At 68.7% G+C, this 55,840-nt stretch carries 51 protein-coding genes and 2 tRNA genes (1 of these 53 cut by a window edge); 34 read left to right on the top strand and 19 right to left on the bottom strand.

What is annotated here, in order from left to right:
* Positions 1-753 carry the 5' portion of a LacI family DNA-binding transcriptional regulator gene (locus NL1_RS00265; protein WP_067832924.1) on the bottom strand. It extends 255 nt beyond the left edge of the window, so only the first 753 of its 1,008 coding nucleotides appear in the window; its start codon is at positions 751-753; its stop codon lies off the left edge, out of view.
* 291 nt (positions 754-1,044) lie between these two features.
* Between NL1_RS00265 and NL1_RS00260 the strand changes: the two genes are divergently transcribed.
* The 7 genes from NL1_RS00260 (at position 1,045) to NL1_RS00230 (ending at position 7,404) form a co-directional block, all read left to right on the top strand.
* Entirely contained in the window at positions 1,045-1,947 is a 903-nt protein-coding gene (locus tag NL1_RS00260) for a TIM barrel protein (protein WP_067832635.1), read from the top strand.
* A gap of 68 nt (positions 1,948-2,015) precedes the next feature.
* Positions 2,016-2,972 (top strand): 5-dehydro-2-deoxygluconokinase, encoded by a 957-nt coding sequence (gene iolC, locus NL1_RS00255; RefSeq protein WP_067832632.1) that lies wholly within the window; start codon positions 2,016-2,018, stop codon positions 2,970-2,972.
* Positions 2,969-3,874, top strand: coding sequence for a Cgl0159 family (beta/alpha)8-fold protein (locus NL1_RS00250; RefSeq protein ID WP_067832630.1), 906 nt, complete (start codon positions 2,969-2,971; stop codon positions 3,872-3,874). Before iolC ends, NL1_RS00250 begins: the two co-directional genes overlap by 4 nt.
* Before the next feature lie 13 nt (positions 3,875-3,887).
* On the top strand, positions 3,888-4,781 hold the full coding sequence (gene iolB / locus NL1_RS00245; protein ID WP_067832627.1) for a 5-deoxy-glucuronate isomerase: 894 nt from the start codon (positions 3,888-3,890) through the stop codon (positions 4,779-4,781).
* Positions 4,772-6,616 carry a 3D-(3,5/4)-trihydroxycyclohexane-1,2-dione acylhydrolase (decyclizing) gene (gene iolD, locus NL1_RS00240; protein ID WP_067832625.1) on the top strand — a complete coding sequence of 615 codons (1,845 nt, stop codon included), beginning with the start codon at positions 4,772-4,774 and terminating at the stop codon, positions 6,614-6,616. The genes iolB and iolD overlap by 10 nt, the downstream gene beginning before the upstream one ends.
* Before the next feature lie 223 nt (positions 6,617-6,839).
* A complete protein-coding gene (locus NL1_RS00235; RefSeq protein WP_011210759.1) occupies positions 6,840-7,046 on the top strand; it encodes a cold-shock protein in 207 nt (68 codons plus the stop codon).
* Positions 7,047-7,197: 151 nt separating this feature from the next.
* A complete protein-coding gene (locus tag NL1_RS00230; RefSeq protein WP_067832623.1) occupies positions 7,198-7,404 on the top strand; it encodes a cold-shock protein in 207 nt (68 codons plus the stop codon).
* On the opposite strand, the gene NL1_RS00225 is transcribed toward NL1_RS00230, so the two are convergent.
* Positions 7,394-8,206, bottom strand: coding sequence for a nucleotidyltransferase domain-containing protein (locus tag NL1_RS00225; protein WP_156094577.1), 813 nt, complete (start codon positions 8,204-8,206; stop codon positions 7,394-7,396). The two genes, NL1_RS00230 and NL1_RS00225, sit on opposite strands and share 11 nt — an antisense overlap.
* Positions 8,207-9,507: 1,301 nt before the next feature.
* Between NL1_RS00225 and serA the strand changes: the two genes are divergently transcribed.
* The 3 genes from serA (at position 9,508) to NL1_RS00210 (ending at position 13,025) form a co-directional block, all read left to right on the top strand.
* A complete protein-coding gene (serA, locus tag NL1_RS00220) occupies positions 9,508-11,121 on the top strand; it encodes a phosphoglycerate dehydrogenase (protein ID WP_067832621.1) in 1,614 nt (537 codons plus the stop codon).
* A gap of 202 nt (positions 11,122-11,323) precedes the next feature.
* A complete protein-coding gene (locus tag NL1_RS00215; protein WP_067832618.1) occupies positions 11,324-12,331 on the top strand; it encodes a 3-isopropylmalate dehydrogenase in 1,008 nt (335 codons plus the stop codon).
* 94 nt (positions 12,332-12,425) lie between these two features.
* Complete coding sequence (locus tag NL1_RS00210) at positions 12,426-13,025, top strand: Uma2 family endonuclease (protein WP_245673016.1); 600 nt, start codon at positions 12,426-12,428, stop codon at positions 13,023-13,025.
* Positions 13,026-13,197: 172 nt separating this feature from the next.
* Here the strand turns inward: NL1_RS00210 and NL1_RS00205 are convergent, their stop codons facing one another.
* Positions 13,198-14,379, bottom strand: coding sequence for an MFS transporter (locus NL1_RS00205; protein ID WP_067832616.1), 1,182 nt, complete (start codon positions 14,377-14,379; stop codon positions 13,198-13,200).
* Positions 14,380-14,678: 299 nt separating this feature from the next.
* On the opposite strand from NL1_RS00205, the gene NL1_RS00200 reads away from it, so the two are divergent.
* The 4 genes from NL1_RS00200 to NL1_RS00185 all read left to right on the top strand — a co-directional run bounded on the left by NL1_RS00200 (position 14,679) and on the right by NL1_RS00185 (position 17,518).
* The gene (locus NL1_RS00200) at positions 14,679-15,479 is read left to right on the top strand and encodes a fumarylacetoacetate hydrolase family protein (protein ID WP_067832614.1); all 801 of its coding nucleotides are present in this window, start codon (positions 14,679-14,681) and stop codon (positions 15,477-15,479) included.
* 13 nt (positions 15,480-15,492) lie between these two features.
* Positions 15,493-16,968, top strand: coding sequence for a glutamate--tRNA ligase (gene gltX / locus NL1_RS00195; RefSeq protein WP_067832612.1), 1,476 nt, complete (start codon positions 15,493-15,495; stop codon positions 16,966-16,968).
* A 256-nt stretch (positions 16,969-17,224) separates the two neighbouring features.
* Positions 17,225-17,296: transfer RNA gene (locus NL1_RS00190), tRNA-Gln, on the top strand.
* Between the two features lie 149 nt (positions 17,297-17,445).
* A tRNA-Glu gene (locus tag NL1_RS00185) sits at positions 17,446-17,518 on the top strand.
* A 1,707-nt stretch (positions 17,519-19,225) separates the two neighbouring features.
* On the opposite strand, the gene NL1_RS00180 is transcribed toward NL1_RS00185, so the two are convergent.
* From NL1_RS00180 to NL1_RS00170, 3 genes are all read right to left on the bottom strand, one after another.
* Positions 19,226-19,408, bottom strand: coding sequence for a DUF5302 domain-containing protein (locus NL1_RS00180; RefSeq protein WP_067832610.1), 183 nt, complete (start codon positions 19,406-19,408; stop codon positions 19,226-19,228).
* A gap of 130 nt (positions 19,409-19,538) precedes the next feature.
* Positions 19,539-20,039 (bottom strand): pyridoxamine 5'-phosphate oxidase family protein, encoded by a 501-nt coding sequence (locus tag NL1_RS00175; protein WP_067832607.1) that lies wholly within the window; start codon positions 20,037-20,039, stop codon positions 19,539-19,541.
* A 32-nt stretch (positions 20,040-20,071) separates the two neighbouring features.
* Positions 20,072-20,773, bottom strand: a complete 702-nt coding sequence (locus NL1_RS00170; protein WP_067832605.1) for an IclR family transcriptional regulator — start codon at positions 20,771-20,773, stop codon at positions 20,072-20,074.
* A 189-nt stretch (positions 20,774-20,962) separates the two neighbouring features.
* Here NL1_RS00170 and leuC point away from each other — a divergent pair, with 189 nt between their 5' ends.
* The 3 genes from leuC to NL1_RS00155 all read left to right on the top strand — a co-directional run bounded on the left by leuC (position 20,963) and on the right by NL1_RS00155 (position 23,842).
* Positions 20,963-22,387, top strand: a complete 1,425-nt coding sequence (leuC, locus tag NL1_RS00165; protein WP_067832603.1) for a 3-isopropylmalate dehydratase large subunit — start codon at positions 20,963-20,965, stop codon at positions 22,385-22,387.
* Positions 22,388-22,422: 35 nt separating this feature from the next.
* A complete protein-coding gene (gene leuD / locus NL1_RS00160) occupies positions 22,423-23,031 on the top strand; it encodes a 3-isopropylmalate dehydratase small subunit (protein WP_067832601.1) in 609 nt (202 codons plus the stop codon).
* A 157-nt stretch (positions 23,032-23,188) separates the two neighbouring features.
* On the top strand, positions 23,189-23,842 hold the full coding sequence (locus tag NL1_RS00155) for an HU family DNA-binding protein (protein WP_067832599.1): 654 nt from the start codon (positions 23,189-23,191) through the stop codon (positions 23,840-23,842).
* A 106-nt stretch (positions 23,843-23,948) separates the two neighbouring features.
* On the opposite strand, the gene NL1_RS00150 is transcribed toward NL1_RS00155, so the two are convergent.
* The 3 genes from NL1_RS00150 to cofC form a co-directional block, all read right to left on the bottom strand.
* A complete protein-coding gene (locus tag NL1_RS00150; RefSeq protein WP_067832596.1) occupies positions 23,949-24,893 on the bottom strand; it encodes an NUDIX hydrolase in 945 nt (314 codons plus the stop codon).
* A 20-nt stretch (positions 24,894-24,913) separates the two neighbouring features.
* Positions 24,914-27,088: an RNA degradosome polyphosphate kinase gene (locus tag NL1_RS00145; RefSeq protein ID WP_067832594.1), complete on the bottom strand. Its 2,175-nt coding sequence runs from the start codon at positions 27,086-27,088 to the stop codon at positions 24,914-24,916.
* Between the two features lie 70 nt (positions 27,089-27,158).
* Complete coding sequence (gene cofC / locus NL1_RS00140) at positions 27,159-27,842, bottom strand: 2-phospho-L-lactate guanylyltransferase (RefSeq protein ID WP_067832592.1); 684 nt, start codon at positions 27,840-27,842, stop codon at positions 27,159-27,161.
* 31 nt (positions 27,843-27,873) lie between these two features.
* Between cofC and NL1_RS00135 the strand changes: the two genes are divergently transcribed.
* Positions 27,874-28,884, top strand: a complete 1,011-nt coding sequence (locus tag NL1_RS00135) for an NAD(P)H-dependent glycerol-3-phosphate dehydrogenase (protein ID WP_067832591.1) — start codon at positions 27,874-27,876, stop codon at positions 28,882-28,884.
* Positions 28,885-28,971: 87 nt separating this feature from the next.
* Positions 28,972-30,063: a D-alanine--D-alanine ligase family protein gene (locus NL1_RS00130; protein WP_067832589.1), complete on the top strand. Its 1,092-nt coding sequence runs from the start codon at positions 28,972-28,974 to the stop codon at positions 30,061-30,063.
* A 91-nt stretch (positions 30,064-30,154) separates the two neighbouring features.
* Here NL1_RS00130 and NL1_RS00125 read toward each other — a convergent pair whose 3' ends face one another.
* Positions 30,155-30,733, bottom strand: coding sequence for a DUF3515 domain-containing protein (locus tag NL1_RS00125; protein ID WP_067832915.1), 579 nt, complete (start codon positions 30,731-30,733; stop codon positions 30,155-30,157).
* Between the two features lie 346 nt (positions 30,734-31,079).
* On the opposite strand from NL1_RS00125, the gene NL1_RS00120 reads away from it, so the two are divergent.
* The 4 genes from NL1_RS00120 to NL1_RS00105 all read left to right on the top strand — a co-directional run bounded on the left by NL1_RS00120 (position 31,080) and on the right by NL1_RS00105 (position 34,042).
* Positions 31,080-32,075 (top strand): thiamine-phosphate kinase, encoded by a 996-nt coding sequence (locus tag NL1_RS00120; protein WP_281180756.1) that lies wholly within the window; start codon positions 31,080-31,082, stop codon positions 32,073-32,075.
* An 11-nt stretch (positions 32,076-32,086) separates the two neighbouring features.
* The gene (locus NL1_RS00115) at positions 32,087-32,770 is read left to right on the top strand and encodes a uracil-DNA glycosylase (RefSeq protein WP_067832584.1); all 684 of its coding nucleotides are present in this window, start codon (positions 32,087-32,089) and stop codon (positions 32,768-32,770) included.
* 77 nt (positions 32,771-32,847) lie between these two features.
* Complete coding sequence (locus NL1_RS00110) at positions 32,848-33,102, top strand: hypothetical protein (protein ID WP_067832582.1); 255 nt, start codon at positions 32,848-32,850, stop codon at positions 33,100-33,102.
* Positions 33,103-33,160: 58 nt separating this feature from the next.
* The gene (locus NL1_RS00105) at positions 33,161-34,042 is read left to right on the top strand and encodes an alpha/beta fold hydrolase (RefSeq protein WP_067832912.1); all 882 of its coding nucleotides are present in this window, start codon (positions 33,161-33,163) and stop codon (positions 34,040-34,042) included.
* Position 34,043: 1 nt separating this feature from the next.
* Here the strand turns inward: NL1_RS00105 and NL1_RS00100 are convergent, their stop codons facing one another.
* From NL1_RS00100 to rpmB, 3 genes are all read right to left on the bottom strand, one after another.
* A complete protein-coding gene (locus NL1_RS00100) occupies positions 34,044-34,832 on the bottom strand; it encodes an enoyl-CoA hydratase/isomerase family protein (protein WP_067832580.1) in 789 nt (262 codons plus the stop codon).
* Positions 34,833-34,894: 62 nt separating this feature from the next.
* On the bottom strand, positions 34,895-35,419 hold the full coding sequence (locus tag NL1_RS00095; protein ID WP_067832576.1) for a GNAT family N-acetyltransferase: 525 nt from the start codon (positions 35,417-35,419) through the stop codon (positions 34,895-34,897).
* A gap of 114 nt (positions 35,420-35,533) precedes the next feature.
* Positions 35,534-35,725 (bottom strand): 50S ribosomal protein L28, encoded by a 192-nt coding sequence (gene rpmB / locus NL1_RS00090; RefSeq protein ID WP_039799620.1) that lies wholly within the window; start codon positions 35,723-35,725, stop codon positions 35,534-35,536.
* Between the two features lie 277 nt (positions 35,726-36,002).
* Here rpmB and fakA point away from each other — a divergent pair, with 277 nt between their 5' ends.
* Both fakA and recG read left to right on the top strand, forming a co-directional pair.
* Positions 36,003-37,691, top strand: coding sequence for a DAK2 domain-containing protein (gene fakA, locus NL1_RS00085; protein ID WP_067832909.1), 1,689 nt, complete (start codon positions 36,003-36,005; stop codon positions 37,689-37,691).
* A gap of 16 nt (positions 37,692-37,707) precedes the next feature.
* Positions 37,708-39,984 carry an ATP-dependent DNA helicase RecG gene (gene recG, locus NL1_RS00080; RefSeq protein ID WP_067832907.1) on the top strand — a complete coding sequence of 759 codons (2,277 nt, stop codon included), beginning with the start codon at positions 37,708-37,710 and terminating at the stop codon, positions 39,982-39,984.
* Between the two features lie 48 nt (positions 39,985-40,032).
* On the opposite strand, the gene NL1_RS00075 is transcribed toward recG, so the two are convergent.
* A complete protein-coding gene (locus NL1_RS00075; RefSeq protein ID WP_067832574.1) occupies positions 40,033-41,496 on the bottom strand; it encodes an MFS transporter in 1,464 nt (487 codons plus the stop codon).
* A 192-nt stretch (positions 41,497-41,688) separates the two neighbouring features.
* Between NL1_RS00075 and sigJ the strand changes: the two genes are divergently transcribed.
* Complete coding sequence (gene sigJ / locus NL1_RS00070) at positions 41,689-42,603, top strand: RNA polymerase sigma factor SigJ (protein ID WP_067832572.1); 915 nt, start codon at positions 41,689-41,691, stop codon at positions 42,601-42,603.
* Between the two features lie 3 nt (positions 42,604-42,606).
* Here sigJ and NL1_RS00065 read toward each other — a convergent pair whose 3' ends face one another.
* Positions 42,607-44,028: a short-chain fatty acyl-CoA regulator family protein gene (locus NL1_RS00065; protein ID WP_067832570.1), complete on the bottom strand. Its 1,422-nt coding sequence runs from the start codon at positions 44,026-44,028 to the stop codon at positions 42,607-42,609.
* Positions 44,029-44,191: 163 nt separating this feature from the next.
* Here NL1_RS00065 and prpD point away from each other — a divergent pair, with 163 nt between their 5' ends.
* The 4 genes from prpD to NL1_RS00045 all read left to right on the top strand — a co-directional run bounded on the left by prpD (position 44,192) and on the right by NL1_RS00045 (position 48,395).
* Positions 44,192-45,715 carry a 2-methylcitrate dehydratase PrpD gene (gene prpD, locus NL1_RS00060; RefSeq protein WP_067832567.1) on the top strand — a complete coding sequence of 508 codons (1,524 nt, stop codon included), beginning with the start codon at positions 44,192-44,194 and terminating at the stop codon, positions 45,713-45,715.
* Positions 45,715-46,638: a methylisocitrate lyase gene (gene prpB, locus NL1_RS00055; protein WP_067832564.1), complete on the top strand. Its 924-nt coding sequence runs from the start codon at positions 45,715-45,717 to the stop codon at positions 46,636-46,638. Before prpD ends, prpB begins: the two co-directional genes overlap by 1 nt.
* Before the next feature lie 3 nt (positions 46,639-46,641).
* Complete coding sequence (locus tag NL1_RS00050) at positions 46,642-47,781, top strand: bifunctional 2-methylcitrate synthase/citrate synthase (protein ID WP_067832562.1); 1,140 nt, start codon at positions 46,642-46,644, stop codon at positions 47,779-47,781.
* Between the two features lie 236 nt (positions 47,782-48,017).
* The gene (locus tag NL1_RS00045; RefSeq protein ID WP_067832560.1) at positions 48,018-48,395 is read left to right on the top strand and encodes a nuclear transport factor 2 family protein; all 378 of its coding nucleotides are present in this window, start codon (positions 48,018-48,020) and stop codon (positions 48,393-48,395) included.
* A 274-nt stretch (positions 48,396-48,669) separates the two neighbouring features.
* Here NL1_RS00045 and NL1_RS00040 read toward each other — a convergent pair whose 3' ends face one another.
* Positions 48,670-48,993, bottom strand: a complete 324-nt coding sequence (locus NL1_RS00040; RefSeq protein ID WP_156094576.1) for a hypothetical protein — start codon at positions 48,991-48,993, stop codon at positions 48,670-48,672.
* Positions 48,994-49,171: 178 nt separating this feature from the next.
* Between NL1_RS00040 and NL1_RS00035 the strand changes: the two genes are divergently transcribed.
* The 3 genes from NL1_RS00035 to NL1_RS00025 are packed head-to-tail and all read left to right on the top strand — an operon-like array spanning position 49,172 to position 51,235.
* Positions 49,172-49,471 (top strand): hypothetical protein, encoded by a 300-nt coding sequence (locus NL1_RS00035; protein ID WP_067832555.1) that lies wholly within the window; start codon positions 49,172-49,174, stop codon positions 49,469-49,471.
* A complete protein-coding gene (locus NL1_RS00030) occupies positions 49,468-50,688 on the top strand; it encodes a WXG100 family type VII secretion target (protein WP_067832553.1) in 1,221 nt (406 codons plus the stop codon). The genes NL1_RS00035 and NL1_RS00030 overlap by 4 nt, the downstream gene beginning before the upstream one ends.
* 25 nt (positions 50,689-50,713) lie before the next feature.
* Complete coding sequence (locus NL1_RS00025; RefSeq protein WP_156094575.1) at positions 50,714-51,235, top strand: hypothetical protein; 522 nt, start codon at positions 50,714-50,716, stop codon at positions 51,233-51,235.
* A gap of 616 nt (positions 51,236-51,851) precedes the next feature.
* On the opposite strand, the gene NL1_RS00020 is transcribed toward NL1_RS00025, so the two are convergent.
* Complete coding sequence (locus NL1_RS00020) at positions 51,852-52,463, bottom strand: TetR/AcrR family transcriptional regulator (RefSeq protein ID WP_162272669.1); 612 nt, start codon at positions 52,461-52,463, stop codon at positions 51,852-51,854.
* A 140-nt stretch (positions 52,464-52,603) separates the two neighbouring features.
* Between NL1_RS00020 and NL1_RS00015 the strand changes: the two genes are divergently transcribed.
* Entirely contained in the window at positions 52,604-53,491 is an 888-nt protein-coding gene (locus NL1_RS00015) for a DUF1295 domain-containing protein (RefSeq protein WP_067832547.1), read from the top strand.
* 108 nt (positions 53,492-53,599) lie between these two features.
* On the opposite strand, the gene NL1_RS00010 is transcribed toward NL1_RS00015, so the two are convergent.
* The gene (locus NL1_RS00010; RefSeq protein ID WP_067832545.1) at positions 53,600-54,355 is read right to left on the bottom strand and encodes a type 1 glutamine amidotransferase domain-containing protein; all 756 of its coding nucleotides are present in this window, start codon (positions 54,353-54,355) and stop codon (positions 53,600-53,602) included.
* Between the two features lie 439 nt (positions 54,356-54,794).
* Positions 54,795-55,840, bottom strand: a 1,046-nt coding sequence (metE, locus tag NL1_RS00005) for a 5-methyltetrahydropteroyltriglutamate--homocysteine S-methyltransferase (protein WP_156094574.1), incomplete at its 5' end; no start/stop codon positions are given.

Below are 55,840 nucleotides of genomic sequence, written 5' to 3'. Positions count from 1 at the left end.
GCCCACGGCGTTGAAATCGTTGCCGCACACCAGCGCGGTGGGAAAGTTGGCGGGCGAGAAGATCTTCAGCAACTTGCGCACGCCCGCCATGCCCGCCGAGTCGGTGTGTTCGCTGGAGACGACCATCGGCTCCAGACCGTGTCGCGCCATGGCGGCGCGGTAGCCGCGGCGGCGGGCGGCGGCGGTGAACGCGGCGCCGCCGTCCAGGTGCACGATTCGACTGTGGCCCAGGGAAACCAGGTGGTCGACGGCCAGTGCGACGCCGATCTCGCCGTCGTCGTTGACGGTGTCGACGCCCGCTATGGTGGAGCCTCGGGACACGAGGACGATCGGAACCTGTTGTGCTGCTTGGCGAATCGAGGCGGCGGGCAGCACGGGGGAGAGCAGGATGATCCCGCCGGGGCGGAACGACAGCAGGCTCTCCAGCGCGGTGCGCTCGCGGGTCGCGCTGCGGCGGCCGGTGTTCAGGATCAACTCCAGCCCCGACTGCTGCGCGGCGGTGTCCATGCCCTCCACGACGTCGGCGAAGAAGGCGTTGCGCAGATCCGAGACGAGCACGCCGACGATATTGGAGGTGCGGCTGGCCAGCGACCTGGCCATGATGTGCGGCTGATAGCCGAGGTCGCGCGCGGCCTCCAGCACGGCGCGGCGCCGGTGCGCGCTGACCTTGGGCGAATCCCGCATGACGAGCGACACCAGCGCCCGGGAGACGCCGGCGCGGGCCGCGACGTCCTCCATCGTCGGTCGCGCCATCTCGCCTCCGTCCGCCGTCTCCGGGCCCCGCTCCCGGGCCGTCGAACGCACGACGCCGGGTGCCGGATCGGACGTTACACGCAGTGCAGCGGTCCCATCAATAGAGCGCTCTAATCTGCTTCCGAGCGGCCACTGCACCGCGCCCTGTTGCCATGCCGGGCAAAGAAATACGAGGTCATAAGGCGGAAACGCGCCGGGACCGCACCCCTTGACACCCTGTGGCCCGCGTTACATAGTTGGAGCGCTCCAAAATGCGAGGCCACCCGTTCACCTCGAAGGTCGGAGAGTCCGATGACCGAACCTCTCTACCCGCTGCGTATCGCGGCCGCGCCGATCTCCTGGGGCGTGTGCGAAGTCCCCGGCTGGGGCCATGTGCTCGGCGCCGAGACCGTGCTGGCCGAGATGGCCCGGCTGGGTATCACGGCGACCGAACTCGGCCCGCCCGGCTATCTCCCGGACGACCCGGTTGCGCTGCGCTCGCTGCTCGACCGCTTCGGCATCCGCGCCGTGGGCGGATTCCTCGCGCTGGAGTTGCACCGCGAGCCGGAGCGCGCGCTGACGGCGGCGCGGCGGGCGGCCGAACTGTTCGCCGCCACCGGTGCGGAGGTCCTGGTACTCGCCGCCGCCACCGGCCTGAACGGCTACGACGCGCGCCCCGGCCTCGACGCGGCCGAGTGGCGGACCCTGCTGCACACCGCGGCGGCCATCCGCGACCTCGCGGCCGAACACGGTCTGCGCACCGCGATGCATCCGCACGTCGGCACGCAGGTGGAGACCGAGGCCGAAGTCGAACGATTCCTCGCGGACTCGGATCTCGATCTCTGCCTCGACACCGGCCATCTGCTCATCGGAGGAACCGACCCGGTCGGCCTGGCTCGGCGTCACCCGCGCCGCATCGGTCACGTTCACCTCAAGGATGTGCGCGCCGATCTGGCACGCGAAGTGCGCAGTGGCGCAGTGGAATACAGCGAGGCGGTGCGCCGCGGACTGTATGCGCCGCTCGGCGCGGGCGACGTCGACATCGCCGCGCTCGTGCGCGCCGTCCGCGAGGCCGGTTATCGCGGCTGGTTCGTCATCGAGCAGGACACGGCGCTGCGGCCGACCGACCCGGTGGAGTCGGCGAGCCGTGACGCGCAGCGCAGTCTGCGCTACCTCGCCGATCTCGGCGTCGCATCGACATCGGCGCGGATGTAGGAGGCGCAGATGGCGGGCGGAGCCGAATCGGTTGCGCTGCAACACGAATTGGCACGGGTGGTCAGCTCGTGACCGCAGCCGTCGGGGCGGGCGCTACGGAGGCGCTGACCATCGGCCGCGTCGGCGTCGACCTGTATCCGGAGCAAAGCGGTGTACCGCTGGCCGAGGTCCGGACCTTCGCGAAATCGTTGGGCGGCACCGCGACCAACGTCGCCGTGGCCGCCGCGCGCCTCGGCCGCCGCACGGCCGTCCTCACCAAAGTCGGCCCGGACGGCTTCGGCACGTACGTGCGCGCGGCGCTCACCGAGTTCGGCGTCACCGCGGAGTACGTCGGCACCGCGCCGAATCTGCTGACGCCCGTGGTCTTTTGCGAACTGAACCCGCCCACCGATCCGCCGCTGCTCTTCTACCGAGCCCCGATCGCGCCGGACCTCACGCTGACGCCCGACGACGTGCCGTGGGATCTCATCGATGCCGTTCCGCTGCTGTGGGTCACCGGCACCGGCGTCAGCGCCGAACCCGCCCGCGGCACCCAGCGCGCGATCCTGGAGCGGCGCGCCCGGCGCGGGCACACGGTGCTCGATCTGGACTACCGGCCCATGTTCTGGCCCGACGAGGCGACCGCGCGCGCCGAGATCGGCGGGCTGCTCGATCACGTGAACGTCGTCGTCGGCAACCGCACCGAGGTCGGCGTCGTGGTCGGCACCGCCGATCCCGATGCGGCGGCCGATCGGCTGCTGGCGCGCGGGGTGCGGCTCGCGGTGATCAAACGCGGGGCCGAGGGCGTGCTCGTGGCCACCGCGGACGAGCGCTGGACCGTGCCGCCGTGCCGGGTGGCTGTGGTGTGCGGACTCGGCGCGGGCGACGGCTTCGGCGGCGCGCTGATCCACGGGCTGCTCGCAGGGTGGGACCCCTACCGGATCGCCACCTACGCCAACGCGGCGGGCGCGCTGGTCGCGGCCCGGCTGGCCTGCGCGGACGCCATGCCGACGGCCGCGGAGATCGAGGAGCTGCTGCGCCGATGAACGCCGTTCCGTACCTGACCGACGACCGCTGGGCCGAGCTGCTGCGCGTGCGCGCGCGGGACCCGGCGGCCGTCGAGCGGGCCTACGCCAAGCGGATTCGGCGCGCGGGCGTGCTGTCGGACCGCGAGACGCTGTTCCTGGTGGCCGCCGACCACCCCGCCCGCGGCGCGCTCGGCGTCGGATCCGACCGCACCGCGATGGCCGACCGGCGCACCCTGCTGGAGCGGCTGCTGATCGCGTTGGCCAACCCGGCGGTGGACGGTGTGCTCGGCTCGCCCGACGTGGTCGAGGAGCTGCTGCTGCTCGACGCGCTCGACGACAAGGTGGTGATCGGATCGATGAACCGCGGCGGCCTGGCGGGCGCGGAGTGGGAGATCGATGACCGTTTCACCGGCTACGACGCCGACGCCTTGGTCCGCTGCCGCCTCGACGGCGGCAAAATGCTACTGCGCCTGGTGGATTCGGATCCCGGCACCGTGCCCACCCTGCACGCCTGCGCACAGGCGGTGTCCGAGCTGGCGGCGCATGGTCTGATGGCGATGGTGGAACCGCTGCCGTACCACCGCGACGACTCCGGCGCGCTGGTGATGAGCAGGGACGCGCCCTCGCTAGCGCGGGCGATCACCGTCGCCTCGGGCCTCGGCGTCACCTCCGCCTACACCTGGCTGAAAATCCCTGCGCCCGAGGATAGTTCGGTGCTGGACGCCACGACGCTGCCGGTGGTGGTGCTCGGCGGGGTCCCCTCCGGAGCCCCCGCGGCCGACTTGGCGGCATGGGGTGACGCGCTGCACCACGACGTGGTGCGCGGCCTGGTGGTCGGGCGCGCCCTGCTGTACCCGCCGGACGGTGATGTCGCCGCCGCGGTCGACGCGGCGGCACGCATGCTGAAGGCGTCCCGATGACGAAGGAGTCCCGATGACATTGCATCGTCCGGCCGGGACACTGGCCGACGGCCGCGATCCGATCCGGCTGACCGCCGAAGACGCCGGATGGCGCTACACCGGCCTGCGTGTGGTGGCGGTCGCTCCGGGCGAAACCAGAACGCTGTCCACCGGCGAGTACGAGGCGTTCGTGCTGCCGCTGTCCGGCTCGTGCGTCGTCCGCGTCGACGGGATGGTCATCGAATTGACCGGCCGCGCTTCGGTTTTCCACCGCGTGACGGACTTCGCGTACGTGCCGCGCGACGCCGGCGTGGAGTTGTCCAGCGCGGGTGGCGCACTGCTCGCCCTGCCGATGGCCAAGTGCACGCGGCGGCTTTCGCCGAAATACGGTCCGGCCGAGGATGTTCCGATCGAGGTCAGGGGCGCGGGCCGGGCCACGCGACAGGTCACCAACTTCGGCGTGCCCGGCGTGTGGGAGCACGCGGACAAGCTCAACGCCTGCGAGCTGATCACGCCGGACGGCAACTGGTCGTCGTATCCGCCGCACAAGCACGACGAGGCGAGCGAATGCGAGGTGGTGAACGAGGAGATCTACTACTTCCGCATCGCGGGCCGCGACGGCGTCACCCCGTCCCGCGAGGGTTTCGGCCTGCACCGCCTCTACACCGCCGACGGTGCGGTGGACGAGAACGCCGCGGTGCGCGACGGCGACGTCTTCCTGATACCCCGCGGCTACCACGGCCCGTGCGTGGCCGCACCCGGCTATCCGATGTACTACCTCAATGTGCTGGCCGGTCCGGCGCCCGAACGGTCGATGGCTTTCTGCGACGATCCGGCGCACGCCTGGGTTCGGGCCGGCTGGACCGGGGAGCCGACCGACCCGCGCTGCCCGGTCACCGGCCCGGAAGGACGGTCGCCGTGGAACTGACCACCGCCCAGGCCCTGGTGGCCTGGCTCGTCGCACAGCGCTCGGAGACGCTGGACGGCGCGGATGTGCCGCTGTTCCCCGCCGTCTTCGCGATCTTCGGCCACGGCAACGTGCTCGGCCTCGGCACCGCACTGCACGAACGCCGCGACGAATTGCCCGTCTGGCGGGGACACACCGAGCAGGGGATGGCGCTGGCGGCGGTCGGTTATGCCAAGGCCACGCATCGGCGCCAGGTCGGCGTCGCCACGTCCTCCATCGGTCCCGGCGCGCTGAACATGGTCACCGCCGCGGGGGTCGCGCACGCGAATCGGCTCCCGCTGCTGCTGCTACCCGGTGACACGTTCACCGGACGCGCCCCCGACCCGGTGCTGCAGCAGGTGGAGCATTTCGGGGACGCGACCGCGACGGTGAACGACGCCTTCCGCGCCGTGAGCCGATACTTCGACCGCATCACCAGACCCGAACAGCTGATCGCGACGTTGCCGCAGGTGGCGCGCGTGCTGACCGATCCAGCCGACGCCGGACCGGTCACGCTGGCGCTGCCCCAGGACGTGCAGGCCGAGACCTTCGACTTCCCGGACGTGCTGTTCGCCCCCGTACTGCATCGCGTGCCGCGGCCGCGCCCCGACTTGCGCGCGCTGCGTGAGGCCGCCGCCGTCGTGCGCGCCGCGCGACGGCCGCTGCTGATCCTCGGCGGCGGGGTGCGCTATGCGGGCGCGGGCACGCTCGCCGTGGAATTCGCCGAGCGGCGCGGGATTCCGATCACCGAGACCACCGCGGGCCGGACCCTGGTGCCCCACGATCACCCGCTGCACGCGGGTCCCCTCGGCATCACCGGCTCGGCGTCGGCGAACGCCCTGGCCGCCGACGCGGATCTGGTGCTCGCGGTCGGTACCCGGCTGCAGGATTTCACCACCGCCTCGTGGACGGTCTTCGCGCCCGACGTCCGCCTGGTCACCGTCAACGCGGCCCGCTTCGACGCGGTGAAGCACGGCGCGCTGCCGGTCGTGGGCGATGCGGCGGCCACCCTCACCGAGCTCGACGAGCACCTATCGGAATGGACGGCCCCCGCGGACTGGACCGGGCGCGCGGCGGTGCTGCGCGAAACCTGGGACGCCCGGATCGATGAGTTGCGCGCGCCGGCGCCGGGGACGCCCAGCTACGCCCAGGTGGTCGGCATCGTCAACGAGCTCTCGGCGCCGCGGGACTACGTCATGACCGCGTCCGGCGGGCTGCCCGGCGAACTGATCGGTGGCTGGCGCGCCGCGGGAGGGGCCCCGAGCATGGACGTGGAGTACGGCTTCTCCTGCATGGGCTACGAACTCTCGGGCGCATGGGGTGCCGCCATGGCGCACGAAGGCGGCCTGGTCACCACGCTGCTCGGCGACGGCTCCTACCTGATGTTGAATTCGGAGCTGTTCTCGGCGGCCTTCGCCGGGCACCCGTTCGTCGCCGTGGTGTGCGACAACGACGGCTACGCGGTGATCGCGCGGCTCCAGGAGGGGCAGGGCGGCGCGGCGTTCAACAATCAGTACGCGGACTGCCGGACCACCCTCGCCGACCCGCCGCGGGTCGACTTCGCGGCCCACGCGGCGGCGCTCGGTTGCTCAATATTTGCTGCTAGAGATACCGACCAGTTTCGAACCGCTTACGCGCAAGCCAGGGCGGCTGCCGTCGCGACCTCCCGCCCTGCGGTCGTCGTGGTGCGCACACGGGCCGCCGACTGGACCGAGTCCGGTGCGTGGTGGGAAGTCGGTGTGCCGCAATACCTTTCCGGGCGCCGCGACTACGATGCGAGTAAGCCTGCTCAGCTGCGCTACGTGCGCGGGCGCTGACCGGCGTGTGCGGTCGGCCGCACGCGTCGATCCGGTGGCCCCGTTCGCTGAGCGGTCGACAGCCGGGTCCGGAGGCGAGGTGATAGGCACAGACCCCGTGATGCGTTGAATAGCTCACAGTCGACGGGGTCGAATGTGGAGAAATACGTCGGATGATGGCATTGTGGATCTACGAGACCGGGGTGTTTAGGCAAGTCCCTGGCTCGTCAACAGAAAGTATGAAATGGCTCAAGGCATTGTTAAGTGGTTCAACAGCGAGAAGGGCTTCGGCTTCATTGCCCAGGACGGCGGCGGCCCCGACGTCTTCGTGCACTACTCGGCTGTGAGCGGCTCGGGTTTCAGGTCCCTCGATGAGGGGCAGCGCGTGGAGTTCGAGATCGGCCAGGGACAGAAGGGTCCGCAGGCCCAGGACGTCCGCGTCGTCGCCTGATTCGACACGCACTTCGAGGCTCCGCACCGGTTCGGTGCGGGGCCTCTCGTCTTTTCGGGCCGGATGCGCCCACGGAAACGCCGCACGATGGACCGATCGGCGTCGTCCGGTGTACCCTTCCCCGGTTCTGCGCGTTCGGAGAAGGCGGCGTATGGCTCAGGGCACAGTGATGTGGTTCGACACCGAAAAAGGTTTCGGTTTCATCGCCCCGGACGGCGGCGGCAAGGACGTGTTCGTCGACTACCTGGATCTGGAGGGCTCGGGGTTCCGATCCTTGGCGGCCGGGCAGCGGGTGGAATTCGGGCTGCGCCAGAGCAAGGCGGGTCCGGAGGCGATCGGCGTGCGCGTCATCGGCTGACCGACAGCGCCTGCGCGCGGAAGAACTCCGCGGTCAGCTCGCGCGCGTGTGCCGGATCCTGGTTCGCGGAGCGCGGGAAAGCGTCGGCGGCGCTGTCGAATTCGCCCGTCATGAAGACCTCGATCGGCGCGGGCACGGCACCGCTGCCCATTTCCCTTGTCCGAGACTTGAGATCGATCAGCTCGGTCACGGCCGCGATCACGTCGCCCGGCAGGTCGCACTGCGCGAGCAGCGTCGGCAGATGCATCGGAGCCACCGCCGCCTCGGGATGCTCGCGCAGCCACCGCAGCGCCATCGCCGGGCGCAGCGCGTAGAAGACCTTCTTCAGGGATCGGTTGCGGTCGAACAGTTCCCACTGTCGCGCGCCGAGGTGCAGATAGTGCCTGGCGATCTTGTCACGGTCGGCCACCTGTGCGGCCAGCGCCAGCAGATCGGCGCGAAACCGCGCGTCGCCGTGATACACGATCGGCGACATCAGCCATTCGATCAGCACTGCGTTGCCGTTGACGAGCAACCGCAGCGCCTTGCCGAGCTCCCAGCCGTTCACATCGAGCAGGCCGACGAGCGGCGTCTCGATCACGTCGCGCGTCCGCCACGGCGACAGGTAGGTGTCCAGCGCGGCCACGTACACGAAGCGGCAGTCGTAGTCGGAATCCGGCGAGGGGAAACCCCAAGCACGACTACCGCTTTCGATGGCCAGCCGCACGCTCACCCGATGTTCGCACTCGATCCGGTCGAGCTCGGCATCGATGGACCCGACCACCGTCGGATCCATCGTCTCGGGAACAGCGCGCAACGACATGGGCCGATGGTATGCGGGCCGGTGCGCCCGCTTCAGCTCATTTTCGGGCCGGAACATCCTCCGCCGGAGTCGATGTCGAGTGCGGTGCAGGCCGCCTGCCGATCGAGCGGCACCGGACGTGTGGTCGCCGGCTGCGCTCACTGGCGACCATCCCCGCGCCGAGCAGCAAGCGATCGCGATCCCGACGACGTAGTCGGCGCTCGGCTCGGCTCGGCTCTGTCCGGTGGGCTCGGTTCGGTCTGGCGCGCTCGGCTCTGCTCGGCGTGTGGCACCGCGCGGCGGGGGGCGCGTGCGATTGCGGTGAGTCGGGTCGCTGATCGGCCGGTGTCCACGCGGCTCGGGTGCGGTCGGGAGCCGTGCCGAGGTGGTTGCTGCGGGCGGTGGTCGGGGGCGGTGCTCAGTGCGGAAGCGGCGTTCTCGGCTGGCTCCGTGGCTTGGTTCGTGAATTGCCGAACGATAACGCGCGTGGTGTGCACTTGGAATTATCCGCATTACGCGTTGCCTCCGAATCACGGGGTTTGCGTGCTCCGAAACAATCTGGTTCCGAATTTTCGGTGAGCTCGTGGGCGGCATTCTCAGAGTTTCTCGGGCGATTTCTCAGAGTTCTCTCATAGAATTTCGGAACGTGAACGCGCTGGATGATCTGGACGCAAGACCAGCACTCTAAGCCATCAAACTTGCAGGTAGGGGCCAGTTTTTGGGGCTTCGTCGGGCGCATGTCGCGTGACGCGCGTCGCATCATTGCGACAAATGTAGTCTGCGTCACAATATTCTCGAATTTCGTAACCCCATTCGCGACGCCGCCGATGTGCCGTGTGTCAGCCAGTTCGACTGGATAATTTCGACGAAGAGGAATTCAAATGATCCCCGTTATCATCGACACCGGTAGTGCTGCCATCGACGGCCTGTTCAACACCCTCGGTGCCGCGCTGAGCGGTGTGCTGAACACCCTGTGGACGGGATCCTTCGGCGGCCGCTGATTCGACTCCGCGATCGAGCATCTCGATCGGGTCCGTGCCGTCTGATCGGCGCGGCCATGAGAAGGCCCCGCACCCCCTCGGTGCGGGGCCTTCTCGCGTTCCCGAAGGTCGCCCGTTTCGCGCGGGACGAGCGAGGCCACACCGACGCGGGCCCGGCTGCGTTGCGGCAGACCGGTATTCGTTCTCGGCCGCCCGGCAGCCCGCCGCGCCACCCGCACACTGACGGCAGCCGCCTACCGGGTGGTACAGCCGAACGAATCATCGACCACTAAGCTGGTCGGCGGTAACTGCCGACCCCCATTTCCCCAGGAGTAACCCACAGTGAGCCAAACAGGCCGTCCTGTTGTTCTGATCGCCGACAAGCTCGCCCAGTCGACCGTCGACGCGCTCGGTGACGGTGTCGAGGTTCGCTGGGTCGACGGCCCCGACCGCCCGGCCCTGCTCGCCGCGGTCCCTGCGGCCGACGCGCTGCTCGTGCGCTCTGCCACCACCGTCGACGCCGAGGTGCTCGAGGCAGGCAAGAACCTGAAGATCGTCGCCCGCGCCGGCGTCGGCCTCGACAACGTCGACGTGCCCGCGGCCACCGAGCGCGGCGTCATGGTCGTCAACGCGCCGACCTCCAACATCCACACCGCCGCCGAGCACGCGGTCACCCTGCTGCTCGCCGCGGCCCGCCAGGTCCCCGCCGCCGACGCGACCCTGCGCGAGCGCACCTGGCAGCGCAGCAAGTTCAACGGCGTCGAGATCTTCGACAAGACGGTCGGCGTCGTCGGCCTCGGCCGCATCGGCCAGCTGTTCGCCGCGCGCCTCGCCGCGTTCGAGACCAAGATCATCGCGTACGACCCCTACGTCTCCCCGGCCCGTGCCGCCCAGCTCGGCATCGAGCTGGTCACCCTGGACGAGCTGCTGCAGCGCGCCGACCTGATCTCGGTGCACCTGCCCAAGACCCCGGAGACGAAGGGCCTGCTGAGCAAGGAGAAGCTCGCCCTCACCAAGCCGGGCGTCATCATCGTCAACGCCGCGCGCGGTGGTCTGATCGACGAGGCCGCGCTGGCCGACGCGATCAAGTCCGGCCACGTGCGCGGCGCGGGCCTCGACGTGTTCGACACCGAGCCCTGCACCGACAGCCCGCTGTTCGACCTCCCGCAGGTCGTCGTCACCCCGCACCTCGGCGCGTCCACCTCCGAGGCGCAGGACCGCGCCGGCACCGATGTCGCCAAGTCGGTGCTGCTCGCCCTGGCCGGCGAGTTCGTGCCGGGCGCGGTGAACGTCACCGGCGGCACCGTCGGCGAAGAGGTCGCCCCGTGGCTGGAGATCGTGCGCAAGCAGGGCGCGCTGATCGGCGCGCTGTCCGACGAGCTGCCCGTCAGCATCGAGGTGCAGGTGCGCGGCGAGCTCGCCTCCGAAGATGTCGCGGTGCTGGAGCTTGCGGCGCTGCGCGGCATCTTCTCGGCGCTGGCCGAGGCCGACGGGCAGGGCCCGGCGGTGACCTTCGTCAACGCTCCCGCGCTCGCCAAGGACCGCGGCATCACCGCCGAGGTCACCACCGCGTCGGAGAGCCCGAGCCACCGCAGCGTCGTCGACGTGCGCGCCGTGTTCGGCGACGGCCGCACCCTGAACGTCGCGGGCACTCTCACCGAGCCGCAGCTGGTGCAGAAGATCGTCAACATCAACGGCCGCAACTACGACATGCGCGCCGAGGGCCTGAACCTGGCCGTGCTGAACTACGACGACCGGCCGGGCGCGCTGGGCAAGATCGGCACCAAGCTGGGCGAGGCCGACGTCGACATCCTGGCCGCGCAGCTGAGCCAGGACGTGAACAAGGAAGGCGCCACGGTCATCCTGCGCGTCAACAAGGAAGTGTCCGCCGACGTGCAGAACGCCATCGCCGAGGCGGTCGGCGCGGGCAAGATCGCGCTGGTCGACCTGTTCTGATCCACGCACGCCCCCGGGCGTGGAGCAAGACCGTGCCGCGCGCCGTCACCGCAGGGTGGCGGCGCGCCGCATGTTCCCGGCGTGGCGTCGGGAGCTCGGAAGCGGCCCCGCCCGGTTGGCCGGACACGGCGGGGAACCTAGTACCGTGTCGTTGCTCGCCGAGCGCCCGGCCGGATCCGGTCGAAGACTGAACGGAGTTGTCATGAAGCTTGCTGTCATCCCCGGTGACGGTATCGGGCCCGAGGTCATCGCCGAGGCGCTCAAGGTGCTGGACGTCGTCGTCCCCGGAGTCGAGAAGACCGAGTACGACCTGGGCGCCAAGCGCTACCACGCGACCGGCGAGATCCTGCCCGACTCGGTGCTGCCGGAACTGAAGCAGCACGACGCCATCCTGCTCGGCGCGATCGGCGACCCGTCGGTGCCCAGCGGTGTGCTCGAGCGCGGTCTGCTGCTGCGCACCCGGTTCGCGCTGGACCACCACGTGAACCTGCGCCCCTCGAAGCTGTTCCCCGGCGTCACCAGCCCGCTGGCGGGCAACCCCGACATCGACTTCGTCGTGGTGCGCGAGGGCACCGAGGGCCCGTACACCGGCACCGGCGGTGCGATCCGCGTCGAGACCCCGCACGAGGTCGCCACCGAGGTGAGCACCAACACACGCTTCGGCATCGAGCGCGTGGTGCGCTACGCCTTCGCCAAGGCGCAGGCCCGCCGCAAGCACCTCACCCTCGTGCACAAGAACAACGTGCTGACCTTCGCCGGATCGCTGTGGCAGCGCACGGTCGACGAGGTCGCCGCGGAGTTCCCCGAGGTCACCACCGCCTACCAGCACATCGACGCGGCGACCATCCACATGGTCAACGATCCCGGCCGCTTCGACGTGATCGTCACCGACAACCTGTTCGGCGACATCATCACCGACCTCGCGGCCGCGGTCAGCGGCGGCATCGGCCTGGCCGCCAGCGGCAACATCGATGCCTCCGGCACCAACCCGAGCATGTTCGAGCCGGTGCACGGCAGTGCTCCCGACATCGCGGGCCAGTCGAAGGCCGACCCGACCGCGGCGATCCTGTCGGTGTCGCTGCTGCTCAACCACCTCGGCAACGCCGAGGGCGCCGCCCGGATCGAGGCCGCCGTCGCCAAGGACCTGGCCGAGCGGTCCGGTGCCTCCTCCACGGTGGAGGTCGGCGACCGCATCGCCGCCGCGGTCTGAGCGATCGTTCGCGAAGCCTCGCGCCCGTCTCGGGTGCGGGGCTTCGTCGTCCGTACTGGCTATCCTCGGGGCGAGTGCGAACCAGGGAGGTCGGGTGACCGGGCGACAGGCGAGACGGCGGCCGCAGCCGGGCCCCTACACGATCCGGGACCTCCACGCGCTGCCGGAAGACGGCAAGGGTTTCGAGCTGGAGGACGGCTGGCTGATCGAGGTCGTCCGCGGCGCACGGCACAATCACGTGGCGCAGCGGCTCGCGCGTTTCCTCGACGTCGCCGCCGACATGGCGGTGCACGTCTGTCTCGGCGGCGGCTGGGAGGTGAGCACGTCGAGCGGCGTCCGCAAGCCCGATATCGTCGTGGTGCCCCGCGAGGTGGTGCGCTCGGCCATCGTCGCCGACCCGCCCCGGCTGCTGCCCGGCTCCGAAGTGCACCTGGCCGTGGAGGTCATCGCGCCCGGCACCGGCAGCGAGCGCACCGACCGGGTGCGAAAGGTCCGGGAGTACGCGGCCGTCGGTATCCCCCAGTACTGGATCGTCGAACACCATCCGCACGTGCGCATCCACCCGCTCGTCCTCGACGGCGACATCTACCGCGCCGACCCGCCTGTCGGCCCCGGCTCGACCTTGCGCGCGAACATCGGCCACCACAACCACTTTCGTGTCAGCGTCGATCCGGCAACGCTGCTCGACGTGTGAGCCTCCCACTGGCGCAACCGATTGCGGCTAGGGCGATCCTGGGCGTCGATGTGCGTTGGGTATCGCGTTCGGTGCGTAGCGTGGATGACGCTCGATGCGCTGCACCGGATTCGACGCGGGGACGTGCGTTTTCGTGTCGCCGTTTCAGCGTTCGGCCGCGCAGGTGAGCGGATCAGCGCGGGGCTCGGTGGTCCGTGGGGACCAGCGGGATGGCGGCGGTGGCCAGCGCCGCGGCTGCCAGGTAGGCGGCGGGGAAGCCGCCGATCGTGATCAGGGCGCCGAAAACCGGTGGGATGGCGGCCATCGCGAGGTTCTGGCCGGTGTTCTGAATACCGAGACCGCGCCCGCTCCAATAGGGGCCAGCGATTTCGGCGACCGCGGTGAAGGCAAGTCCGTTGTCCGACACCGTGATCACCGAGGCGGCGATCAACAGCGGGATGGCGGCCCACCACCACTGCGTCCACGCCGTCAGGCCCAGCGCCCCCATGGCCAACACCGCCGTAATGGCCACCGTCCGCAGGGGGCCCAGTCGGCTTCCGACGCGGTCGGACCAGGCGCCGGCGCCGATGCGGCCGAATGCGCCGAGGATCTGGGTCGCCGTCACCAGCGCGCCCGCGGCGGCCAGCGACCACCCGATGTCGCGGTGCAGCCACAGCAGCGCGAAGGTCCACACCACGCCCTGAGGCACGCACAGCAGCACGGATACGGCGTGGATGCGCCACAGCGTGCCGTCGCCGCGATACGGGTTGGCGCGGTCGGCTCCCTTGCCCTCCGGTCGCGGCGGATCGATGATGCCCAAGTAACAGGCCACGGCCGCGATGCCCGCCATGATCGCGGGCACCAGGATCGCGGTCGAAATGCCGTGCGCCGCAGCGACGGCGGGCACCGCCAGCGCGCCGACGCCGACACCGAGGGGTTGCGCGGTCTGCCGGATGCCCATGGCCAGCCCACGCCGTTCCGGCGGGAACCAGCCGACGATGACGCGACCGCTGGCGCCATTGGTGCTGGCCGCGCCCGCGCCGCCGAGGAACAGCAATGCGCCCAGTGCGATGTCGTGCGTGGTGGCGGCCGCCGCGGCGCCCGCGGCGAACATCACCAGCGGTCCGCCGACCAACACTTTCCGCTCGCCGATGCGGTCCACCACGTAGCCCCACGCGATCAGCGTGCAGACCAGTCCGACGGTGGGCATCGCCACCAGCAGACCCGCTGTGGGCAAGGACATTCCGCGCGCCGTCAGCGCGGGCAGGAGGAAGGGCGTCCCGTGGACGAACACCGCGCTCGATGCCTGCGCGAAGACGCCGAGAGCGAGCATGGACCACCGTCGTGCCGCGTCGATCTCTGTCACGGTCGCCATGGGGCCCCACCTCGAATCTCAAAATATGGAACTCAAGTCTCACTGAATGAACATCGAGGGTTAGGTTACACCGGGCGGCAAGCCGATTGCGCCCTCGGAGAGTCGGCGCGCGTGCTTGCGCCGCCGCGCGACCGGCGCTGACGGTGCGCGAGCGAGTCGAAACTCACACTCGATGTCCTGGTCGCGCCCGCGGTGAAATCCGCCGCGATCTCGTGCCGAAGCGGTCGGACACGCACGTTGATCGGACCGCTCGGTCGGGTGCGTTCGAGCAGGTCGACGCCGGTCGATAGACTCCGGGGATGCGTCTAGGTCGAGTTGCCAGTCCCGATGGGGTCGCGTTCGTCAGCATCGAAGGGGAGGGAAGCGACCTCGCGGGCGAGAGCAGTGCGGGATCGTGGACCGCGAAGGAGATCGCGGAACACCCGTTCGGTACGCCGACGTTCACCGGGCGGAGCTGGCCGCTGGCCGACGTCCGCCTGCTCGCGCCGATCCTGGCCAGCAAGGTGGTGTGTGTCGGAAAGAACTACGCCGCACACGCCGCGGAGATGGGTGGCCCCGCACCGGAGGAGCCGGTGATCTTCATGAAGCCGAGCACCGCCATCGTCGGGCCGAACGCCCCGATCATCTTGCCGCCCAGCTCCTCTCAGGTCGAGTACGAGGGTGAACTCGCCATCGTCATCGGCCGCCCGTGCAAGGACGTGCCCGCCGCCCGTGCCAAGGACGTGATCCTGGGCTACACCGTCGCCAACGACGTCACCGCCCGCGATCAGCAGCGTCAGGACGGCCAGTGGACGCGCGCCAAGGGCTACGACACCTTCTGCCCGCTCGGCCCGTGGATCGAAACCTCGCTGGACCCTTCGGATCTGGAGATCGTCACCGAACTCGACGGCGAGGTCCGCCAGCGCAGCCGCACTTCGCTGCTGCTGCACGACATTCCGAAGCTGATCGAATGGGTGAGCACGGTCATGACGCTGCTTCCCGGCGACGTGATCCTGACCGGAACGCCGGAGGGCGTCGGCCCCGTCCAGAACGGGCAGCAGGTGTCCGTCACCGTCGAGGGCATCGGAACCCTCACCAATCCCGTTGCCGCCAAACGCTGATCGAAAGAGAGCCATGACTGAAGTACGGGTCCGATTCTGCCCGTCACCCACCGGTACACCGCACGTCGGCCTGATCCGGACGGCGCTGTTCAACTGGGCGTACGCCCGCCACACCGGCGGCACCTTCGTCTTCCGCATCGAAGACACCGACGCGGCACGCGATTCCGAGGAGTCCTATCGCGCGATCCTCGACGCGCTGCGCTGGCTCGGGCTGACCTGGGACGAGGGTCCCGAGGTCGGCGGCCCCTACGGGCCCTACCGCCAGTCGGAACGGCGGGAGCTGCATCTGGATGTGGTGCGCAAGCTGCTGGAGGCAGGCGAGGCGTACGAATCCTTCTCCACGCCCGACGAAGTCGAGGCGCGCCATCGCGCGGCGGGCCGCGACCCCAAGCTCGGCTACGACAACTTCGACCGCGATCCGAGCCCCGAGGCCCTCGCGGGCTACCGCGCCGAGGGCAGGCAGCCGGTGATCCGCCTGCGCATGCCCGACGAGGACCTCACCTGGCACGATCTGGTGCGTGGCGAGACCACCTTCAAGGCGGGCTCGGTGCCCGACTTCGCCCTCACCCGCGGTAATGGCGACCCGCTCTATACGCTGGTCAACCCGGTCGACGACGCCTCGATGAAGATCACCCACGTGCTGCGCGGCGAGGATCTGCTCTCCTCCACACCGCGTCAGCTCGCGCTGTATGCCGCGCTGCAGCGGATCGGGGTCGCGGAGTTCACGCCGGAGTTCGGTCACCTCCCGTTCGTCATGGGGCAGGGCAACAAGAAGTTGTCCAAGCGTGATCCGGAGTCGAATCTGTTCGCTCACCGTGACCGCGGATTCATCCCCGAGGGTTTGCTGAATTACCTGGCGTTACTCGGTTGGAGCATCGCCGACGATCACGATGTGTTCTCTATGGCCGAGATGGTTGCGGCCTTCGACGTATCGAAAGTGAATTCGAATCCGGCGCGTTTCGATCAGAAGAAGGCCGATGCGCTGAACGCGGAGCACATCCGATTGCTGACACCGGGCGATTTCGCAGGCAGGCTGCGCGAGTTTCTCACCGAACACGGTCACATCGGCGCCGAGGTGGACGAGAAGATGTTCGCCGCGGCGGCGGAATTGGTGCAGACCAGAATCGTGGTGCTGGCCGATGCCTGGGATCTCTTGCGATTCTTGTTCGCACCCGCGGAAGAGTTCGCCATTGATCCGGCGGCGGGCGCCAAGAATCTCGGAGCGGACGCCGTACCGGTGCTCGACGCCGCAATCGCCGCGCTGGAGCCTTTGGCGTCCTGGACCACCTCCGCTATCGAGGAGGCGCTGAAAACCGCGCTGATCGATGATCTGGGGCTCAAACCGCGCAAGGCATTCGCGCCGGTGCGCGTCGCGGTGACCGGTTCGCACATCAGCCCGCCGCTGTACGAGTCGCTGGAACTGCTCGGCCGCGAGACGACGATGGCGCGGTTGCGTGCGGCGCGGGAGTGGTCGCCCGCCGCGGAGTAGGCCTACCCCGGGTCTTCGCCCCGGCGTGCGCGGGCTGTCGACGGACGTTCGTCCGGCGGCCCGACCGCGCCGGGGTGAGGGCGCCGGCACCGGTTCGCTCGACGTGCGCGAGCCGCCCCGCGAACCCTGATTTCGGCCGAAAACAGGGCTTTGACCAGGCGATTTGTAGTTTACCGGTAGAGGTTTGGTAATCTCTTTCTCGGCCGGAACGCGGCCCCGAGGTCAGCCAGACAGCGGGGTCGAGAGAACTGGTCACTGGGGTATGGTGTAATTGGCAACACAGCTGATTCTGGTTCAGCCATTCTAGGTTCGAGTCCTGGTACCCCAGCGGAGAATGTTGTACGTCTCTCGGTTCGCGACCGAAAGTGGTTCAGCATCCGGCGATTTGGTCGCCGAGCTTCGGTCAGCTAAACTAACCGAGCTTCCAAAGATCGAAAGATCAACCGGAGATCACTGAGAACGTGAGTGATCAGTCCTGGCCCCGTCGTCTAGCGGCCTAGGACGCCGCCCTCTCAAGGCGGTAGCGCGGGTTCGAATCCCGTCGGGGCTACGCAAGTGGGAGGCCCATGCTCATCAGGAGCATGGGCCTTTCTTGCTTCGCAAGTGTTTTGTGGGGGTGCGACCCTCACGCCCCGCCCGGCGGGGCGGTGCCCCCCGGACCCCCCTTGGTGGGTGGTCCCGTTTCGTGGGGGTTGTCACTTTGAGTCTTTGGCCCTGTGGGCACCTTTGGTGGGTTGTCCCGTTTGGTGAGGGTTGTCACTCGAGTCTTCTGACCCACGGCGCCGCGTCTTGGTAGGTGGTCCTCTTCGGTGAGGGGTCGTCGCTCGAGTCTTCCGACCAACAGCGTCGCGCTTTGGTAGGTGGTCCTCTTCGGTGAGGGGTCGTCGCTCGAGTCTTCGACCCACAGTGAGCGCCGTGGTGGGTGGTCCCGTTCGGTGAGGTTGTCGCACGAGTCTTCGACCCACGATGGACGCCTTGGTGGGTGGTCCTGGTCTGTAGGGTCTCCACTTCGGGCCTTGGGCCTGGGGCCCTTGTAGGGGAGGCCGCATTGAGTCCTCGGCCCCGTGAGTGCCTTGGTGGGTGGCCCATTGGGTGGAGGCGTCACTGATGCCTGCGATCCACGGTGGGCGCCTTGGTGGGTGGGTCCCGGTCGTGGGGGTCTCCACTTCGAGCCTTGGGCCTGGGGCCCAATGTGGAGACGGTCGCGTCGAGTCCTCGACCCTCGAATCCCTCGAGGGGTGGGCCTGTGTTGTGACGTCAATTCCAGTCCCATGCCCGCGGGCGGTCTCGGTTCGTGGGTGGTCGGCATCGGTTGGGGCGTCGAGTGACTTCGGGCAGTCTCGCGCGGTTCGACAGCGGTCTGATCCGCGACCGTCGACTCGGCGCAGATGCGGATCGAGCCATGACGATCCTCACTGCCCTCTCGCGGCGGCTTCGACTTCGGCCTCGCAGGCCGTTTTCACGCCTCGCAGGTGATGCAGCCTCTGCGAGGCGTGTGGAACCACTGCGAGGGCAGCATCAGCGGAGTCGACGCCTCGCGGGTGCAACCTCTCCGGTGCCTCCGAAGGCTCTGCGGGGGCAGCGTCAGCGGATCGGCGGGAACGGGGGGCTGTTCATCAGGTAGAGGGATCTGAGCCGGGGTTCCATAGGCATGCGTTGCGTGCTGCGGGGATTGTGATCCGCGTGGTGCGGTGGCGATTCGTCTGCGGAATCGTCACGATGCCGGTTCGGCCGAGCCGTTGTCTGCATCGGTGCGGCGATCGGAGCGTGCGCCGGGCACGGTTGGTGAGGGGTGACGACCCGGTGGCTCGGTTGAACGGCATAGCGGCCCGGTCTGGGTGCAGCGAGCGGGATCGTGGGGCGGGGGCTCCACGTGGCCACGGGCGTCGAGTGCCCGCCTCGCGCCGTCGCGGTCTCGTGCGCGGGCACTTGCCCAGGCGACCCGCTCTAGCGGCAACGCCCGAGCCGCCCCGGACGGCCTATGAAGGGGTCGGCCTGCATGTCCACCGCGAGGACTATCGGCGCGGATGAACGCGGGATGAAGGTCGAGACGAGCTCGATCGGAATCAGCAGGATGCGCAGGGCGGGCGGCGCCTTCGGCGTGACGGTGGTGCTGTGTTCGGCGGGCCGAGTGCGGGCGACTCTGAGGTGGCCGGCGAGAAACGAAGGCCGCGAGGGGGAGAGGCCGGGGCGCTGTCGATGGGGATCGCGGGTGGTGAGCCGCTCGTGATCCCGCGGGCGCCCCGTGCCAGGGTGGTTATCCGCTCTTGCGGCGGAACTCCCGCTTGTGGCTGGCGTTGCCGTGGGTGGCTGCCGCCTTGGAATGGCCGTCCATGTGGTCGGCGGACTTGGCGTGCTGGGCGTTCTTCCGCTCCAGCGCCTCGCGGAACTTGCGCTTCACTTCTTCGGCACTGCCGTTGGAATTACCCGATTCCGTCATCGCATGCTCCTCGTCGTCGCGGCCGCGCGCAGCGCCACCCGCGGGGCGGCGCTGCCCGGCCGAATCGTGTCGAACGACTCGACGCTAGCCCGCGGGAGCGCTGCTGTCAGCTGGATTTCCGGTGCATAGATCAATCCATGGCGTTGGCCGTGGTGCCCCCGAGGGGCAGCGCGGGCAGGCCGAGCTTGCGGTGATCCCAGCTGCGCACCCGCTCCGGCACCACGCGCACCGCGACCCGCTTGTTGAGCATGTTCTCCACCAGCGGGCGAACCTCCTCGCTGTACGGGCCGGTGTAGCGCTCCCAGACGCTCACACCGACCGCGAACAGCCGCTCGGGATCGTCGATGATCTCGGCGCGCCCCTCGATGGACACCCCGCGCAGCTGGTCGTAGGTCTGCCCGGCCTCGACCATGCACGTGATGCGCGGATCGCGGTGCAGGTTCACCGCCTTCTGCGATTTGGCCTTGGTCTCGAACCAGATCTCGCCATCGATCAGCGCGTACCACATGGCGGTCAGGTGCGGCCTGCCCTGCGGGCCGAGGGTGGCCAGCGTCGCGATGCGGCTGCGCTGCAGGAACTCGGCGATCTCGGCGTCGGACATGATGATCTGCGCCCGTTGGTTGACTCCCATGGGCCAACTCTAGAGACAAAATCTGAAACGTGTTACAGGCGCTTGTGCAGCGCGTCCGCGGCCGCGACCAGATCGGCCGCCCACCGCGCGCCCGGCCTGCGGCCCATGCGGTCGATCGGGCCGGAGACCGAGACCGCGGCGATCACATTGCCCGCGGTGTCGCGGACCGGCGCCGAGACACTGGCCACGCCCGCCGCCCGCTCGGCCGCGCTCTGTGCCCAGCCGCGCTTGCGCACTTCGGCAAGTGCACGCTCGCCGAAGACCGCGTCGGCCAGAATGGTGCGCTGCAACTCCGGATCCGCCCAGGCGAGTAGCACCTTGGCGGCCGAGCCCGCGGTGAGCGGTAGCCGGGCCCCGATCGGGACCGTGTCGCGTAGCCCGACGGGCGGCTCCATGGCGGCGATGCAGACCCTGGCGCCGCCGTCACGGCAGTACAACTGAACGCTCTCGCCGGTGATCTCGCGCAGCCGCGGCAGAATGGCAGCCGCCGCCTCCTGGAGCGGGTCGCTGGCGCCCGCGGCCAGCTCGGCGAGGGCCGGTCCCGGACGCCAGGTTCCGTTGTTGTCGCGGGCGAGCAGGCGGTGCACCTCGAGGCCGACGGCCAGCCGGTGCGCGGTGGCCCTCGGCAGGCCGGTGCGGGTGCACAGCTCGTTGAGACCGCAGGGGTGCTCCGCGACGGCGTAGAGAACTGCCACTGCTTTGTCGAGGACGCCGATACCGCTATGCTGTCTCATAGAACGATATTAGCGTCTCGGATATTGAGATAGTCAACTCCGTCGACCAAGCCGCCGTCGAGGCGAGCGGCCGGGCGGGGCGACGCGGTCGAGGTGTCCGACGACCCGAATCCACAACTCCGTGCAGCAGGCCCCGCGCACTCAGCCCGAATCGCGGGGACCCGCTGCTCGTCCGAAAGGTGATCGAGAATGGCCGACCGCCCACGCACCCTGGCCGAGAAGGTGTGGGATCAGCATGTCGTCGCCCGCGGCGAGGGCGAAGGCTCCTCCCGCGAGCCCGATCTGATCTACATCGATCTGCATCTGGTGCACGAAGTGACGAGTCCACAAGCCTTCGACGGGCTGCGGGCCGCAGGCAGGAAGGTGCGCCGCCCCGACCTGACCATCGCGACCGAGGACCACAACGTCCCCACCATCGATATCGATAAGCCGATCGCCGATCCCATTTCGCGGACCCAGGTCGAAACGCTGCGGCACAACTGCGCGGAATTCGGTGTCCGGCTGCACCCGATGGGTGATCTGGATCAGGGCATCGTGCACGTGGTCGGCCCCCAGCTCGGCCTGACCCAGCCAGGGACGACCGTGGTGTGCGGCGACAGCCACACCTCCACGCACGGCGCGTTCGGCGCGCTGGCGATGGGCATCGGCACCAGCGAGGTCGAACACGTGCTGGCGACACAGACTTTGTCGCTGCGCCCGTTCAAGACCATGGCCATCAATATCGACGGCACGCTGCCGCACGGGGTCACCAGCAAGGACGTGATCCTCGCCGTCATCGCCCAGATCGGCACCGGCGGCGGCCAGGGCTACGTCCTGGAGTACCGCGGCGAGGCCGTGCGCGCCATGTCCATGGAGGCGCGGATGACGATGTGCAACATGTCCATCGAGGCGGGCGCTCGCGCGGGCATGATCGCGCCGGACGAGATCACCTACGAGTTCCTGAAGGGCCGTCCGCACGCCCCCGAGGGCGCGGACTGGGATGCCGCGGTGGCGGCCTGGGACGCGCTGAAGACGGACGAGGGCGCCGTTTTCGACGCCGAGGTGCACATCGACGCGAGCGCGCTGACGCCGTTCGTCACCTGGGGTACCAACCCCGGTCAGGGTTTGCCCCTGGGCGCCGCGGTGCCCAACCCCGCCGAGATTGCCGACGAGTCGGCGCGCGAGGCCGCGGAGAAAGCGCTGCGGTACATGGATTTGGAGCCGGGAACTCCGCTTCGGCAGATCCCGATCGACACCGTATTCGTCGGATCGTGCACCAACGGGCGCATCGAGGATTTGCGCGCTGTGGCCGGGATTTTGAAGGGACGGCGCGTCGCGGACGGCGTGCGAATGCTGGTTGTACCGGGCTCGATGCGGGTTCGCGCGCAGGCGGAAAAAGAAGGATTGGGCGAGATTTTCACCGCGGCGGGCGCCGAATGGCGGCAGGCCGGTTGTTCGATGTGCCTGGGAATGAACCCGGATCAGCTTTCGCCGGGCCAGCGCTGCGCCTCCACCTCGAACCGCAACTTCGAAGGCAGGCAGGGCAAAGGCGGGCGGACCCACCTGGTTTCTCCGCTGGTGGCCGCCGCGACCGCGGTCCGCGGAACTCTGTCCTCGCCCGCGGATCTGAACTGACGCCGCGCGACACCCCTACTTACCAGGAGAATCTGATGGAAGCCTTCACCGTGCACAAGGGGATCGGCGTGCCGCTGCGCCGCTCCAACGTCGACACCGACCAGATCATCCCCGCGGTCTATCTGAAGCGGGTCACTCGAACCGGATTCGAGGACGGTCTGTTCGCGGGCTGGCGAACGGACCCGGACTTCATTTTGAACACCGAGCCCTACAACCGGGGTAGTGTGCTGGTTGCGGGTCCGGATTTCGGTACCGGTTCCTCACGCGAGCATGCCGTATGGGCGCTGTCGGACTACGGCTTTCGGGTGGTCATCTCGCCCCGATTCGCCGACATCTTCCGTGGCAATGCGGGCAAGGGTGGCCTGTTGGCGGCCCAGATGTCACAGAACGATGTCGAATTGCTCTGGAAGATGATCGAGGAACAGCCCGGTCTCGAATTGGTAGTGGATCTCCAGGCGCGTACCGTCACGGCGGGAACCGTCGTGTTGCCGTTCGATATTGATGACTACACCCGATGGCGCCTGCTGGAGGGTTTGGATGACATCGGTCTGACGCTGCGGCGTAGCGACGTCATCACCGAGTTCGAAAAGGCAAGGCCGACTTGGAAGCCCACCACCCTGCCCGCGCATATTTCGCAGGCGTAATCAATCAGGGACGATAGCTGGACGTCATGGCGAGCGGTAGCTAGACGTGTGCTAAACCACCATGAATTTTGGCGTGGCACATAGACTCTTGCTCAAAGTGGGTTTACCGTGGTACCTAGTCGGTCCGACGACGGGCCATTAGTCTGCGGAGGATTCAATGAACAAGGCGGAACTGATCGACGTTCTGACCGAAAAGTTGGGTACGGACAGGCGCACGGCTACCGCGGCAGTCGAGCATGTTGTGGACACCATCGTGCGCGCGGTGCACAAAGGCCAGAGCGTCACGATCACCGGATTCGGTGTGTTCGAACAGCGTAAGCGTGCCGCCCGTGTGGCTCGGAACCCGCGCACCGGCGAAACCGTCAAGGTGAAGCCGACTTCGGTGCCCGCGTTCCGTCCCGGCGCCCAGTTCAAGGCCGTCATCGCGGGCAAGCAGAAGCTCGCGGCGACCGGTCCTGCGGTCAAGCGTGGCGTGAATGCCCCTGTGGCGGCGAAGAAGGCGGCCGCCAAGAAGACGGCGGCGAAGAAGGCGGCCGCCAAGAAGGCGACCGCCACCAAGGCGCCCGCCAAGACGACGGCCAAGAAGGCCGCGGCCAAGGCTCCGGCGAAGACCACCGCCCGGAAGGCCGCCACCAAGACCGTCGCCAAGAAGACGGCCGCCAAGAAGACGGCCGCCAAGGCCACCGCGGCCAAGAAGACCGTGGCCAAGAAGACGGTCACCAAGGCCACCGCCGCCAAGAAGACCGCGGCGAAGAAGGCACCTGCCAAGAAGACCGCGGCCAAGAAGGCTCCGGCCCGCCGCGCACGCTGAGGCGTAGTCGGCGGCCCGGCCGACTGACCAGCCATACGGACCGGAAACGGCCCCGGGGACTACCCCGGGGCCGTTTCGGTGTGTCCGCGCCGATTTTTCGAGCGCCCTACGGCTTCACCAAACCCGTCGACAGCGACCGATCCAGGTGATCGGCGGCCACCATCCGCCCGTCGGCGAAGGACAGCACCCAGACGCTGCCTTTGCGGTTGCGCGCGGCCGGAATGGCGAGCCCGTACCGGCCCGCCCACCACGACAGCAGATCGGGAATCACCTTGCCCTGGCTGCACACAACCCGCACCGTGCCGTGCGGCGCCAGCGCCACGGCGCGTTCACGGGCCTCGTCGCGTGCTGCCGTGTAACCGCTTTCGGACAGCAGCGGCTCCAGATGGATCTCCGCGCCGAGTTTCTCGGCCAGCGGCTGCATCGTCTGCACGCAGCGCGCCGGATCGGCGGAATAGATCTCGTTCGCGCCGAAAGCCAGCAGATGCGACACCAGCGCCTGGGCTTGGTCGCGGCCCGCCCGCTCCAGCGGGCGTTCGTCATCGGGACCGTCGAATCGGTCGCGATGGCCCGCTTTCGCGTGCCGCACCAGCAGCAGGGTGTCGGTGGCGGCGGGCAGTCTGCTGAATGCCCGCACGACCTGCCGATCCATCGGATAGGACAGCGCGTCCATCACCCGATCCAGCGGATACCAGGTCAGCAGATCCACTTCGGTATTGGCGGTGAACTCGCCGCCCACCACTTCCGCCGCCCAGTAATCGACGCGCTTGAGCTTGCGGTGGCCCGGAATGGGGTAGGTGACGTGCCCGAGGTACCGGCCGAGGCGAGAGTCCAGGCCGGTCTCCTCGCGCACCTCGCGCACCGCGGCCAGCACCGGCGTCTCGCCCGGATCCAGCTTGCCCTTGGGCAGGGACCAATCCTGGTACTTGGGCCGGTGCACGACCGCGATCTCGACGCCGCCGGGCGCACCGGGGGCACGCCGCCAGAGGACCGCGCCCGCGGCGTGAATATTGGCTGTTACTCGGGGATCCCAGAATGGGCTGCCATCCATTTCGTATCCCGTTGTCGCATTCACGGCTGTTCGGGTCTCCGTAGTCGCATGAGGAATTCTTGGTGGTCGCGGACCTGCTCACCGTCCTCGCCGGTGTGTGCCGGAGAGGCGTGCCAGCTGCCGTCTGCCTGGAGTACCCAGCAGCGGGTCGTGGGATACAGGGCGGAGTCGAACACGCCACCCAACTGCTCGCGCAACTTGGGATCCTTCACCTGCGCCATCACCTCGACCCGTCGGTCCAGGTTGCGGTGCATCATGTCGGCGCTGCCGATCCAGTACTCGTCCTGGGCCTGGAAGTGCATGATCCGCGAATGCTCGAGGAAGCGGCCGAGGATGGAGCGCACCTCGATGTTGTCGCTCATGCCCGGCACGCCGGGGCGCAGCCCGCAGATGCCGCGCACCACGATCTGCACCGGCACCCCCGCTTGGGAGGCGCGGTACAGGGCGTCGATCACCTGTTCGTCCACGATCGCGTTGGCCTTCAGCCGGATTCGTGCCTCGGTGCCCTCCAGAGCGAGCTCGGTCTCGCGCTGGATGCGGTCGATGATGCCCGCACGCACGCCCTGCGGAGCGACAAGGAGGTTGTGGTAGTTGGCTTTTCGGGAGTAGCCCGTCAGCGAGTTGAACAGATCGGTCAGGTCGGCACCGATTTCCGGTGCGGCGGTGAGCAATCCGACGTCCTCGTAGAGGCGGGCCGTCTTCGGGTTGTAGTTGCCGGTGCCGATGTGGCAGTAGCGGCGGATGGTCGAACCCTCGCGCCGCACCACCAGACAGGTCTTGCAGTGCGTCTTGAGACCGATCAAGCCGTACACCACGTGCACGCCCGCCTGCTCCAGCGCCCGTGCCCATTTGATGTTGGCCTGCTCGTCGAAGCGCGCCTTGATCTCCACCAGCGCGACCACCTGCTTGCCCGCCTCGGCCGCGTCGATGAGCGCGTTGACGATGGGGGAGTCACCGGAGGTGCGGTAGAGGGTCTGCTTGATCGCGAGCACCTGCGGGTCGGCGGCCGCCTGCTCGATGAAGCGCTGCACGCTGGTCGAGAACGAGTCGTACGGGTGGTGCACCAGCACATCGCCCTCACGCAGCGCCTGGAAGACGTTGCGCGGGGTCTCGCGTTCGCCGAAGGCGGGCGGGGTGGCCGGGACGTACGGCGCGTCCTTCAGGTTCGGCCGGTCCACGCCGTACACCTGCCACAGGCAGGACAGGTCGAGCAGGCCGGGCACCTGGATCACGTCGCCGGGATCCACGTCGAGTTCGCGCAACAGCAGATCGAGCATGTGCTCGGTCATGTCGTCGGAGACTTCCAGCCGCACCGGTGATCCGAAGCGGCGGCGGGCCAGTTCGCGCTCGAGCGCCTGGAGCAGGTCCTCGTCGCGGTCCTCGTCGACCTCGAAGTCGGCGTTGCGGGTGATACGGAAGGAATGGTGCTCCACCACGTCCATGCCGGGGAAGAGCTGGTCCAAGTGCGCGGCGATGAGTTCTTCCATCGGCAGGAAGGCGGCGACCGAGGAGCCCGACGAGTTGCGCCGGACGCGCACGAAGCGGTCCACGTTGTCGGGGACCTTCACCCTCGCGAAGTGCTCGCCGCCGGTGGCGGAATCTTTCACCGTCACGGCGAGGTTGAGGCTCAGCCCGCTGATATAGGGGAACGGGTGCGCCGGATCCACGGCCAGCGGGGTCAGCACCGGGAAGACCTGATCCTGGAAGTAGGCCGAGAGGCGCTGGCGCTCATCGTCGTTCAGGTCGCGCCACTCGATGATGGCGATGCCCTCGGCGGTGAGCGCGGGCAGCACCGAATCCAGGAAGGCTCGCGCGTGCCGATCCGCGATTTCCTGGGCGCGGGCCGCGATCAGCTCCAATTGCTCGCTCGGCGAGCGGCCGTCCGCCGAGCGCACCGACAACCCGGTTTCGGCGCGCCGCTTCAGCCCGGCGACCCGGACCATGTAGAACTCGTCCAGGTTGGAAGCGAAGATCGCGAGGAATTTGGCGCGTTCGAGCAACGGCAGCGAGGCATCCTCGGCGAGGGCGAGCACCCTGGCGTTGAAGTCCAGCCAGCTCAGTTCCCTGTTCAGGTAGCGATCACGTGGCAACTGCTGCGAAGCCTGGTCCGACCGCACCGGCGTCGCGGCCGGTGGCGGTGTGGGAAGCAGCTGCTGTTGCTTGATGGTTTCCGTATCGCTCACGTCAACGATCATCCCCTACTAATCGCTCGGTGTGCAGGTCCAGAGTGGGATTGCCGGGCGGATCACGTCGTTCGGCGATCGGCTAGCACACGCGACGAACGGGTTCGTGAACACGGCAGGACCAGCCGATGTCACGCAGTACAGCACGGGTGGCGTCGCCCGCCCCGAGTTCGACGGCCAGGTCGAGATCGGCGGCGGTGTCGACGTCGAGGCGCAGTCCCGGCCAGTGTCCGGTCAGATCGGCTGCGCCCGCCGCGATATGCCGTCGGGCGGAGTCGGCGCCGAAGCGTGGATCCAGCGACGCGGCCCCGTCGCGGACGACGAGCGCGGCCGTGCCGGTCCCGGCGTGGTCGACGACCACCGCGCGCCTGCCCGCCGGCGCGACCCTCAGCATGTCAGCCAGTTCCTCCGGGCGCAGCGCGGGCAGATCGGCCTGCAGCGCGAGCAGTTCGACCGCGCCGTGGCGGCGGCGCAACGCGGCCGCGGCGTCGGACAGCGCGGTGTTCAGCCCGTCGGAATCGGCGATGCGCGGTTCGGGATGGACGTGCGCGCCGAGCCCGCCCGCCACTTCGGCGACCGCCGGATCCGGGGTGACGACGGTGACCGAACGCACCTGCGGGACCGCGGCGGCGGCGGACACGGTATCGGCGAGCATGGCGAGCACAAGCCGCGCCCGGTGCTCCGGGCGCAGCCGGTCGGCCAGTCGGCTCTTGGCCAGATCGAGGCTCTTGACCGCGATCACGGCGTGCACGGCGTGCGGGCGCATGGCCCCAATCCTTCCATGGCATATTGGGCAGATGACGAGGGCGGCAGTACTTGGCGCGGGATCGTGGGGGACCGCGTTCGCGAAGGTGTTGGCAGACGCCGGAACCGAGGTCACCATCTGGGCGCGGCGCCCCGAGGTGGCCGAGGCACTGGCCACCGAACACCGCAATCCGTTCTACCTGCCCGGTGTGCAGCTGCCCGAGGTGGCCGCCACCGACGATCACGAGCGGGCGCTGGACGGCGCGGAGCTGGTGGTCCTCGCCGTGCCGTCCCAATCCTTGCGCGGGAATCTCGAGACGTGGAAACCGGCGCTGCACGGCGCGATTACCGAACACGACGCCACGCTGCTGAGCCTGGCCAAGGGCATCGAAACGGGCACGCTGCTGCGGATGAGTCAGGTCATCGCCGAGGTGACCGGCACGGAGCCGAGCCGCATCGCGGTGCTGTCCGGACCCAACCTGGCCAAGGAGATCGCGGCCGGTCAGCCCGCGGCCACCGTGATCGCGTGCGCCGACGCCGCGCGCGCGGAGGCGGTTCAGCAGGCCAGCTACACCGGCTATTTCCGGCCGTACACCAACACCGACGTGATCGGCTGCGAGATCGGCGGTGCGTGCAAGAACGTCATCGCGCTGGCCTGCGGCATCGCCTCCGGCATGGGACTCGGCGACAACTCCATCGCCAGCCTGATCACCCGCGGCCTCGCCGAGATCATCCGGCTCGGCGTCGCGCTCGGCGCCGAGCCCGTGACGCTGGCAGGCCTGGCCGGGGTCGGCGACCTGGTCGCGACCTGTACGTCGCCGCTGTCGCGCAATCGGTCCTTCGGGCACGTGCTCGGCGCGGGTGGATCGATGGAGGCGGCCCAGGAGGCCACCCAGGGACAGGTGGCCGAGGGTGTGAAGTCGTGCACATCGGTGCGCGCGCTGGCCGCCGCGCACGATGTGGAAATGCCGCTCACCAACGCGGTGCACCAGGTGTGCCACGAGGGCCTCTCGGTGCGCGAAGCCGTCGGCAACCTGCTGGGGCGGCGCGTCAAACCGGAGTGATCGCCGCAGGGTAGCGGTGGCTATGACCGCCGCGTAGCGGCCCGGTCAGCGATCGGGGCGACGTCGCGTGCGGGTACGGTTCGGAGCATGACGAACCGGATCAGGGTGGCTGTGGTGTTCGGCGGGCGCAGCAATGAGCACGCCGTTTCGTGTCTGTCGGCCGGCAGTGTGCTGCGCAACCTGGATCCGCAGAAGTACGAGGCCGTCCCGATCGGCATCACCGCCGAGGGCGCCTGGGTGCTCGGCGGCGCCGACGTCGCCGCGTTGCGCCGCACGGACGACGAGCTGCCCTCGGTGGACGCCACCGGCACCGCGCTGACGCTGACCGCCGATCCGCAGCGCGCGGGGTCGCTGGTCGCCCTGGACGACCCGAGTGCCGCTCTCGGCTCGGTCGACGTCGTGTTCCCGATCCTGCACGGCCCGTTCGGCGAAGACGGCACCCTGCAGGGCATGCTCGAGCTGGCGGGCATCCCCTACGTGGGACCCGGTGTGCTGGCCAGCGCCGCGGGCATGGACAAGGAATTCACCAAGAAGCTGCTCGCGGCCGACGGCCTGCCGATCGGCACGCAGGTGGTGCTGCGCCCCGGCGTCGCGACGCTGTCCGAGGCCGAGCGGGAGCGGCTCGGGCTTCCGGTGTTCGTCAAACCCGCCCGCGCCGGGTCCTCGATGGGTATCACGAAGGTGGACGACTGGAGCCAGCTGGCCGCGGCCATCGCGACGGCGCGCGCGCACGACCCGAAGGTGATCGTGGAGGCGGGCATCGTCGGTCGCGAGGTGGAATGCGGCGTGCTGGAATTCCCGGACGGCCGGGTCGAGGCCAGCGTGATCGCCGAGATCCGGATGCCCGACGACGACGCGCCGGAGTTCTACGACTTCGACACCAAATACCTCGATGATGTCTGCGAGTTCGACGTACCCGCGAAGCTGGACGACGAGGTGGCCGACCAGATCAGGGAACTGGCGGTGCGCGCCTTCCGCGCCCTCGACTGCCAGGGACTGGCTCGCGTGGACTTCTTCGTCACCGCGGACGGACCGGTGATCAACGAGATCAACACCATGCCGGGCTTCACCGCGATCTCCATGTATCCGCGCATGTGGGAGGCGACCGGGGTCGACTATCGCGCCTTGGTCTCGACATTGATCGACACGGCGCTGGCGCGCGGTACCGGCCTGCGCTGATCGGGCGAGGGCCTGCCGGTAGGCCGCGTGGTTGCGGTTCCTGGCGAAACTCCTTGGTACCGGCGCGCTTCCGACCGTGTTCGTCGCGGGATCAGTTCGGCAGCGGGCCCGGATCGAGCGCCTTGGCGGGCAGGTTCGCGGTGATGGTGTCGGAGACCTCCTGCAGCGGGGTCGGTCCCGAACCCTCCGGCACCGTCAGCGCGATGTAGGTCTCGCGGTCGACGGCGAACCAAGTGCTCGCCTTGGCCGCGTCGTCGCGCGCCTCGAACCACTGCACGCCGTTGACGATCTGCAACGGTGAGGCTCGATGGAACTCGAGGGGGCGGTCCAGGCCGCAGCGCAACACGATGGCGTCCCCGCCTTCCGGGCGCTGCCAGGCGCGGGTGGCGGGCGGAGCGGGTTCCACCAGGGTCGATTTGGTGAAGTCGCCCATCTCGCCGGGCAGCGCGGGCAGCAGCTTGGTGCAGGCCTCGCCGGCCGCGGCGGGGGCGGGCACCGGGCCGAGCACCAGCGGCTCTCGTTCCACGGGCACGCGGCGGGCGAGTATGGCGGCGACCAGGACCGCGACGATGAGGACCACCGGCAGGGCGACCGCCGTCGCGATCAATGCCGGTGGGTACGGGCGGGATTCCTCGTCGGCATCGGGTTCGTCGGTGCCGGACGCCGTGATGGCGTCGGGGGTTCGTTCGGCGTCGGATGTCTCGGCGGACTCGGACTTGCCGGTGGCGCGCGGCTCGTCGGCCCGATCCGGAGTCGCGCCCTCGGTTCCGAGTTCGCCGAGGTCGGTCGGCTTGTCGTCGTCGGTGGGGTCCTGGCCCTTCGCCGAGTCGCTGTCCGACGAGTCCGCCGCCATGCGTACCGGTCCTTCCTCTTCGCGCTCGCTGGAGCCGGTCGGCGCGGATCGCGCGGGGTGCGTCGCGGCGGGCGCGCGCGCATCGGCTCGGTGGTCTCGATTGCCCAGGACAGGGTACCGTCGAGCCGATTCCAGCTGGCACTACCTCGGGAAGGGACCGGTCATCAGCGAGAGCGCGGCGCCGCGGACGGTGCGTGAGCTGGGGGAGTTCGCGCTGATCGAGCGCATCAATGCCCGCAGGGTGCAGGCGCCCGCCGTGCTGCTCGGCCCCGGCGACGATGCGGCGCTGATCGCCGCGCCGGACGGCCGGTTCGTGGTGACCACCGACATGCTCGTCGAGGGGCGGCACTTCCGGCGCGATTGGTCGCGCCCCCGGGAGATCGGCCGCAAGGCGATCGCGCAGAACGCCGCCGACGTGGTGGCCATGGGCGCGGCGCCGACGGCTTTCGTGGTGGCGCTCGGCTGCCCCGCCGAGACTCCGGTGGCGGTGATCGACGAGCTGGCCGACGGCCTGTGGGCGGAGGCGGCGCGCGCGGGCGGCTCGATCGCGGGCGGCGATCTGGTGCGCAGCCCCGAGCTGGTCGTCTCGGTCACCGCGTTCGGGGATCTGCGCGGCGGCGCGCCGGTCACCAGAGCCGGTGCGCGCGTGGACGACACGGTGGCGGTGGCCGGTCGGCTCGGCTGGTCGGCCGCGGGCCTCGCCGCGCTCACCGCGGGCGCCGACGCCGAGGAGTTCGCCGAAGCGCTTGCCGCCCACCGGGTTCCGCAACCGCCGTACGAGGCGGTGCTCGGCCCGTCGTGGCGACCGGGGCACGCGCTCACCGACATCTCCGACGGGCTGCTCGCCGATCTCGGCCACATCGCCGAGTCCTCCGGCGTCGCGATCGATCTCGATGCGGCCGCGCTGCGCGACCCCGCGCTCGACGCGCTCGCTCGCCGGCTGGATGCCGATGCGACGCAATGGATTCTGGCGGGCGGCGAGGATCACGCCTTCGCCGGCACCTGGCCGCGGGGCGCTGACCTGCCGGAAGGATGGCGCGCGATCGGCCGCGTGACGGCCGGTTCGGGGGTCACCGTCGACGGTGTGCCGCACCGGGGCGGCAGCGGCTGGGAATCGTTCCGTGGGGCGGACTCGGCATCCGGCAACGAGCCACGATAGGTTGTGCGGTCATGGGTGCGAAACCACTGTCGGAAATCATGGATTCGGGCTGGGCACAGGCCTTGGAACCGGTCGCGGACCGGATCGCGGAGATGGGTGAGTTTCTGCGTGCCGAGAACTCCTCGGGCCGCGGCTACCTGCCCGCGGGCGAGAACGTGCTACGCGCCTTCCAACGACCGTTCGACAAGGTCCGCGTGCTGATCGTCGGCCAGGACCCGTATCCGACGCCCGGCCACGCCATGGGGCTGAGTTTCTCTGTGGCGCCGGATGTTTCGCCCGTGCCGCGCAGCCTCGCCAACATCTTCTCCGAACTGCACAAGGATCTCGGCCACCCGACGCCCTCCTGCGGCGATCTGAGCCCGTGGTCGGACCAGGGCGTGCTGCTGCTCAACCGAGTGCTCACCGTCTCGCCCGGCCAGCCCGCCTCGCATCGCGGCAAGGGCTGGGAGGCGGTCACCGAACAGGCTATCCGCGCGCTCGTCGCGCGGGACGAGCCGCTGGTGGCGATCCTGTGGGGCCGTGACGCCTCGACGCTCAAGCCGCTGCTGAGCCAGGCCGAGGTGCCCTACATCGAGTCCGCGCATCCCTCGCCGCTGTCGGCGTCCCGCGGTTTCTTCGGCTCGCGCCCGTTCTCGCGGGTCAACGAGCTGCTCGACGAATTGGGCGCCGAACCCGTCGACTGGCGCCTACCCTGATTCCGCTGTCTTCCCGGCGCGCCGGGAACGAGCACCACCCGCATCACCGCACGAACACGATATCGAGGAGCACTGCAATGCAGCACAACACCGTTCGCGGCGCCCTGCGCGGCACCACCGCCACGCTGGCCATGGCCGCCGCCATCGCGGGCGCCACGTCGGCGGCGACGGCCGCGCCGCTGGCGCTGGAGCCCGCGGTGGAGACCAGTGAGCCCGCGCCGGTGGCCGAGGAGTTCACCTCGACCGGCTCCTCCACCATCTCCGCGTCGGTGAACGCGAAGGTCGCGTGCCTGTTCCAGCGCACCTTCAGCGCCATGCGCCTGGACTGCTGAGCATCGAGTTCACCGAGGCTCACGACGGGCCGTGCGCATACTGTGCGATCCTCAGATCGTGAGTAATGCGAACAATCTTCTCGAGCCCACCCGGCTGCGGCTACGCGGTTCGGGTGGGATCGAGCTGGCCGCCGACCAGTTCGGCCCGGTCAGCGGCCCGCTCGTCGTCTTTCTGCACGGCGGCGGGCAGACCAGGCACTCGTGGAAGCAGACCGGCGCGAAGCTGGCCGCGGCCGGGATGCGGGTGATCACCCTGGACGCCCGCGGCCACGGCGACAGCCAGTGGTCGCCGGACCGCGACTACACGCGCGAGACCATGGTCGCGGATCTGACGCTAGTGCTGGAACAGCTGGATGCCGCGGCCGCACCGGGTGGGGGTGCGGTCGTGGTCGGCGCCAGCATGGGCGGCATCACCGGTCTGCTGACCACGGCGACCCCGGGCGGTGCGGCGATCCGCGCCCTGGTGCTCGTCGACATTGTCACCCGCCCCGAGCCCGAGGGCATCGCCCGAGTGATCGACTTCCTCAGCAAACATCGCGACGGCTTCGACACCCTCGATCAGGTTGCCGACGCGGTCGCCGAATACCTGCCGCACCGGCCGCGCCCGGAGAACACCGACGGCCTGCGGCGCAATCTGCGCCAGCGCGACGGCCGCTGGTACTGGCACTGGGACCCGGACATGCTGCGCGACCGCGTGGAGGATCCGAGCGCGATGATCGAGCAGATGGAGGTGGCCGCCTGCACGCTGAGCATCCCGGTGCTGCTGGTGCGCGGCATGCAATCCGACGTGGTGAGCGCCGAGGGCGCGGCGGCGTTCCAGGCGCTGGTGCCGCACGCCGAACTCGTCGAGATCGGCGGCGCGGCGCACACCGCGGCCGGTGACGACAACGATGCGTTCACCGACGCGGTCGCGAAGTTCGTGATGGAGCACCTGAAGTAGGTCAGGCCGGGTTCCGGTAGTCGGGCTTGCGCTTGGCCACGAAGGCGTCCACGCCTTCCCTGCCGGTGCGGCTGTTCGCCGCGGCGGCGATGAAATCGCGCTCCAGGTCCAGCTGTTCGCTCAGTGTCGCCGAGTTCGACTGTGCCAGCAGGGATTTGATGCTGGCATGGGTGGAGCGCGGGCCGCGCGCCAATTCCTGTGCGAGCGCGAGCGTCTCGGCGCGCACGTCGGCGTCGGCCACCAGGCGGCTGAGGATACCGAGCCGGACGGCCTCGTCGGCGTCCAGGACGGCGTCGGTGAGCAGGATCTCGGCGGCTCGCCCCGCGCCGACGAGGCGCGGCAACGTCCACGACATGCCGCCGTCGGGGCTCAGGCCGATGCCGGGGTAGGCGGGGCGCAGCTTGGTGGACGGGCCGCCGAGAGCGATGTCGGAGGCGCAGACCAGGCTCATGCCCGCGCCCGCCGCCCAGCCCTGCACCGCGGCGAGCACCGGAACGCGGGTCTCGTCGAGCGCCCGCACGAACGCGTGCAGATCCGTCGCCAGGCCGTGAATGTGGGCGGCGCGGTCCTCGGCGGCGGCGAAGCCACGCACATTGCCGCCCGCGCAGAAGTTCGCGCCCGAGCCGGTGAGCACGACCGCGCCGATCTCCGGGCCGAGGTCGCTCAGCGCCGCGGCGCCCGCGACGATCCCGGCGAAGTCCATCGAGGTGCCGTTGGCGGCAGTGGCAATCGTGATCTGGAGGACGCCGTCGATGGTCGTGACGTACTCGTTCTGCGCGGTGGAGGTCATGAGGGGAACCCTATCGTTTGCTCGGGCGCGGCCTCGACGCCTGTTCCCGAATCTCTTCCCGGCTATTCGGTGGATTCGGTCGGGCGCGCCGGGCGAACCATTCGCACCTGCATGGCGATGGTGAAGTCCTCGACTTTGCGCGCGCCCTCCAGCGCGAAACCGTGCTTGCGATAGAAGGCCTGGGCGCGCGGGTTGTCCTCGAAGACCCACAGCGAGCACGGCAGGCCGGGGGCGACGGCGGTGTCGAGTAGTTCCCGCGCCAGGCCGGTGCCGTACCAGTCGGCGCGCACATACAGGGCGTTGAGCTCGAGCGGTGCGACGGGCGCGCGGTCCCGAGGCGCACCCGAGCTGGCGAACCCGACGACGATGTCGCCGACGACCGCCACGTACGTGCTGCCGGGATGGGCGAGGCGGACGCGGTCCCACGCTTCGGCGCGCCGGTCCACGTCGAAGGCGTCGAGCACGTGATCGGGGACCAGTCCGCGGTAGGCCTCACGCCAGCTGGCGATGTGGCATTCGGCCAGACTGTGGACGTGTTCGGCGGCGAGCGGCGTGATCCGCCATGCTCGCGTCGGCGCCTCGGTCATGCGATCTCTCCCGGTGAGGTCGGTGTACCGGAACACCTACGGACGACAACGCCCCGGACAACCCTTGACGGGCGCCGGGGCGTGTGTCTTGGTGCTGATCGACCGGCGGCCGTATCAGCCGCGAGCCACCTTGCCCGCCTTGAGGCAGGAGGTGCACACGTTCATGCGGCGGGTGTTGCCCGGGGCAACCTGCGCACGCACGGTCTGGATGTTCGGGTTCCAGCGACGGTTGGTGCGCCGGTGCGAGTGCGAGACCGACTTCCCGAAGCCGGGGCCCTTGGCGCAGACGTCGCAGACGGCAGCCATAGTCGCGAGCTCCTTCATGTCATGTGGGGACCGCCGCACAATGATGCGGCATGTCCGGAAACAATGTCGTGATGTGCCCTGCCGACTGACGTCGGCCAGCGCAGGCCGGTTTCCGGCCGCATGAGCAACCCAGCAAGGGTAGCCAATGCGGTGCCGATCCGCCAAACCGGGACCCGGTCGGACGGGCCGCCCCGGCTGTCGAACACCCGGACAGCATACCGATTCGGTGTCACGCGGCCGCTGTCGGTATCGCCAGCTAACCTGGCGGACGGTGGTGATGCGCGGGCGGTGCGAAGGGAGCGAGGTGACGGTGCCGGGGCAGCGGGAAGAGATCGACGGCGCGGCGCTGAGGCTCTGGGGCGGCCTCTGTCTCGACGACCTCGAACAGCGCCGCGCCGAGATCAACGCGCTCAATGTCTTCCCTGTCGCCGACGCCGACACCGGGACCAACCTGCTCGCCACCATGCGCGCCGCCGTGCGGGCGGCCGACGCCGAGCGGGACGCGATGAGCGCGCATCGAGTCGCCGCGGCCATGGCGCGCGGCGCCACCGCGGGCGCGCGAGGAAACTCCGGCATCATCCTGTCGCAGGTGCTGCGCGGGATCGCGGAAGCGACGACAGAGCGATCGCTCACCGAGACGACAGAGCGACAGCTCACCGCGACGACCCTGCGTGCCGCCCTGCGCCGGGCCGCGGCCCTGGTCCGTGAATCGCTGAGCGTCCCGGTCGAGGGCACCATCCTCACCGTGCTGGAGTGCGCGGCCGACTGCGCGTCGGCCTGCGCCGAGGACACGCTCGCCGAGGTGGCCGTGGCCGCCGCCGACGGCGCAGCGAAGGCGCTCGGCGACACCCCGTCCCAGCTCGGGGTGTTGCGGGCGGCGGGCGTGGTCGACGCGGGCGCGCGCGGCTTGGTGGTGCTGCTGGACGCGCTGGTCGCCGTCACCCTCGGCGAGACCCCGACCAGGCCCGACTACCTGCCGAACGAATTCGTCGCGACCACAGACGATGCGGAGGTCGCGGAAATCGAGGGCGACGCACCGCATTTCGAGGTCATGTACCAGCTCGCCGACACCGATCTGGCGCGCGTCACCCGGCTGCGTGAGCGCCTCGCCGAACTCGGCGACTCCGTGGTCGTGGTGGGCGACGGCGGCGGGAATTGGTCCGCGCACGTGCACTGCGCCGACGCGGGCGCGGCCGTGGAGGCCGGGCTGGCGGCGGGCGCGCTGCGCGACATCCGGATCGAGAGCTTCGCCATCACGGCCCCGGTCGGTCGCGACCACCTGGATCCGCCGCGCCCGCGCGACGCGGGCCCGGCCGATCGCGATGTCCTCGCCGTCGCCGCGGGTTCGGACGCCGCCGCGCTGTTCGAGGCGGCGGGCGCGACGGTGCTCGGCGCGCACCCGGTCACCTCGGCGGCGTTGCTCACCGCGATCCGGCGGATGCCGCACCGCGAGGTGCTCGTGCTGCCCAACGGCGCGCTGCCCGCGCACGAACTGGTGGCCGTCGGCGTCGCCGCGCGCGACGTGCACCGCGACGTGCTGCTGCTGCCGAGCGGTTCCATGGTGCAGGGCTTGGCGGCGCTGGCGGTGCACGATCGCGGGCGGATCGCCGTGGACGACGCGTTCGCGATGTCGGAGGCGGCCGCGGCCACCCGGTGGGGTTCGCTGCGTGCGGCCGCGCAGCGCGCGCTGACCATGGTCGGCACCTGCGAACCGGGCGACGGGCTCGGGTTGGTCGGTCACGACGTGGTGGTGATCGACCGGGACGTGCGCGGCGCGGCGCTGACACTGCTGGACCGGATGCTCGGCCTCGGCGGCGAATTGGTCACCTTGTTGATGGGCGTGGACGCGCCGGCCGGGCTGGCCGAGGAGTTGAGCGCGCACATCGCGCGGGGCTTCCCCGGAGTCGAGGTGACGGTGTATTCCGGTGGGCAGCAAGGGGATCTGGCGCAGATCGGGGTGGAATGACGACGAGGACGGAGACATGGCGACACTGAGCGATCGGCTGGACCACATCCTGGGCGCGAAAGCCGCGGATTCGCTGGCCGACGCCTTCGACATGAACACCGTCGAAGACCTGCTGCGGCACTATCCGTTGCGCTATGCCACCCAGGGTCAGCCGCTCACCGAGGAAGCGCCGGAGGACGGTTCGCACATCACCGTCATCGGCCGGATCACCAAGACCGAGCTCAAGCCGATGCGCAATCGCCGCGGATCGCTGCTGAAGGTCCTGCTCGACACCGGTTCCGGCCGCCCGGTCGACGTCACGTTCTTCAACGGCGACAAGGTGAAATACGTTGTCAAAGAAGGACTTCGGGCGATGATGTCGGGCACGGTGAGTTACTGGCGCCCCGGCAGCTGGAATCTCAGCCATCCCGGCTACCTGATCCTGCCCGAGACCGAGGACGAGACGGTCGGCACCTTCACCAAAGTGCGTGGCGGCGGCGACCTGCGCGGTCTGGCGGAGAGCGCGAAAGGTGCGGGGGGAGTGGATGTCTCGTTCATGGAGCGGGAGTTCATCCCGGTGTATCCGGCCACCGCGAAGGTGCAGAGCTGGGATCTGCTCGCCTGCGTGCGCCAGGTGCTCGAACAGCTCGACCCGATCGACGATCCGCTGCCGGAGGACATCCGCGAGGACCGCGCGCTCATGCCGGTCTCCGACGCGCTGCGGCTGATCCATCTGCCGGAGCGCAAAACCGATATCGACCGCGCCAAGGAACGGTTGCGCTTCGACGAGGCGCTGGCGCTGCAACTGGTGCTCGCCGAGCGGCGCCACGAGGTCGCGGGCCGGGTCGCGCGCCCGTGCCCGCCGCGCACCGACGGCATCGCCGCGGCCTTCGACAGGCAGCTGCCCTTCGAGCTCACCGCCGGCCAACGGCAGGTGGTCTCGGAGATCTCCGCCGATCTCGGCCGCACCCAGCCGATGCACCGGCTGTTGCAGGGCGAGGTCGGCTCGGGCAAGACGATCGTCGCGCTGCACGCCATGCTCCAAGTGGTCGACGCCGGTCAGCAGTGCGCGCTGCTCGCGCCGACGGAAGTCCTTGCGGCCCAGCACTATCGGTCGCTGCGCGGGATGCTCGGTGAGCTGGGCACGGCGGGGGAACTCGGCGCCGCCGAGCAGTCCACCCGGGTGGTGCTGGTGACCGGTTCCCTGTCGGCCGCGGCGAAGAAGGCCGCGCTGCTCGAGGCCGTCACCGGCGAGGCGGGCATCGTCATCGGCACGCACGCGCTGATCCAGGACAACGTCGAATTCTTCGACCTGGGCATGGTGGTGGTCGACGAGCAGCACCGCTTCGGCGTCGAACAGCGTGACGCGTTGCGCGCCAAGGCGAAAGCAGGAACCAGCCCGCATCTGCTGGTGATGACCGCGACGCCGATCCCGCGCACCATTGCCATGACCACGCTCGGCGATCTGGAGACCTCGACGCTCACCGAACTGCCGCGCGGCCGCTCGCCGATCACGTCGAAAGTCGTTCCGCGCAAGCAACATCCGAATTGGGTGGACCGGGCCTGGGAACGCATCCTCGAGGAGGTGAAGGACGGCCGCCAGGCCTACGTGGTGTGCTCGCGCATCGGCGACGACGAGGAGGACGGCGGTTCCGGCAAGGGGCGCGGTCGCGGAAAGGCGGCGGAGGAGAAGGAGAGTCCGACCACCCAGGCCGTCGTCGACGTCTTCGACATGCTGCGTGCCGGGCCGATGGCGGGCGTCCGCGTCGGCCTGCTGCACGGCAGGCTGCCCTCGGACGAGAAGGACCAGGTCATGCGCGCCTTCAACGACGCCGAGATCGATGTGCTGGTGTGTACCACCGTGGTCGAGGTCGGCGTCGACGTGCCGAACGCGACGGTGATGGTGATCGTGGACGCCGACCGGTTCGGTGTCAGCCAGCTGCACCAGCTGCGCGGGCGGATCGGTCGCGGCAAGCACGCGGGGCTGTGCCTGCTGATCACCGACGCCGCGCCCGGTGGTTCGGCCATGAGCAGGCTGGAAGCGGTGGCCGCCACGACCGACGGTTTCGAGCTCTCCGTGCTCGACCTGCGCCAGCGTCGCGAGGGCGATGTGCTCGGCGCGGCGCAGTCCGGCACCGCCAGTTCGCTCAGGCTGCTCTCGCTACTCGACGACCTGGAAGTCATCACCGCCGCCCAGGATCTTGCCAGGCAGCTGGTCGAGGCCGATCCCGGGCTGCGCGAGCACCCCGCGTTGGCGAGCATGATGCGCGCCGCCGTCGACGGCGAGCGGCTGGAGTACCTGGCCAAGTCGTGACGCGAACGAAGGACGGACCGCGCCGGTCCGTCCCTCGCTTCGATGATGCTATGCGGCAAAGGCTTTCGGATGTTCCTCGGCCGCGGCCTGCTCACCGCGCGAGTCCGCGGTCCACAGCCCGACGATCGCCGCGGTGAGCGCGATCAGGCCGCCGACGAGCAGCGCGCGCTGGAAGCCATCGGTCATCGCGTCCAGCTGTGGCTCGCCCGCCGCCAATTGCGCGGTGGTGCGGGAGGTGGCGATCGCGGTCAGCACGGCGATGCCGAGCGCGCCGCCGATCTGCTGGGCCGTATTGAGCAGGGCGGCGGCCAGTCCGGCCTGCTCGGCGGGCACACCGGCGTTGGCGGCGGTGGTGTTCGCGACGAACACCGCGCCCGCGCCGATCGACATGACCAGCATGCCGGGCAGCAGGTGTGCCAGGTAGGAGCCGTCGGTCGGAATGAACGACAGCCACACGACGCCGAGCCCGGTGATCGCCGCGCCACCGACGATGACCGGCCGGGTGCCGACCCTGGTGAACAGTTTCGCCGAAAGTCCCGCTGCCACACCGATGGTCAGGCTCACCGGCAGATACGCCACGCCCGCCTTGAATTCGCCGTAGCCGAGCACCGACTGCATGTACAGCGTCACGAAGAAGAACATCGCGAGCATGCCCGCCGCGACGATGAGGTGGGTCAGGTTCGCCGCGGCAAGACCGCGAATGCGGAAGATCGACAGCGGCATCAGCGGATCGGCCGAGCGGTGCTCGTTGATCACGAAGGCGATGAGCAGCGCCGCCGCGCCGCCGAGCAGCGTCAGCGTCGTCGCGTCGCCCCAGCCGTGCTCCGGCGCTTTCACCAGGCCGTACACCAGCAGCATCAGCCCGCCGGTGCCCAGTGCGGTGCCGAAAAGGTCGAAGCCGCCGCGGATCTCGTTGCGCCGATCGTTGGGAACGAGCGCCGGGATGGCCGCAAGCACCAGCACGCAGACCGGGGTGTTGACGTAGAAGACCCAGCGCCAGCCTGGGCCCTCGGCCAGCACGCCGCCGAGGAAGACGCCCGCCGCCGACGCCAGGCCCGCGGCCCCGCCCCACACGCTGAGCGCGGTGGTGCGATCGGATCCCTCGCGGAAGCTGGTGGTGAGGATCGACAGCGCGGCGGGCAGCATCAGCGCCGCGCCGACGCCTTGCGCCAGTCGCGCGCCGATCAGCAGCCCGCTCGCGTCGGCGAGACCGCCGACCGCCGAGGCGACCGCGATGAGCAACGTGCCCGCGATGAGCACGCGGCGGCGCCCGAGCAGGTCGGCGAGACGGCCGCCGAGCAGCATCAGCCCGCCGTAGGTGAGCAGGTAGCCGCTGGTGACCCACTGCAACGTCGAGACGTCCATGCCGAGTTCGCGCTGAATGGTCGGCAGCGCGACATTGACGATCGAGCCGTCGACGAAGTCGAGAAACGCGACCGTGCACAGCAGCGCCAGCGTGAGCTTGCCGCGGCGGGTCGCCAGATACGAGGGTGTTTCGGTCGGTGAACGCACGGTCGGGTCCTTCTGTGAGTCCGGACGGTTTTCGTCCTGTCGTCAACCAAGAGCCGGAGCACCGAGGGGAGGTGACATCGCAGGTGTCTCGCGAGAGTCAGATCACACTCCGCGGCCCCGATGTCACGTTTCGTGCCTCGAAACTCTCTCAGATGACGACAGCCGCGCGAGCTTTCCGGCACAGGAGGAACGATGATCGAGACCATGGACGAACGGGCGACGGAAGTCTTCGCCGAGCACCGCGAACTGCTCTTCTCGATCGTGTACAACATGCTCGGCACCGTCACCGACACCGAGGACGTTCTGCAGGACACCTGGCTGGCCTGGGTGTCGCGGCACCGCTCCGACCTCGGCGAGATCACCAGCCCGCGCGCGTACCTGGTGCGGATCGCGGTGAACAACGCGCTCGCGCGCCGGGAGAGCATCGTCCGCAGGCGAGAGACCTACGTCGGGCCCTGGCTGCCCGAGCCGCTGGTCGCCGACACTCCCGAGATCCGCGACAGCGCGGACGCCGCCGAGATCGCGCTGCGCGGCGAGTCGGTTTCGCTGGCCGTGCTCGTGGTCCTGGAGACGCTCACCCCGCTGGAACGGGCGGTGTTCGTGCTGCACGAGGTGTTCGGCTATCCGCACGCCGAGATCGGCGCGATGCTCGGCAGGGAGACTCCGGCGATTCGCCAGCTCGCGCACCGGGCCAGGGATCACGTGCGAGCCAAGCGCCCGCGCTACCAGGCCGATCCGCAGACCCAGCGCGCGGTGACCGAGCGCTTCCTCGCCGCCCAGCTCAGTGGGGACGTGACGGGCCTGCTCGAAATGCTCGCTCCGGACGTCACGTTCCTGTCCGACGGCGGCGGCCGGTTGCGGGCGGCGCTGCGGCCGATCCGCGGATCGGACAAGGTCGCGCGTCTGCTCACCAGCCGGATGGTGAGCAGTTCCGTGCCGGACATGACGGTCCGGTTCGGGTGGACCAACGGCGAACCGTCCGCGCTCGTGCTCTCCGGCGACGTGCTGTACACCGTTGTCGTGCTGGATATCGACGCGGGCACCGGAAAGGTGCACGGCGTCTACGCGATTCGCAACCCGGACAAGCTCCGCCACCTCCGCGGGTGAGCCTCAGCGCCCCACCCGCGGATACGGCAGATCGGTGCTGGTGTGCTCGGAGACCGCCAGCGGACTGCCGATCTGGGGAAACGCCCGCTGCGGGCAGGTGGGGCGCTCGCACACCTTGCAGCCCGCCCCGATCGGCACCGCGGCGGCCGGGTCGTCGAGATGCAGGCCGGTGGAATACACCAGGCGGTCGGCGTATTCGATGTCGCAGCCGAGTCCGATGGCGAAATTCTTGGTGGCCGTGCCGAATCCGTGCGGCGCGATGTACGCGGTCCTGGCGATCCACAGGTAGCGCCGCCCATCGGGCATGGCGGCGATCTGAGTGAGGACACGCCCGGGGTGCGCGAACGCCTCGTGCACCACCCACAGCGGGCAGCTGCCGCCGACGCGAGAGAAGTGAAAGGCCGTGGCGGACTGGCGTTTCGAGATGTTGCCAGCACGGTCGGTGCGAACCAGGAAGAACGGCACGCCGCGTTGCCCCTGCCGCTGCAGGGTGCTCAGGCGGTGGCAGATGGTCTCGAAGCCGACCTCGAAACGCAGGCTCAACAGGTCGATGTCGTAGTGCAGCTCCTCGGCCGAGCGCAGGAACCGGCCGTAGGGCAGGATCAGCGCGCCCGCGAAGTAGTTGGCGAGCCCGATGCGGGCCAGCGTGCGGGATTCCCCGGTGAGCGAAGGGGTTTCGTTGAGCACGGTGTCGAGTTCGGCGCCGTAGAGCAGGAAACCGAGGGTGGTCGCGATCTGGAAGGCGCGCTGCCCCGGGCGTAGCCTGCGGGCCAGGGTCAGCGTCCGGCTCTCGGGGTCGTAGTGGCGCTTCGGGATCGACGGATCGGCGCCGTCGCCGCGCACCAGCACGGTCACCCCCGCCCGCTCCTCCGCGATCCTGGCCAGCTGGCGGTCCAGCGAGCCGATGGTCAGGCCGCACTCCTCGAAGAGCTGTTCGGCGAGGTGGTCGAGGTGCGGAATGTGATTGTGATGGTCGTAGAAGAAGTCGCGGACGTCCTCGTAGGGCATCGGGACGCCGGGGCCGCCGGTGGGTGCGGCCACCCGGGAGGAGAGCAGATCCAACTGATCGGTGGCGGCGCGCAACCGGCGGTGCATGGCGACCAGGAGGCGGGCCACGTCCGGCTGCCTGGTGGCCAGCTCCTCGACCTCGGCCAGCGGGGCGCTGTCGCCGCCCGCCGCATCGACGAGCACCTCGTGCAGGTCGGAGACCAGGCGAGCGTCGGAGTCGGCGGCGAAGAACTGCACGTCCAGGTCGAAGGTGGCGTTGAGCTTCAACAGCACCGGAATGGTGAGCGGTCGCTGGTCGCGTTCCAGCTGGTTGAGATAACTGGGCGAGAGATCCAGGGATTTCGCCAGTGCCGCCTGCGTCATCCGCCGTTCCTCGCGCAATCGCCGCAACCGGGCGCCCGCATACATCTTGCGCACGGGCGAATCCTAGCGGTTTCGTCTTCGCAAACATCGCAGAATCGGCGATTCACGCCCACAAAAATCGGCATTTGCAAGGGGTTCTTCCCTCGGCGCGCGCTGCGTAGCGTGCGAAGAGAGGCCCTTGGGCCTGTCGAGCTCGCCGTCTGAACCCGGAGGATGCATGAAGACCCATATCGTACGCGCTCGCGCTGCCGACGAGGCGTTTCCGCGCAGCGAACATCTGGCCGCGAAGATCGCGGAGGTCGCCGCGGATCCGGTCGAGGTGACCGACGACGTGGCCGAGATGATCGTGAACCGGATCATCGACAACGCGGCCGTCGCCGCGGCCTCGGTGCTGCGCCGTCCGGTGACCAGCGCGCGTACCCAGGCGACGGCGCAACCGTACCGGCCGCGTGAGGGGCGGTCGGGCGGCACGGTGTTCGGGCTGTCCGCGCAGACCCGGGTCTCGCCGGAGTGGGCCGCGTGGGCCAACGGAGTCGCGGTGCGGGAGCTGGACTTCCACGACACCTTCCTCGCCGCGGAGTACTCGCACCCCGGTGACAACATCCCGCCGATTCTCGCCGTCGCCCAGCACGCCGGTCGCACCGGCGCCGAGCTGATCCGCGGCCTGGCCACCGGCTACGAGATCCAGATGGACCTGGTGCGCGGAATCTGCCTGCACGAGCACAAGATCGACCACGTCGCGCACCTCGGTCCCTCGGCCGCGGCGGGCATCGGCACGCTGCTCGGCCTGGACACCGAGACCATCTACCAGGCCATCGGTCAGGCGCTGCACACCACCACCGCGACCAGGCAGTCGCGCAAGGGCGAGATCTCCAGCTGGAAGGCCTACGCCCCGGCGTTCGCGGGCAAGATGGCGGTCGAGGCGGTGGACCGGGCGATGCGCGGCGAATGCGCGCCCGCACCGATCTGGGAGGGCGCCGACGGCGTCATCGCGTGGCTGCTCAGCGGAACCGACGCCGAGTACCAGGTGCCGCTGCCCGCCCCCGGCGAGGCGAAGCGAGCCATCCTGGACAGCTACACGAAGGAGCACTCGGCCGAATACCAGAGCCAGGCCCCCATCGACCTGGCCCGCCGGATGCGTTCGCGCATCGGCGATCTCGACCAGATCGCGTCCATCGTGCTGCACACCAGCCACCACACCCACGTGGTGATCGGCACCGGCTCCGGCGACCCGCAGAAGTTCGATCCGCACGCCAGCCGCGAGACCCTGGACCACTCCGTTCCTTATATCTTCGCGGTGGCGCTGCAGGACGGCGGCTGGCACCACGAGCGCTCCTACGCGCCAGAGCGCGCGCAGCGGCCCGACACCGTCGAGCTGTGGCAGAAGATCTCCACGGTCGAGGACCCGGAATGGACGCGCCGCTACCACTCGACCGACCCGAACGAGAAGGCGTTCGGCGCCCGCGCGGTGGTGACGCTGAAGAGCGGCGAGACCATCGTCGACGAGCTGGCCATCGCCGACGCCCACCCGCTCGGCGCGCGTCCGTTCGCCCGCGCCCAGTACATCGAGAAGTTTCGGACGCTGGCCGACGGGGTAGTCGATCTTGCGGAGCAGGACCGTTTCCTCGACGCGGCGCAACGCACCACGAAACTCGGTGCGGGCGAACTCGATCAGCTGACGTTCACCGTGGCGCCCGAGGTCCTCGGCCGGGCACCGGAGGTTCGTGAGGGGATCTTCTGATGCCCGACCAACTCCACTCCGGCCTGATGGCCGCCGCCACCACCGCCGCAGACAAACGGGCGGCCTTCCGCGCCGGACTGACCTCCGGTCGCATCCAGCGGCTGCCCGGCGCGTTCAACCCGCTGGTGACCACCTTGATTCAGCGGCTGGGCTTCGAGGGCGTCTACGTGTCCGGCGCGGTGGTGTCGGCCGAATTGGCGCTGCCCGACCTCGGTTTGACCACGCTCACCGAGGTGGTCGAGCGCGGCCGGCAGATCGCCAGGGTGACCGACCTGCCCGTGCTCATCGACGCCGACACCGGTTTCGGCGAGCCGATGAACGCCGCGCGCACCGTGACCATGCTCGAGGACGCGGGCATCGCGGGCTGCCACATCGAGGACCAGGTCAACCCCAAGCGCTGTGGCCATCTCGACGGCAAAGCCGTTGTGCCGGTGGACGATATGGTGCGCAGGCTGCGCGCTGCCGTCTCGGCGCGCCGCGACCCCGGCTTCGTCATCTGCGCCAGGACCGACGCGCGCGGCACCGAGGGTCTGGACGCGGCCATCGATCGCGCCAAGGCCTACGCCGACGCGGGCGCGGACCTGATCTTCACCGAAGCGCTGGCCGACGAGTCCGAGTTCGCGAAGTTCCGTGCGGCCGTGGATGTTCCGCTGCTGGCCAATATGACCGAGTTCGGCAAGTCCGAATTGCTGTCGGCGCAGACCCTGGAGGATCTCGGCTTCAACGCGGTGATCTACCCGGTGACCACGCTGCGGCTGGCGATGCACGCGGTGGAACAGGGACTTGCCGAGATCGCCGAGACCGGAACGCAATCCGGTCTGCTCGACCGCATGCAGCACCGCGCACGGCTCTACGAACTTCTCGAATACCAGCGGTACAACGACTTCGACTCCGGAATATTCACCTTCACGCTGAGCGAGTGAACCATGACCGAGATCAAAAAGGGCCTGGCCGGAGTGGTGGTCGATACCACCACCGTCTCCAAGGTCGTGCCCGAGACCAATTCGCTGACCTACCGCGGCTACGCGGTCCAGGATCTGGCGGCGCACTGCAGCTTCGAGGAGGTCGCCTACCTGCTCTGGTACGGCGAGCTGCCCGACGTCGCCCAGCTCGAGCTGCTCTGCCAGCGTGAGCGGGCGCAGCGGCGGGTCGGCCGCTCGATCCTGTCGCTGATCGAGAAGATGCCCGACACCTGCCACCCGATGGATGTGGTCCGCACGGTGGTGAGCTACCTCGGTGCGGAGGATCCGGGCACCGACCCGGACGGCATCGCCGCGCCGAAAGATCTGCTGGCCAGGGCATTACAACTGACCGCTGTGCTGCCGACGGTGGTCGCCGCCGACATGCGCCGCCGCCGCGGCCTGGATCCCATTGCGCCGCACTCGCACCTGGGGTTCGCGGAGAACTTCCTGCACATGTGCTTCGGCGAGGTGCCGGACCAGCGGATCGTCCGGGCCTTCGAGGCGTCGCTGATCCTGTACGCCGAGCACAGTTTCAACGCCTCCACGTTCGCCGCCCGGGTGGTCACTTCGACCCGGTCCGATCTGTACAGCGCGGTCACCGCCGCCATCGGGGCGCTCAAGGGCCCGCTGCACGGCGGCGCCAACGAAGCCGTGATGCACACGATGCTGGAGATCGGTGATCCGGCGCGCGCGGCGGACTGGTTGCGCGACAAGCTCGCCGCCAAGAAGAAGGTGATGGGCTTCGGGCACCGCGTCTACAAGAAGGGTGACTCCCGGGTACCCACCATGAAGGCGGCGCTGGACGACGTGGCGGCGGTGACCGGCGGGCAGAAGTGGTTGCAGATGTACGACGAGCTGGAACGCACCATGGTCGAGGCCACCGGCATCCGCCCGAACCTCGATTTCCCTGCCGGGCCCGCGTACTACCTGATGGGCTTCGACATCGAGATGTTCACGCCCATCTTCGTCCTGAGCCGCATCACCGGCTGGACCGCGCACATCGCCGAGCAATCGGCGGCGAACGCTCTCATCCGTCCGCTGTCGGAGTACACGGGCGTGGCCCAGCGCGAGCTGCTCGTCGCGGGCGGAGCGGCGCGCCGCTAACCCAGCCGCCCGCCGTACAGGCGGAGGCTGCCACAAAGGGTTCGTATGCGCCACATAGGCACCGGCTATGTGGCGCATACGCAACGGGTGTGGGACGCCTACGCGCGGCAGGGGAGGTACGCCTTGCCGGGAGCCGGGGGGCGATCGGGTCAACCTCTGTTGAACCAAGCGATTGTTTGGTTGAATCGGGGCTTGAACCGATGGCCCCGCCCGGGGCCGAGGAAGCGAGCGTTGCCATGACCGGTCCCGACGAACTCGTCCGCGCGATGTGCCAGAGCTGGTCCGATCCCGACCCCGATCGGATCAGCACGTACTTCGCCGAAGACGCCGTCTACCACAACATTCCGATGGAACCGATCGTCGGCCGCACCGCCATCCGCGATTTCATCGCGGGCTTCCTCACCACCTTCGACGCCATCGATTTCGACATCCACCACCAGGTGACCTCCGGCAACGTCGTCATGAACGAACGCACCGACACCTTGCGCGGCAACGGCCGCGACACCGCACTCCCCGTCATGGGCGTCTTCGAGGTCCGCGACGGCGCGATCACCGCCTGGCGCGACTACTTCGACATGGCCGCCATCAACCGCGCCTTCGGCCTGCCGAGCTGAGCGGAGCCGTCCTCTCGCACCGCCCTAGCGGCCACGGTTCGATCCGAGGACGACCGGAAAATCGCCGGAGCGCCAGTCATCGACGCGGACCGGCAGCTCGCCGTAGAGGCCATCGGCACCAGCGAATTCGAGCTGGCCGTCGCGTTATCGATAGGTACCGGAGCTGGTCTGATCCTGATTATGCCGCTGGTCGTCTGGGACTCGAACCCGAGTATCGGAAAGCTCACGGCGTTGTGATCATCTCGGCCGCCCGAAGTCGAGCGCCGCTCGTCGATTACCGGAAGAACGACTGGTTGCGGCGCTGATTTTCTTCGATCAATTCTTCTTCGGTGAGGTCGTCGTCGTAGTGTCCCGCCGGTTGGCGCACGGGAGGTGGGATGGCGCGCGGACGTTCACTGGCGAGTTCGATCGTCTCCACGGCGGCCGCAATGCGCGGATCGGCAGTGAGGTCATCGATGCGTTCGCGGGCCGTGCCGCGCGCTTGGTCGAGCGCCTCCTTGGCGAGGGTGGTGATCAACCTGCCGAGTTCTGCACCATAGGGGGTAACAGTGTCGTTGATGCGGACCTCGGCCAAGGTTCCGTCGGCGAGAACATCCACGGCGACGCCGTAGCGGCCAGCCGTCGCGCGATCTGTCAGCAGGGCGCGACGCAGTGCGTCGAGCTGACCTGTAATCGGATCGATGTCGCCAATATTCTTACGCACTATGGTATCTCGCCCTCAGGGTAGCTGGCTTCGGCCGTGCTAGCGTAGCAACGTTTCGATGGGGAGGAGTTCGATGAGCGAGCTGTATGTGCACCAACCGTCGGTCGAGGCGATGGTTGGTGCACTGAATGTGTCACACGAGGCGTTGGCGGGGATTCGCGCGCAGAGTTTCATCGCGAATATCGAATCCGCATTGCCCGGTTCCGGCCTTGGCCACACCTACATGAAAGCGGGGTGGCGAGCGGAAGCGAGTGTGCGCGGCGTGAACGGGCAGTTGAAGGAGATCGCAGACGGCGCGACGACCAGCATCAATGAGTACATGAACCGCGAACAGCAGCGGGCCGACGACCTCAACAAACTCGAGCCGCGATGAGCTCGATTCCACCGACGAAGAGTCAGATCCGCAAATGGACCTTCGAGCCGCTGACGAACCAGGCGGCGGAGTGGGCCAACGGCGTCCAGGCCATCACGACCGAGCACGGCGCCATCTCCCGCCAGCTCGCCGACTCTCCGGGGTTTTGGCGCGGTCGCACCGGCGATGCCATGCGTGTCAAAGGCGAGGAAGCGACGTCTTCGCTGTCCAAAATTGCGGACGCGTTCGAGAAGGGTTCGCACGCGAGTTCGCAGATCGCGCATACCCTGGGTTTTGCCAAGCAGAGCGCGGTGGACGCGATCAAGACCGCCGAAGATGAGCGATATATGGTTGGCGAGGACGGCACGGTCGGATATTCGGAGGAGTTCCTGTACTGGCTGATGGAGGAGCGCGACATCTCTTATTTCCTTGCGCGCGCCTCTCTCGACCTGGGTGCCAAGCAGCACGAAGATAAGATCAAAAAGGCGCTGCGCGACGCCGGCGATGCGGCTGAATCTGCCCGGGAGGCGATCAACAAGCTGTTCGAGGCTGTGCCGATCCCGCCAAACGAGGAGCTCGGGTGGATCACGGTTTTCTCGCAGGTGGAACCGGACCCACAAGGTATGAGCAAATGGCCGGACGGCGCGCTGAAGGCGGCAATGGAGGCCAAGACTTTGGGCGAATTCGAGCCGCTGGATGTCACCCAGAGTGAGCTCGCGATGCTCGAGAATCTGAGCTTGGGCGACAAGATTCGCTTCTACCAGATTCAGTCGGAAGCGAGTGAAACCGCGGAAGAACTGTTTCCCGAGAATCATGCCAACGGGGATCCGAATACTCAGGACAATCATACCGATGCCTTCCGCCATGCCTATTGGAACGCATTGATGACGCAGGAGTTCGGCGCGGACTGGACCAAGGAGTACACCTCCAAGCATGAGGGTCGGCCCGATAATGCCGCCGTGCGCGAGGCCATGGATCTGCACAACAATGAAGTTGGGCGGCAGCTCGCCTTGGCGAATCCAGATGCGAGCCCCGAAGAGATGCGCGAGATCGTCAAGAAGGCTGTAGGGAACGGCGACACCGTGGTGATCAACCAGAATCAGCAACTCAGCTTTTCGAACGACGTGCCGGTGGGACAGACTGTGGACTCCTTCCAGTACGACAGAGATGTTCAGAACAAGCCGGGGAGCTTTCTGCCGGGCAGCCCTATCGTGGACAATGCGCCGGTGCCGAAGTGATGAAGTGGAGTGGGAGCCATCAGGTATGAAGGGACAAATCACACGGGCTGCGGTGCGCCGAGTTGCGCTGCTTTCCAGCGGATTCGCGGTGCTCCTTGCCAGCTGCTCCGGCGGTGGTCTCTCCGGCGAAAGGGTTGATGTAGCGGAAGACAGCCCGGCTTTGGAAGCAGCCTTCCAGCGAGTTCTCGACGCACGTGAGCCAAAGCGCCTGGGTGACATCGTCGCCGAATCCGGTCTTCCGCTGGGCGCCTGGGACCGCATGTACAGCTTCTACACACCCATCTCCGCCGATGACATCAATGCGGTGTTGGGCACGCCCGGGTTGAAATGGTCTGGATTGCAGGTGCACTCCGAATCGTTGACCCAGGTCTTCCTGCGCGACGGCGAAGTCGTCTACGCATTCAAGGATGATTATCCAAGGTATGGCGTGGACGGTTTCGCGACCCCGGATTCGGCCGTACGCCCGACCGAGAAGGAGGGCAAGAACGCCGTCGGGTCCGACGTAAGATTCTGGACCTTGGAGATCGACAAGACCCCGGTCAACTGACGGGGCGCGGACTCGGCGGTCAACCTTCGGTCGGAGGACTGCGAGGGCCCGGCGGTGGGGTGTCGGACGAGGATGAATGTAATGGAACAGGCTTTTGAATACAGTCTGTCATGCTCCAACTGTGGTCGATCTGCTTCGGGGTGGCAGGGGCAGGAGTTGTCCGGCGATTCGGATGGAATTCGATGGTTTGTGGAATGGCAGTGTCCATCATGCGGTCTCGTTAGTGATGACTACGGCGATGGGCCCGGACCGGATTCGCTTCGCCAGGCAATCATCGATAGATTCGGCGGTTCGACTATCGCTGTGCCGACTCGCAACATACGCCTAGCGGTGCTGAAGAAGTTGCGAGAGATGTTTGGATTGTCTCCAGCCGAAGCGCTCGCAATGTTGACGGAGTCGGGGCCTGGTAATCCGATCGGGACAACGATAGAGGTCCAGTCCATCGTCCGGGTGATTCAAGAACTGGGTTACCAATCCGAGGTGATGCAGACTGCGCCTGCTGGAGACTCGCGTAAGCGATAGTCCCACATACATGTGCCGAGTTGGGCACTGCATAGGAGAGGATTGGCCGTGGGAGGATGCTTGCGCTCTGCCACGCGATGCGCGCGGAATCCGACTACGGCGGTGACGGGAGTGAGGCCTTCAGCCGGTCACGGAGTGTGGGCCAGTCCAGGTGGGCCTGTTCGGCCCCGGGTACCGCCAGGAGTGCGGTGCCGCGCAACGTGGCGAGGGTGGTGAGCAACCATTCGTGGAAGCCATCTCGCGCCGCAACCTCGGGAACGAGCTCACCAGCCAGATCGCTGACGGCGGTAGTCGCGAGGTTCGCCAGCATGGCCGCGACGTCGGCGAGCTCCACATCGTTGCGGGCGACGGCGTACAGCTCGAGCAGTGCACGGCTTATCGGCAGGTTGTGGACCTCCCACAGCAAGTCGAGCAGTGCCTCGAACCGCCCGGCGCCCGGCGGCAACGGGCCGACCTCGGCCTGCACATCGGCCACGTAGCGTTCGACGATGCGCTCGAGAGCGGCCTTCACCAACGCGGTCTTCGTCGGGTAGTAGTGCTGCATCGCGCCCTGGCTGACACCGGCACGAGCGGCCACCGCCGAAGCGCTCAACGCGACGAACCCCTGCTCGACGAGCATCGATACCGTCGCCTTCAGCAGTCGATCCTGGGTCTCCGCTCGTCGTTCGGCTTGGCTCCGCCGTGGCGTCGTCTTGGCTCTGGTCACCATCCGAAGGTTAGTACCGACCACTTGCAAGTTACCAACTTGTATCTTAGCGTGTGCGCATGCCGTCCCCATCGAGCAATGCGCGAGGACTAGCGAACCGCGCCCTCCCGTCCCTCGCTTCCCTGGTCGTTCTCGGCGCCATGCTCACCGAGTCAGCGCTGCGGGATTTCCTGCTGGTGAACGTAGGCGTCCAGTTCGTCATCTTCGTGGGTGCCGCCTGCATCCCGGGGTGGCGCACTCTCCGGATGTCCTATGTCGACATCGCATGGCCCTGGGGGCTGTTTGCCCTCGGCGTCCTGACGCTCGCGATGAGTGACAGATCCCCGCTCGCGATAGCTGTGGCCGTCGTCTTCCTGGTGATGGGCGGACGCATGGGCATCGCGGCACTGGCCCTTTGGCGCCACGGCGAACTCGACCATGAGCTGCCGCGCTATCGGTTCCAGCGAAAGCGCTGGGCAAAGGCCACCCTGGGCAGCGAGCGGCTCGACCTCGTAGCCGAGATCCTGGTCCAGGCGGTCTCGAACATCACCGTCATGGCCGTACCGGCAGCGCTGGTGATCGCGATCGACGGTGCCGGAATGAGCGCGGTCGCAGCGGCAGGCATCATCTTGTGGGCGGTGTCGTGGGTGCTGGAGTCGGTCGCCGATTTCCAGAAACTTCGTTTCGTCCGGTCGATGTCGACGACGAACAGGCGGGGGCATTGCGACGTCGGGCTCTGGAACTACAGCCGACACCCCAACTACTTCTTCCAGTGGATGCAGTGGAACGCGATCATCGTGCTGTGCTTGCCGGTGCTGCGCCGAGCATTCGACGAATTCACGCCCGCCGCGGCGATCGGCGCCGGCCTCGGACTGTTCGCGCTGTCGGTGATCATGTACTGGTGTCTCGTGTACTACACCGGCGCTGTCCCAGCCGAGTACTACAGCGCGCAGAAGAGGCCGGGCTACCGCGACTACCAGGCACGGACCAACCGATTCATGCCCGGGTTCCGTCGCCACAATGCTTCCGCCGACGACACTGTGAGCTGAGGACGCTAGCTTTCGGCTCGACCCACCACCGGACACCGCCTCCGGCTCAGCGCCTTTCGCGCCGTCCGCACGCGGCTTCGAGGCTGCGCGGTCACTACATTGATGATCTCAGCGCTCGGCGCCTTCCAGCAGCGCGAGATACCGGCGTCCGAACAGATAGGCGTCTCCCGGCCAGCGTGCGGAGAGATAGTTGCGATCTTCGACGATGAAGGCGGGGGTGTCGTCGGTGGCGGTGCCGCGTCTGGTGAGTTCGAGTGGGCCGCGCTGGAATTGGTTATCCGGGTTCTCGAGAGCCGCGCGGACCTCGTCCTCGACGTAGGCCGGATACGTGCGGTAGTAGCGGCCGAGGCGCCATGCGGTGCTGAAATACGCGATGCGCTCCATGTATTTGGGCAGGCAGGTGGTGCGGCGCTGGGCGAGCACGCTACGGCCGGTAGCGGGATCTTCGGACCGGGCGAGGACGAGGACGCCGTGGCAGATGGCGCCCACCGGCCTGCCCAGGGTCCAGAACCTTGCGACCTGCCGCTGCAGTGTCTCCGAGCCCAGGTACTGCCGCATGCCGGGTGCATGTCCGCCGGGTAGCAGCAGTCCGTCGAAGTCGTCCACGTCGACCTCCGACCAGGAGACCGTGGCGGTGAACTCCGGTGTGCCGGTGAGCTGCTGGTAGAAGGTCCGAGGCTCGGCTTCGGCACCGAGTTGACCGAAGATGACTCCGGTCAGCAGCCGCGGATCCGCCGCGGGCACCGTACCCGCTCGCTCGGTGGTGAATACGACCTCGTGTCCGGCGTTCGTCAGGATCCGCCAAGGCACGGCGACCTCGGTGACGTCGAAGTCGTGGTCGGGAACCGGCATGAGAACGCGCATACGCACATCATCGCAGCGGCACTCGCGATCGCGCGTCCAGCTCGACCGGTGTGCGTTCGGCCTGCCGGTCTGAGGGCGATATCGCCCGCGGGGGAACCGAACGGACGCGGCGCGCGTCGAACAAAGCAAGTGGGGAGCAATGTTTCGTCGACGTGTGAGGAGGGGTGACATGAAACGGTCGAGGTGTGTGCCGTCGTGGCGGCAAGGCGTGAGTCCCAAGGCGCGGGTGCGTCCGGTGCGGGAGGCGGGGGAGGCTTGCGAGAGTTACCCGCCGAGAAAGCGGCGGCAGCAAGGGCGTCCGGTGGAGGGGGAGTGAGATCGCTTCTGGCGGAGGGGCGATCGGTATCAGCCGGAGCGGGGGAGGTCGAGTCCGCCGGAGGGCGGTGAGATTCGATGTACAGCGGCCGGGCCGCGCGGGGAGCGCGGCCCGGCCGGAGTTCTAGCGCACGGCCTTGGCAGCCGCAACCATGTTGCGCAGTGAGGCTTCCACCTCGACCGGGCCGCGGGTCTTCAGACCGCAGTCCGGGTTCACCCAGAGCCGTTCGGCGGGAACGGCTTTCAGTGCGGCGCGCAGGGAGACGGTGATCTCCTCGACGCTGGGCACGCGCGGGGAGTGGATGTCGTAGACACCCGGGCCCACGCCGAGGTCGAAGCCTGCGGCGTTGAGGTCGTCGAGGACCTCCATGTGCGAGCGGGCCGCTTCGATGGAGGTGACGTCGGCGTCCAGACCTGCGATCGCGTCGATGACCTCACCGAACTCCGAGTAGCAGAGGTGGGTGTGGATCTGGGTGGCGTCGGAGACACCCGAGGTCGCCAGGCGGAACGAGCCCACCGACCAGTCCAGGTACGCGGGCTGGTCGGCGGCGCGCAGCGGGAGCAGCTCGCGCAGCGCGGGTTCGTCGACCTGGACGATGCGGATGCCCGCGGACTGCAGATCCACCGTCTCGTCCCGGATCGCCAACGCCACCTGGCGCGCCGAGTCGGCCAGCGGCTGGTCGTCGCGCACGAACGACCAGGCGAGGATGGTGACCGGGCCGGTCAGCATGCCCTTGACCGGCTTGTCGGTCAGCGACTGGGCGTAGGCGATCCAGTCCACGGTCATCGGCGTGCGGCGGGTGACGTCGCCAAACAGGATCGGCGGCCGCACGCAGCGGGTGCCGTAGGACTGCACCCAGCCGTTCTCGGTGGCCGCGAAGCCGTCGAGCTGCTCGGCGAAGTACTGCACCATGTCGTTGCGCTCGGGCTCGCCGTGCACGAGCACGTCCAGGTCCAGCTTCTCCTGCAGCGCGACGACGTCGGCGATCTCGCCGCGCATCCGGCGCACGTACTCGGCCTGATCGATCTCGCCCTTGCGCAGCGCCGCCCTGGCGAGACGGATCTCCGAGGTCTGCGGGTAGGAGCCGATCGTGGTGGTCGGCAGCACGGGCAGGTCGAGACGCTGCGCCTGCAGCGCGCGGCGCTCGTCGGCGGGCGCGCGGCGGGTGG

Source organism: Nocardia lijiangensis NBRC 108240 (assembly GCF_001613045.1).
Taxonomy (GTDB): domain Bacteria; phylum Actinomycetota; class Actinomycetes; order Mycobacteriales; family Mycobacteriaceae; genus Nocardia; species Nocardia lijiangensis.
Note: the sequence above shows the minus strand (reverse complement) of the source record. Positions and strands in the feature narration are given on the sequence as shown.

Bases quoted from the DNA above. Each gene is read 5' to 3' on its own strand.
- fakA (WP_067832909.1), top strand. From the start codon at position 36,003: ATGCGCGGGCGGTGCGAAGGGAGCGAGGTGACGGTGCCGGGGCAGCGG.
- iolB (WP_067832627.1), top strand. From the start codon at position 3,888: ATGACATTGCATCGTCCGGCCGGGACACTGGCCGACGGCCGCGATCCG.
- NL1_RS00050 (WP_067832562.1), top strand. From the start codon at position 46,642: ATGACCGAGATCAAAAAGGGCCTGGCCGGAGTGGTGGTCGATACCACC.
- NL1_RS00110 (WP_067832582.1), top strand. From the start codon at position 32,848: ATGCAGCACAACACCGTTCGCGGCGCCCTGCGCGGCACCACCGCCACG.
- NL1_RS00170 (WP_067832605.1), bottom strand. From the start codon at position 20,773: ATGAGACAGCATAGCGGTATCGGCGTCCTCGACAAAGCAGTGGCAGTT.
- NL1_RS00135 (WP_067832591.1), top strand. From the start codon at position 27,874: ATGACGAGGGCGGCAGTACTTGGCGCGGGATCGTGGGGGACCGCGTTC.
- NL1_RS00155 (WP_067832599.1), top strand. From the start codon at position 23,189: ATGAACAAGGCGGAACTGATCGACGTTCTGACCGAAAAGTTGGGTACG.
- sigJ (WP_067832572.1), top strand. From the start codon at position 41,689: ATGATCGAGACCATGGACGAACGGGCGACGGAAGTCTTCGCCGAGCAC.
- NL1_RS00215 (WP_067832618.1), top strand. From the start codon at position 11,324: ATGAAGCTTGCTGTCATCCCCGGTGACGGTATCGGGCCCGAGGTCATC.
- NL1_RS00230 (WP_067832623.1), top strand. From the start codon at position 7,198: ATGGCTCAGGGCACAGTGATGTGGTTCGACACCGAAAAAGGTTTCGGT.
- NL1_RS00010 (WP_067832545.1), bottom strand. From the start codon at position 54,355: ATGCGCGTTCTCATGCCGGTTCCCGACCACGACTTCGACGTCACCGAG.
- cofC (WP_067832592.1), bottom strand. From the start codon at position 27,842: ATGCGCCCGCACGCCGTGCACGCCGTGATCGCGGTCAAGAGCCTCGAT.
- NL1_RS00015 (WP_067832547.1), top strand. From the start codon at position 52,604: ATGCTCACCGAGTCAGCGCTGCGGGATTTCCTGCTGGTGAACGTAGGC.
- NL1_RS00180 (WP_067832610.1), bottom strand. From the start codon at position 19,408: ATGACGGAATCGGGTAATTCCAACGGCAGTGCCGAAGAAGTGAAGCGC.
- recG (WP_067832907.1), top strand. From the start codon at position 37,708: ATGGCGACACTGAGCGATCGGCTGGACCACATCCTGGGCGCGAAAGCC.
- NL1_RS00175 (WP_067832607.1), bottom strand. From the start codon at position 20,039: ATGGGAGTCAACCAACGGGCGCAGATCATCATGTCCGACGCCGAGATC.
- NL1_RS00225 (WP_156094577.1), bottom strand. From the start codon at position 8,206: ATGTCGTTGCGCGCTGTTCCCGAGACGATGGATCCGACGGTGGTCGGG.
- NL1_RS00045 (WP_067832560.1), top strand. From the start codon at position 48,018: ATGACCGGTCCCGACGAACTCGTCCGCGCGATGTGCCAGAGCTGGTCC.
- NL1_RS00150 (WP_067832596.1), bottom strand. From the start codon at position 24,893: ATGGATGGCAGCCCATTCTGGGATCCCCGAGTAACAGCCAATATTCAC.
- prpB (WP_067832564.1), top strand. From the start codon at position 45,715: ATGCCCGACCAACTCCACTCCGGCCTGATGGCCGCCGCCACCACCGCC.
- NL1_RS00130 (WP_067832589.1), top strand. From the start codon at position 28,972: ATGACGAACCGGATCAGGGTGGCTGTGGTGTTCGGCGGGCGCAGCAAT.
- NL1_RS00030 (WP_067832553.1), top strand. From the start codon at position 49,468: ATGAGCTCGATTCCACCGACGAAGAGTCAGATCCGCAAATGGACCTTC.
- leuD (WP_067832601.1), top strand. From the start codon at position 22,423: ATGGAAGCCTTCACCGTGCACAAGGGGATCGGCGTGCCGCTGCGCCGC.
- NL1_RS00205 (WP_067832616.1), bottom strand. From the start codon at position 14,379: ATGGCGACCGTGACAGAGATCGACGCGGCACGACGGTGGTCCATGCTC.
- rpmB (WP_039799620.1), bottom strand. From the start codon at position 35,725: ATGGCTGCCGTCTGCGACGTCTGCGCCAAGGGCCCCGGCTTCGGGAAG.
- NL1_RS00035 (WP_067832555.1), top strand. From the start codon at position 49,172: ATGAGCGAGCTGTATGTGCACCAACCGTCGGTCGAGGCGATGGTTGGT.
- NL1_RS00250 (WP_067832630.1), top strand. From the start codon at position 2,969: ATGAACGCCGTTCCGTACCTGACCGACGACCGCTGGGCCGAGCTGCTG.
- NL1_RS00200 (WP_067832614.1), top strand. From the start codon at position 14,679: ATGCGTCTAGGTCGAGTTGCCAGTCCCGATGGGGTCGCGTTCGTCAGC.
- gltX (WP_067832612.1), top strand. From the start codon at position 15,493: ATGACTGAAGTACGGGTCCGATTCTGCCCGTCACCCACCGGTACACCG.
- NL1_RS00115 (WP_067832584.1), top strand. From the start codon at position 32,087: ATGGGTGCGAAACCACTGTCGGAAATCATGGATTCGGGCTGGGCACAG.
- NL1_RS00100 (WP_067832580.1), bottom strand. From the start codon at position 34,832: ATGACCTCCACCGCGCAGAACGAGTACGTCACGACCATCGACGGCGTC.
- NL1_RS00025 (WP_156094575.1), top strand. From the start codon at position 50,714: ATGAAGGGACAAATCACACGGGCTGCGGTGCGCCGAGTTGCGCTGCTT.
- prpD (WP_067832567.1), top strand. From the start codon at position 44,192: ATGAAGACCCATATCGTACGCGCTCGCGCTGCCGACGAGGCGTTTCCG.
- NL1_RS00095 (WP_067832576.1), bottom strand. From the start codon at position 35,419: ATGACCGAGGCGCCGACGCGAGCATGGCGGATCACGCCGCTCGCCGCC.
- NL1_RS00235 (WP_011210759.1), top strand. From the start codon at position 6,840: ATGGCTCAAGGCATTGTTAAGTGGTTCAACAGCGAGAAGGGCTTCGGC.
- NL1_RS00260 (WP_067832635.1), top strand. From the start codon at position 1,045: ATGACCGAACCTCTCTACCCGCTGCGTATCGCGGCCGCGCCGATCTCC.
- leuC (WP_067832603.1), top strand. From the start codon at position 20,963: ATGGCCGACCGCCCACGCACCCTGGCCGAGAAGGTGTGGGATCAGCAT.
- NL1_RS00145 (WP_067832594.1), bottom strand. From the start codon at position 27,088: ATGATCGTTGACGTGAGCGATACGGAAACCATCAAGCAACAGCAGCTG.